50 protein-coding genes, 1 tRNA gene and 4 pseudogenes (1 of these 55 cut by a window edge) are annotated in these 55,657 nt (G+C 65.0%); 27 read left to right on the forward strand and 28 right to left on the reverse strand.

Features of this window, described 5'->3' with window-relative positions; translation table 11 throughout:
- Positions 1 to 44: 44 nt before the first annotated feature.
- From BRSPCE3_RS33445 to BRSPCE3_RS33455, 3 genes and pseudogenes are all read left to right on the forward strand, one after another.
- Positions 45 to 506: pseudogene (locus tag BRSPCE3_RS33445) on the forward strand (tetratricopeptide repeat protein); the annotation flags it as partial.
- Between the two features lie 194 nt (positions 507 to 700).
- Positions 701 to 1,862: pseudogene (locus tag BRSPCE3_RS33450) on the forward strand (DJ-1/PfpI family protein).
- Positions 1,863 to 2,216: 354 nt separating this feature from the next.
- The gene (locus tag BRSPCE3_RS33455; RefSeq protein ID WP_244070997.1) at positions 2,217 to 3,560 is read left to right on the forward strand and encodes a hypothetical protein; all 1,344 of its coding nucleotides are present in this window, start codon (positions 2,217 to 2,219) and stop codon (positions 3,558 to 3,560) included.
- Positions 3,561 to 3,594: 34 nt separating this feature from the next.
- Here the strand turns inward: BRSPCE3_RS33455 and BRSPCE3_RS33460 are convergent, their stop codons facing one another.
- The gene (locus BRSPCE3_RS33460) at positions 3,595 to 4,752 is read right to left on the reverse strand and encodes an acyl-CoA dehydrogenase family protein (protein ID WP_244070998.1); all 1,158 of its coding nucleotides are present in this window, start codon (positions 4,750 to 4,752) and stop codon (positions 3,595 to 3,597) included.
- Between the two features lie 148 nt (positions 4,753 to 4,900).
- On the opposite strand from BRSPCE3_RS33460, the gene BRSPCE3_RS33465 reads away from it, so the two are divergent.
- Together BRSPCE3_RS33465 and BRSPCE3_RS33470 are read left to right on the forward strand one after the other, a co-directional pair.
- Positions 4,901 to 7,258: an Orn/Lys/Arg decarboxylase N-terminal domain-containing protein gene (locus BRSPCE3_RS33465; protein WP_244071001.1), complete on the forward strand. Its 2,358-nt coding sequence runs from the start codon at positions 4,901 to 4,903 to the stop codon at positions 7,256 to 7,258.
- A gap of 18 nt (positions 7,259 to 7,276) precedes the next feature.
- Positions 7,277 to 7,837, forward strand: a complete 561-nt coding sequence (locus BRSPCE3_RS33470) for a GNAT family N-acetyltransferase (RefSeq protein ID WP_244071003.1) — start codon at positions 7,277 to 7,279, stop codon at positions 7,835 to 7,837.
- A 332-nt stretch (positions 7,838 to 8,169) separates the two neighbouring features.
- Here BRSPCE3_RS33470 and BRSPCE3_RS33475 read toward each other — a convergent pair whose 3' ends face one another.
- Positions 8,170 to 8,391: a dodecin gene (locus BRSPCE3_RS33475; RefSeq protein ID WP_244071005.1), complete on the reverse strand. Its 222-nt coding sequence runs from the start codon at positions 8,389 to 8,391 to the stop codon at positions 8,170 to 8,172.
- A gap of 241 nt (positions 8,392 to 8,632) precedes the next feature.
- On the opposite strand from BRSPCE3_RS33475, the gene BRSPCE3_RS33480 reads away from it, so the two are divergent.
- A complete protein-coding gene (locus tag BRSPCE3_RS33480; protein ID WP_244071007.1) occupies positions 8,633 to 9,214 on the forward strand; it encodes an HdeD family acid-resistance protein in 582 nt (193 codons plus the stop codon).
- 113 nt (positions 9,215 to 9,327) lie between these two features.
- Here the strand turns inward: BRSPCE3_RS33480 and BRSPCE3_RS33485 are convergent, their stop codons facing one another.
- Together BRSPCE3_RS33485 and BRSPCE3_RS33490 are read right to left on the reverse strand one after the other, a co-directional pair.
- Positions 9,328 to 9,714, reverse strand: a complete 387-nt coding sequence (locus tag BRSPCE3_RS33485; protein ID WP_244071009.1) for a hypothetical protein — start codon at positions 9,712 to 9,714, stop codon at positions 9,328 to 9,330.
- A gap of 214 nt (positions 9,715 to 9,928) precedes the next feature.
- Positions 9,929 to 10,669: a hypothetical protein gene (locus BRSPCE3_RS33490; protein ID WP_244071011.1), complete on the reverse strand. Its 741-nt coding sequence runs from the start codon at positions 10,667 to 10,669 to the stop codon at positions 9,929 to 9,931.
- A 147-nt stretch (positions 10,670 to 10,816) separates the two neighbouring features.
- Here BRSPCE3_RS33490 and BRSPCE3_RS33495 point away from each other — a divergent pair, with 147 nt between their 5' ends.
- A complete protein-coding gene (locus BRSPCE3_RS33495; protein ID WP_244071013.1) occupies positions 10,817 to 11,761 on the forward strand; it encodes an ornithine cyclodeaminase family protein in 945 nt (314 codons plus the stop codon).
- A gap of 136 nt (positions 11,762 to 11,897) precedes the next feature.
- Here the strand turns inward: BRSPCE3_RS33495 and coaA are convergent, their stop codons facing one another.
- The 4 genes from coaA to BRSPCE3_RS33515 form a co-directional block, all read right to left on the reverse strand.
- Entirely contained in the window at positions 11,898 to 12,830 is a 933-nt protein-coding gene (gene coaA, locus BRSPCE3_RS33500) for a type I pantothenate kinase (RefSeq protein WP_244071015.1), read from the reverse strand.
- A 140-nt stretch (positions 12,831 to 12,970) separates the two neighbouring features.
- The gene (locus BRSPCE3_RS33505) at positions 12,971 to 15,229 is read right to left on the reverse strand and encodes a xanthine dehydrogenase family protein molybdopterin-binding subunit (protein WP_244071017.1); all 2,259 of its coding nucleotides are present in this window, start codon (positions 15,227 to 15,229) and stop codon (positions 12,971 to 12,973) included.
- Positions 15,226 to 15,708 (reverse strand): (2Fe-2S)-binding protein, encoded by a 483-nt coding sequence (locus BRSPCE3_RS33510; RefSeq protein ID WP_244071019.1) that lies wholly within the window; start codon positions 15,706 to 15,708, stop codon positions 15,226 to 15,228. The genes BRSPCE3_RS33505 and BRSPCE3_RS33510 overlap by 4 nt, the downstream gene beginning before the upstream one ends.
- 4 nt (positions 15,709 to 15,712) lie before the next feature.
- Entirely contained in the window at positions 15,713 to 16,573 is an 861-nt protein-coding gene (locus tag BRSPCE3_RS33515) for a xanthine dehydrogenase family protein subunit M (protein ID WP_244071322.1), read from the reverse strand.
- 370 nt (positions 16,574 to 16,943) lie between these two features.
- Here BRSPCE3_RS33515 and BRSPCE3_RS33520 point away from each other — a divergent pair, with 370 nt between their 5' ends.
- Positions 16,944 to 18,557, forward strand: a complete 1,614-nt coding sequence (locus BRSPCE3_RS33520; protein WP_375709995.1) for an ABC transporter substrate-binding protein — start codon at positions 16,944 to 16,946, stop codon at positions 18,555 to 18,557.
- Between the two features lie 652 nt (positions 18,558 to 19,209).
- Here BRSPCE3_RS33520 and BRSPCE3_RS33525 read toward each other — a convergent pair.
- A complete protein-coding gene (locus BRSPCE3_RS33525; protein ID WP_244071021.1) occupies positions 19,210 to 21,219 on the reverse strand; it encodes an SPFH domain-containing protein in 2,010 nt (669 codons plus the stop codon).
- A gap of 358 nt (positions 21,220 to 21,577) precedes the next feature.
- On the opposite strand from BRSPCE3_RS33525, the gene BRSPCE3_RS33530 reads away from it, so the two are divergent.
- Positions 21,578 to 22,483, forward strand: a complete 906-nt coding sequence (locus BRSPCE3_RS33530) for a transglutaminase family protein (RefSeq protein WP_244071023.1) — start codon at positions 21,578 to 21,580, stop codon at positions 22,481 to 22,483.
- A gap of 45 nt (positions 22,484 to 22,528) precedes the next feature.
- Here BRSPCE3_RS33530 and BRSPCE3_RS33535 read toward each other — a convergent pair whose 3' ends face one another.
- A complete protein-coding gene (locus BRSPCE3_RS33535; RefSeq protein WP_244071025.1) occupies positions 22,529 to 22,792 on the reverse strand; it encodes a GlsB/YeaQ/YmgE family stress response membrane protein in 264 nt (87 codons plus the stop codon).
- A 218-nt stretch (positions 22,793 to 23,010) separates the two neighbouring features.
- On the opposite strand from BRSPCE3_RS33535, the gene BRSPCE3_RS33540 reads away from it, so the two are divergent.
- The 3 genes from BRSPCE3_RS33540 (at position 23,011) to BRSPCE3_RS33550 (ending at position 26,608) form a co-directional block, all read left to right on the forward strand.
- Positions 23,011 to 23,760: a potassium channel family protein gene (locus tag BRSPCE3_RS33540; protein WP_244071026.1), complete on the forward strand. Its 750-nt coding sequence runs from the start codon at positions 23,011 to 23,013 to the stop codon at positions 23,758 to 23,760.
- 218 nt (positions 23,761 to 23,978) lie between these two features.
- Positions 23,979 to 25,376 carry a peptidase M15 gene (locus tag BRSPCE3_RS33545; protein ID WP_244071028.1) on the forward strand — a complete coding sequence of 466 codons (1,398 nt, stop codon included), beginning with the start codon at positions 23,979 to 23,981 and terminating at the stop codon, positions 25,374 to 25,376.
- 38 nt (positions 25,377 to 25,414) lie between these two features.
- Complete coding sequence (locus BRSPCE3_RS33550) at positions 25,415 to 26,608, forward strand: aspartate kinase (RefSeq protein ID WP_244071030.1); 1,194 nt, start codon at positions 25,415 to 25,417, stop codon at positions 26,606 to 26,608.
- 46 nt (positions 26,609 to 26,654) lie between these two features.
- On the opposite strand, the gene BRSPCE3_RS33555 is transcribed toward BRSPCE3_RS33550, so the two are convergent.
- From BRSPCE3_RS33555 to BRSPCE3_RS33565, 3 genes are all read right to left on the reverse strand, one after another.
- Positions 26,655 to 27,794 (reverse strand): amidohydrolase/deacetylase family metallohydrolase, encoded by a 1,140-nt coding sequence (locus BRSPCE3_RS33555; protein ID WP_244071032.1) that lies wholly within the window; start codon positions 27,792 to 27,794, stop codon positions 26,655 to 26,657.
- A 61-nt stretch (positions 27,795 to 27,855) separates the two neighbouring features.
- Positions 27,856 to 29,778 carry a cyclic nucleotide-binding and patatin-like phospholipase domain-containing protein gene (locus BRSPCE3_RS33560; protein WP_244071034.1) on the reverse strand — a complete coding sequence of 641 codons (1,923 nt, stop codon included), beginning with the start codon at positions 29,776 to 29,778 and terminating at the stop codon, positions 27,856 to 27,858.
- 106 nt (positions 29,779 to 29,884) lie between these two features.
- Complete coding sequence (locus tag BRSPCE3_RS33565; protein WP_244071036.1) at positions 29,885 to 31,036, reverse strand: zinc-binding dehydrogenase; 1,152 nt, start codon at positions 31,034 to 31,036, stop codon at positions 29,885 to 29,887.
- 234 nt (positions 31,037 to 31,270) lie between these two features.
- Here BRSPCE3_RS33565 and BRSPCE3_RS33570 point away from each other — a divergent pair, with 234 nt between their 5' ends.
- Positions 31,271 to 31,816 carry a hypothetical protein gene (locus tag BRSPCE3_RS33570; RefSeq protein WP_244071039.1) on the forward strand — a complete coding sequence of 182 codons (546 nt, stop codon included), beginning with the start codon at positions 31,271 to 31,273 and terminating at the stop codon, positions 31,814 to 31,816.
- A gap of 29 nt (positions 31,817 to 31,845) precedes the next feature.
- On the opposite strand, the gene BRSPCE3_RS33575 is transcribed toward BRSPCE3_RS33570, so the two are convergent.
- Positions 31,846 to 32,646, reverse strand: coding sequence for an MBL fold metallo-hydrolase (locus tag BRSPCE3_RS33575; protein WP_309296345.1), 801 nt, complete (start codon positions 32,644 to 32,646; stop codon positions 31,846 to 31,848).
- Positions 32,643 to 32,807 (reverse strand): hypothetical protein, encoded by a 165-nt coding sequence (locus BRSPCE3_RS33580; RefSeq protein WP_244071040.1) that lies wholly within the window; start codon positions 32,805 to 32,807, stop codon positions 32,643 to 32,645. The genes BRSPCE3_RS33575 and BRSPCE3_RS33580 overlap by 4 nt, the downstream gene beginning before the upstream one ends.
- Before the next feature lie 223 nt (positions 32,808 to 33,030).
- On the opposite strand from BRSPCE3_RS33580, the gene BRSPCE3_RS33585 reads away from it, so the two are divergent.
- From BRSPCE3_RS33585 to BRSPCE3_RS33600, 4 genes are all read left to right on the forward strand, one after another.
- Positions 33,031 to 33,900 (forward strand): acyl-CoA desaturase, encoded by an 870-nt coding sequence (locus BRSPCE3_RS33585; protein WP_244071042.1) that lies wholly within the window; start codon positions 33,031 to 33,033, stop codon positions 33,898 to 33,900.
- 282 nt (positions 33,901 to 34,182) lie between these two features.
- Positions 34,183 to 35,727, forward strand: a complete 1,545-nt coding sequence (locus BRSPCE3_RS33590; protein WP_244071044.1) for an FAD-dependent monooxygenase — start codon at positions 34,183 to 34,185, stop codon at positions 35,725 to 35,727.
- Between the two features lie 149 nt (positions 35,728 to 35,876).
- Positions 35,877 to 36,494, forward strand: a complete 618-nt coding sequence (locus BRSPCE3_RS33595) for a PilZ domain-containing protein (RefSeq protein ID WP_028336124.1) — start codon at positions 35,877 to 35,879, stop codon at positions 36,492 to 36,494.
- Between the two features lie 333 nt (positions 36,495 to 36,827).
- Positions 36,828 to 37,442: a transglutaminase-like cysteine peptidase gene (locus tag BRSPCE3_RS33600; RefSeq protein ID WP_244071046.1), complete on the forward strand. Its 615-nt coding sequence runs from the start codon at positions 36,828 to 36,830 to the stop codon at positions 37,440 to 37,442.
- 173 nt (positions 37,443 to 37,615) lie between these two features.
- On the opposite strand, the gene BRSPCE3_RS33605 is transcribed toward BRSPCE3_RS33600, so the two are convergent.
- Together BRSPCE3_RS33605 and BRSPCE3_RS33610 are read right to left on the reverse strand one after the other, a co-directional pair.
- Positions 37,616 to 40,810, reverse strand: coding sequence for an efflux RND transporter permease subunit (locus BRSPCE3_RS33605; protein WP_244071048.1), 3,195 nt, complete (start codon positions 40,808 to 40,810; stop codon positions 37,616 to 37,618).
- Between the two features lie 329 nt (positions 40,811 to 41,139).
- Positions 41,140 to 41,550: a hypothetical protein gene (locus BRSPCE3_RS33610; RefSeq protein ID WP_244071050.1), complete on the reverse strand. Its 411-nt coding sequence runs from the start codon at positions 41,548 to 41,550 to the stop codon at positions 41,140 to 41,142.
- A gap of 102 nt (positions 41,551 to 41,652) precedes the next feature.
- On the opposite strand from BRSPCE3_RS33610, the gene BRSPCE3_RS33615 reads away from it, so the two are divergent.
- From BRSPCE3_RS33615 to BRSPCE3_RS33625, 3 genes and pseudogenes are all read left to right on the forward strand, one after another.
- Positions 41,653 to 42,270 carry a TetR/AcrR family transcriptional regulator gene (locus tag BRSPCE3_RS33615; protein ID WP_244071052.1) on the forward strand — a complete coding sequence of 206 codons (618 nt, stop codon included), beginning with the start codon at positions 41,653 to 41,655 and terminating at the stop codon, positions 42,268 to 42,270.
- A gap of 33 nt (positions 42,271 to 42,303) precedes the next feature.
- Positions 42,304 to 42,835: pseudogene (gene fabA, locus BRSPCE3_RS33620) on the forward strand (bifunctional 3-hydroxydecanoyl-ACP dehydratase/trans-2-decenoyl-ACP isomerase).
- Between the two features lie 160 nt (positions 42,836 to 42,995).
- Positions 42,996 to 43,487 (forward strand): hypothetical protein, encoded by a 492-nt coding sequence (locus tag BRSPCE3_RS33625; RefSeq protein ID WP_244071054.1) that lies wholly within the window; start codon positions 42,996 to 42,998, stop codon positions 43,485 to 43,487.
- A gap of 407 nt (positions 43,488 to 43,894) precedes the next feature.
- Here the strand turns inward: BRSPCE3_RS33625 and BRSPCE3_RS33630 are convergent, their stop codons facing one another.
- The 3 genes from BRSPCE3_RS33630 to BRSPCE3_RS33640 form a co-directional block, all read right to left on the reverse strand.
- Entirely contained in the window at positions 43,895 to 44,038 is a 144-nt protein-coding gene (locus BRSPCE3_RS33630) for a hypothetical protein (protein WP_244071056.1), read from the reverse strand.
- 200 nt (positions 44,039 to 44,238) lie between these two features.
- A complete protein-coding gene (locus tag BRSPCE3_RS33635) occupies positions 44,239 to 44,727 on the reverse strand; it encodes a hypothetical protein (protein WP_244071058.1) in 489 nt (162 codons plus the stop codon).
- 155 nt (positions 44,728 to 44,882) lie between these two features.
- A complete protein-coding gene (locus BRSPCE3_RS33640; RefSeq protein WP_244071060.1) occupies positions 44,883 to 45,191 on the reverse strand; it encodes a hypothetical protein in 309 nt (102 codons plus the stop codon).
- 87 nt (positions 45,192 to 45,278) lie between these two features.
- Here BRSPCE3_RS33640 and BRSPCE3_RS33645 point away from each other — a divergent pair, with 87 nt between their 5' ends.
- Positions 45,279 to 45,533: a hypothetical protein gene (locus BRSPCE3_RS33645; protein WP_244071062.1), complete on the forward strand. Its 255-nt coding sequence runs from the start codon at positions 45,279 to 45,281 to the stop codon at positions 45,531 to 45,533.
- A 90-nt stretch (positions 45,534 to 45,623) separates the two neighbouring features.
- Here the strand turns inward: BRSPCE3_RS33645 and BRSPCE3_RS33650 are convergent, their stop codons facing one another.
- Both BRSPCE3_RS33650 and BRSPCE3_RS33655 read right to left on the reverse strand, forming a co-directional pair.
- Complete coding sequence (locus BRSPCE3_RS33650; protein WP_092115174.1) at positions 45,624 to 46,154, reverse strand: gamma carbonic anhydrase family protein; 531 nt, start codon at positions 46,152 to 46,154, stop codon at positions 45,624 to 45,626.
- A gap of 98 nt (positions 46,155 to 46,252) precedes the next feature.
- Positions 46,253 to 46,582 (reverse strand): DUF6949 family protein, encoded by a 330-nt coding sequence (locus BRSPCE3_RS33655; protein WP_229172418.1) that lies wholly within the window; start codon positions 46,580 to 46,582, stop codon positions 46,253 to 46,255.
- 219 nt (positions 46,583 to 46,801) lie between these two features.
- On the opposite strand from BRSPCE3_RS33655, the gene BRSPCE3_RS33660 reads away from it, so the two are divergent.
- Positions 46,802 to 47,512 carry a hypothetical protein gene (locus BRSPCE3_RS33660; RefSeq protein WP_244071064.1) on the forward strand — a complete coding sequence of 237 codons (711 nt, stop codon included), beginning with the start codon at positions 46,802 to 46,804 and terminating at the stop codon, positions 47,510 to 47,512.
- 121 nt (positions 47,513 to 47,633) lie between these two features.
- Here the strand turns inward: BRSPCE3_RS33660 and BRSPCE3_RS33665 are convergent, their stop codons facing one another.
- Positions 47,634 to 47,846, reverse strand: a complete 213-nt coding sequence (locus BRSPCE3_RS33665) for a DUF3126 family protein (protein ID WP_024582483.1) — start codon at positions 47,844 to 47,846, stop codon at positions 47,634 to 47,636.
- A gap of 138 nt (positions 47,847 to 47,984) precedes the next feature.
- Complete coding sequence (gene cysE / locus BRSPCE3_RS33670) at positions 47,985 to 48,812, reverse strand: serine O-acetyltransferase (protein WP_050406402.1); 828 nt, start codon at positions 48,810 to 48,812, stop codon at positions 47,985 to 47,987.
- A 238-nt stretch (positions 48,813 to 49,050) separates the two neighbouring features.
- Here cysE and BRSPCE3_RS33675 point away from each other — a divergent pair.
- Positions 49,051 to 50,382 (forward strand): annotated as a pseudogene (locus BRSPCE3_RS33675) (hypothetical protein); the annotation flags it as partial.
- A gap of 15 nt (positions 50,383 to 50,397) precedes the next feature.
- Here the strand turns inward: BRSPCE3_RS33675 and BRSPCE3_RS33680 are convergent.
- Both BRSPCE3_RS33680 and BRSPCE3_RS33685 read right to left on the reverse strand, forming a co-directional pair.
- Positions 50,398 to 51,150 (reverse strand): alpha/beta fold hydrolase, encoded by a 753-nt coding sequence (locus BRSPCE3_RS33680; protein ID WP_244071066.1) that lies wholly within the window; start codon positions 51,148 to 51,150, stop codon positions 50,398 to 50,400.
- A 76-nt stretch (positions 51,151 to 51,226) separates the two neighbouring features.
- Entirely contained in the window at positions 51,227 to 52,360 is a 1,134-nt protein-coding gene (locus BRSPCE3_RS33685) for a hypothetical protein (protein WP_244071068.1), read from the reverse strand.
- A gap of 249 nt (positions 52,361 to 52,609) precedes the next feature.
- On the opposite strand from BRSPCE3_RS33685, the gene BRSPCE3_RS33690 reads away from it, so the two are divergent.
- Complete coding sequence (locus tag BRSPCE3_RS33690; RefSeq protein WP_092115185.1) at positions 52,610 to 52,855, forward strand: zinc-finger domain-containing protein; 246 nt, start codon at positions 52,610 to 52,612, stop codon at positions 52,853 to 52,855.
- Positions 52,856 to 52,862: 7 nt separating this feature from the next.
- Positions 52,863 to 54,065, forward strand: coding sequence for an FAD-dependent monooxygenase (locus BRSPCE3_RS33695; RefSeq protein WP_244071069.1), 1,203 nt, complete (start codon positions 52,863 to 52,865; stop codon positions 54,063 to 54,065).
- A 51-nt stretch (positions 54,066 to 54,116) separates the two neighbouring features.
- Here BRSPCE3_RS33695 and BRSPCE3_RS33700 read toward each other — a convergent pair whose 3' ends face one another.
- On the reverse strand, positions 54,117 to 54,551 hold the full coding sequence (locus BRSPCE3_RS33700) for a twin-arginine translocation pathway signal (protein ID WP_244071071.1): 435 nt from the start codon (positions 54,549 to 54,551) through the stop codon (positions 54,117 to 54,119).
- Between the two features lie 225 nt (positions 54,552 to 54,776).
- Here BRSPCE3_RS33700 and BRSPCE3_RS33705 point away from each other — a divergent pair.
- Positions 54,777 to 54,863: transfer RNA gene (locus BRSPCE3_RS33705), tRNA-Leu, on the forward strand.
- An 89-nt stretch (positions 54,864 to 54,952) separates the two neighbouring features.
- Here BRSPCE3_RS33705 and BRSPCE3_RS33710 read toward each other — a convergent pair.
- A complete protein-coding gene (locus tag BRSPCE3_RS33710) occupies positions 54,953 to 55,312 on the reverse strand; it encodes a PilZ domain-containing protein (protein WP_309296344.1) in 360 nt (119 codons plus the stop codon).
- A 203-nt stretch (positions 55,313 to 55,515) separates the two neighbouring features.
- Between BRSPCE3_RS33710 and BRSPCE3_RS33715 the strand changes: the two genes are divergently transcribed.
- Positions 55,516 to 55,657 carry the 5' end (the start) of a hypothetical protein gene (locus BRSPCE3_RS33715; protein WP_244071073.1) on the forward strand. It continues 179 nt past the right edge of the window, so 142 of the gene's 321 nt are visible here — the first part of the coding sequence; the start codon lies at positions 55,516 to 55,518; its stop codon lies beyond the right edge, outside the window.

Genomic DNA, 55,657 nt, shown 5'->3' on the forward strand with positions numbered 1-55,657 from the left:
CCCTGTGCGTGGTCTTTCTGTCCTTCTCCTGCGGATAGGACGGCACGCCCGCGCCGTCCTATCCGCAGGAGAAGGACAGAAAGACCACGCACAGGGTCAAGAAACCGGTCAAGCAGTCCGGCTTCGACGACCCGGCATTCCGCGACGGCTATCGCGCGGCCTATGCGACGATCTACGAACGCAACGACTACGCCGCCGCGATCGATCAGCTGCACGCGCTCGGCCGCGACGATCATCCGAACGTCGCCAATTTGATCGGCTATTCCTATCGCAAGCTCGGCGACTACAAGCAGTCGCAGGTCTGGTACGAGCGCGCGCTGAAGGCCGATCCGAACCATGTGTTGACGTGGAACTACTACGGCCTGTGGCAGATCGAACAGGGCAACCGCGACCAGGCGCAATATCATCTGCAGCGGATCGCCGATATCTGCGGCACCGACTGCGAGGAGTACCGGACGCTGGCGGCAGCGCTGGAAAAACCGCCGGGTACGAACCTCGTCTACTGAGCGCACCGGCACGGGGCCGCATGAGCGAAGCGACATGCGGGGACGCACCGGCCCCGAATATCGCCAGCGCGCATCCAGGCTACGCGCGCCTGCCTTCGCGTGTCCGTTTTTGCGGGAATTTCGCCATTCCGGTCCAGATGCGCGCCAACTAGCTTGCGCGCCGGGCGACGCAAGCGGATTTGAGATCGCGCATCATGGCCTGGCGGCTTCTCGTGTGGGGCGGCATCGCCGTCGCTACGCTGGTTCCAATCATCGGCGGCATCTGGCTTCTCAGCCTGCCCGCCGCATCGGCATTCCGCCTTCCGCCTTCCGCCGCCGATCGCGACGCAAGAGCATGACGCAACTCTGGCGGCATTGAAGCCGCCGAAGCGGACGCGCCCGGTGATCGCGATCATCGGCATCAACGACATGACCGAGACCACCGACTATCTGATGCCCTACGGCATTCTCAAGCGCGCCGACGTTGCCGATGTCGTCACGCTGGCAACCGGGCCAGGTCCGGTCACGCTGTTCCCGGTGCTGAAGGTCGAGCCGGATGCGACGGTCGTCGCATTCGATGCCGCGCATCCCGACGGCGCCGACTACGTCATCGTGCCGGCGATGAGCCGCGACGACGATCCGGCCGTCATGCAATGGATCCGGCGACAGGCCGAGCAAGGCGCCGTGATCGTCGGCGTCTGCGCCGGCGGCAAGGTCGTTGCCGCAACCGGCCTGCTGGACGGCAGGCAGGCGACCACGCACTGGTTCTACCTGAAGGGCTGGCGCGACAATCATCCCGCGATCCGATATGTCGCCGACCGCCGCATCGTGGTCGACCGCGGCGTCGCGACGACGACGGGCATTTCGGCGTCGATGCCGATGTCGCTCACCTTGATCGAGGCGATCGCCGGCCGCGCCAAGGCCGAAGCGGTGGCCCGCGAGATCGGCCTGCCCGGCTGGGATGCCCGACATGACAGCGGCGCCTTCAAATTTACCCGCCCCTTCGCGCTGACAGCGATCCGGAACACGCTGGCGTTCTGGAAGCACGAGCAGGTCGGCCTCGCGCTCGTCCCCGGCGTCGACGAGGTTTCGCTGGCGCTGGTCGCCGCCGGCTGGTCGCGGACCTCCCGCTCGCACGCGGCGACGTTTGCCGCCACCGGCGACGCCGTGACGACCCGCAACGGCCTGCGCATCCATCCGCAATCCGTGGCCACCAGCTGGCCCTCCGACCGCCTGCTGCCCGCGGTCGGCACGACACCGCCCGCGCAGGCGCTCGACCAGGCGCTTGCCGCGATCGAGGCGCGCTATGGCCGGAGCACGGCAGACTACGTCGCCATGCAGCTGGAGTATCCGCGGCCGCAGATCTCTGATCGCTAGCACCTCGATTGGCCGGCATTGTTCGCTACCGGCAGCGTGCGCCTCGCGCCGCGCGGTCCGGACTGCTTCTCGACGTCGTCGTCGCACGGGCGCATCGCGTCGAGCCGGGCGCGCGCGTCAACTTGCGCCCGGCCGCGCCCGCCCCCGTTCTGTCCGGCGCGATCGAGGGCGGCGGCAATGCGGGCTGAAACTGGTGTTGCTGAATGGTGTCGACGGCGTTCGGCCCGAGGTCGAGCGCGCGTACCGGCGCAACAAGGAATACGCTTACACACAGAACAAAACAACTAGGGATTGACACCGCCATTTTGCTCATCCACGCTGGTAGTCCGATTTTTTCGGGGTGCTGGGGGCATCATGTCTATTTTGGGTCGATTGATTTCACGCGCAATAGTGTTTCCATTGGTTGCCGGCGCTGCGACGCTGCAGATTGGAAAGGCCTGCGCGCAGGCCGATCTCAACATCCAGTCCAGGATCGATGCGGTCACGCAGCCGTTCCAGGTTCAGCCCGTTCCCATTACGTCGAGCGGTGGAGCGGCCCGACCCGAGTCGGTTCGCCAGCCGGCGCGGCGAGAGATCGTCACCGAGCCGACCTGTTTCGAGAAAGATCGCCGTTGTCTCACTCCTGCCGAACTTGAAAAGCTCGTCAAGCCTCGCCTGAACACGCCGAAGCTGCTCACTGTGACGCCAAGCGCGACGAGCTTCATCGCCGAGCTTCAGAGCGAGGAAGTGCCACTCGCCCGCAAGCAGGCGATCATCAAGGCATTGGGACTTCCGATCAACATCAAGCCCCCCAAGCGGAAGGCTTTGCTCATTCCGCCCAACATCAAGCCGGGCAAGAGCGAAGATCAAGCTCCCACTCAGCCTACGACTGTGAAGTTCATTTTCCCGGTCGGTCCCACCTATGAGAGCAATGCGACGAAGTCCGATCTCCTCGCTCATGCAGATACTTCTATCGCGCTCGGCGGCGGCTTTCAGCTCACGACGCAGGGCTTTCGCAATCTCGACGTGATCGGGGTCTCCGCGGGAACGACGTCGACCCGCTATGTCAACCTCACGAGCAAGAACCTCGACATCCTGTCGAGCGCGGTGCAGTACCAGCTTTTCCTCGGTGCCTATCATGGCGACGGCCGGCCGCTCGACCTTACCCACGGCTCGAACCTGCCGACCGGCCAGGTCAGCTTCAACACCCTGACATTCGGGTTGCAGAATTCGACCGCATTCGCGCCGACGTTCCGCGCAGAAACGCTAAACCTGCTGACACCGACCGTCGTATATGCCTGGCAAAACCTGCCTGTCGGCGGTGGTCTCTGCACCACCAAGCTGAACCCGAAGGCCGACGCGGCCGCGTTCTGCTACTACGCCGATGTCAACGTCACGCTCGGCCACACCTCGTCCGACAACAGCCTGCAGGAGAATACCAACTTCGGCGTTGCGGCGACGTTGGGAGACCGTATTTCCGGCACCGATCTGGTTGCCACGTTAGGTACATGGGCCTCCGGCAAGGTCTACGACAACGTACCGGGCGGCCGAAGGGATCTGCTGCTGCAGATCGGACCGAAACTGCAATTCTCACCGGCCAACGCCGTCAGCACCTCGATCGGTGTGGTCTATAATCGGAACTATTCCAACGTCGCGGCGGCGGCGTGGCATGGCTGGATCGTTCAATCGGCGGTGACATACGCCTTCGCCCCGCAGTAGATGGTGCAGTCTTGCCGCGGGAGGCACGCGCTCCTCAAAACCGCGTCGTGCCGAGCGGCAGGCCGAGCTTGACGCGTCCCACCAGCCCATAGCTGATCGGCGTCATCGCGACATGCTTGATCGCCGCCTGAAGGTCGCGGATCGATCGTTCGAGCGTGCCGGTCTCGAAGATCGCGGCCGTGCCGGCGGCAGCAGCGATCATCTCGACGATTCGCGCGGCGCTTTCGCCGGCATTGGCGCAGGCGATCCGGTGCAGCAGCCGCGCTTCGATCAGGCGCTCGCCGCCGGCCTCGCTCGCCGCCATCAGCTCGGTCATGTCCTCGACCAGCAGCGCCCGCGCGGAGCGCAGCGTCGCTTCGGCGCGGCCGACCATCGCCTGGACCAGTTCGCCGTCGCGCAGCTGACCGCCGCCGCCCAGCCGCGGCTTCTTGGCCGCGAGCGCGATGAAGGCGTCGAGCGCGCCGCGGGCGATCCCGAGCGGCACCACCGCGACCGTCCAGGAAAATGCCGCCAGGCCCGGCAGCCGGTACGGGATGCCCGGCTGGGTCGGCTGGAAGTCGACCAGCGGATGGGTGTGGCCATGCGGCACGAAGCAATCCTGCATCTCGAAGTCGCAGCTGCCGGTCGCGCGCAGCCCGGACACGAACCAGGTGTCGTGCAGGCGGACGTCGGCGCGATCGACATAGCAGCACATCGGCGGCCCATCCTTGCCGTCCGGCCCCTTGACGCTCGCGAGCCCCATGAACTTGGTGGCGTGGGGCGCGCCGCTGCCGAACGGCCAGCGTCCGCTGATCCGATAGCCCCCGTCCACCGCGACCGCGGTCCCGACCGCGCCGGTCGCGCTGGCGATGAAGGCATGCGGATCGGCGAACCAGCCCCGCACCACCTGCTCCGGCAGATAGCCGCCGGCCCGGCTCATGCCGCCGCCATTGCCGACCAGCCAGCCGACCGAGCCATCGAGCGCGGCCGCCGCCTCGACGATGGTCATGAAGTCGAGCGGCGAGAATTCCGCTCCTCCCAACGCCTTAGGCAGATAGAGGCGAAACAATCCCGCCTCGGCCAGGGCGCGGACCACGGCGTCGGGAAGCCTGCGGTCGCGGTCGAAATCCGCCCGGTGCTCGGCGATCAGCGGGGCAAGCCGCTCGAGCGCGGCCAGATGGCCCGCAACAGTGGGTTGGGCAGGCTGGGACATGACGCCTTCCTTTCCGAAAGCTGGCAAGATTTGGGAGTTCAACGCAGCGGTACGGATTTGACCATTGGGCCTGGCGTCGCAGAGGGATTGTCATCTCTTTGTCATGAATTGTGCAGACAGGTTCAGCGGACCAGCTTCGGGGACACGCATGGACTATTTCAAACGCTTCAACTTCCTGTTCGCAGCGCCGGTTTTCGAGGCCGACGACCTCGAAGGCATCCGATTCAACCAGATCATCACCGAAATCGAGCGATCCGGCTTCGAGGTGGTCCGCGCCCGCAAGCTGGAGGACGCCGAGATCGCGGTGCAGACCGATGCGGCGATCGGCTGCATGGTGGTCGACTGGGGCAAGAAGGGGCTCGAGGGCAAGACCGCCGCGCTGATCAATCTGATGCGCCGCCGCGGCCTCGACTTCCCGATCATCCTCTTGATCCGCCGCAAGCGGTTCGAGGATTTGCCGGTCGAGGTGCTCGATTTCATCGACGGCTACGTGTTCCTGTCCGAGGAGACCCCGCCCTTCATCGCCAAGAACCTGATCTCCAGGCTGAAGCAATATGCCGAGAACCTGAAGACGCCGTTCTTCGGGGCGCTGGTCGATTACGCCGAGGAAGGCAACCAGCTCTGGACCTGCCCGGGCCATAATGGCGGCGTGTTCTACAGCCGCAGCCCGATCGGACGGGTGTTCGTCGAGCATCTCGGCGAGGCCGTGTTCCGCGACGACCTCGACAATTCCGTGCTCGATCTCGGCGACCTCCTGACCCATGAGGGGCCGGCGCTGCGGGCACAGAAGGAAGCGGCAAAGATTTTCGGCGCCGAGAAGACCTATTTCGTGCTCAACGGCACCTCGACCTCCAACAAGGTGGCGCTCGGCTCACTGGTCACCGACGGCGACCTCGTGCTGTTCGACCGCAACAACCACAAGGCCGCCCATCACGGCGCGCTGCTGATCGGCGGCGGCATCCCGGTCTATGTGCCGACGGTGCGCAACGCCTGGGGCCTGATCGGCCCGATGCGCTGGGACCTGCTCGACGAGGGGGCGCTGCGCGACAACATCCGCAAGCATCCGCTGGTCAAGGACGAGAACGCCTGGAAGAAGGAGCGTCCGTTCCGCGTCGCGGTGGTCGAGCAGTGCACCTATGACGGCACCATCCACTCCGCCGAGATGATCCTGAAGCGGATCGGCCATCTCTGCGACTACATCCTGTTCGACGAGGCCTGGGCCGGCTTCATGAAGTTCCACCCGATCTATGCCGGCCGCTTTGCGATGGGCCTTTCCAATCTCGGCCCCGACGCGCCCGGCATCATCGCCACCCAATCGACCCACAAGCAGCTCGCGAGCTTCTCGCAGGCCTCGCAGATCCACATCCGCGACCGCCACATCAAGGGCCAGAAGCGCCGGGTCGAGCACCGCCGCTTCAACGAAAGCTTCATGCAGCACGCCTCGACCTCGCCGTTCTACCCGATCTTCGCCTCGCTCGACGTCGGCGCGCAGATGATGAAGGGCCGCTCCGGCGAAGTGCTGTGGGACGACACGATCCGGCTCGGCATCGAGCTGCGCAAGAAAATCCGTGCGGTGAAGCGCGAGTTCGAGGAGAAGGAGACGCGCGTGGAGCGGCGCTGGTTCTTCGAGCCGTTCGTACCGGACCGCGTCATGATCCCCGACGTCGCGCGTGAGAACGGCGTGCACAATGTCGCCTGGGAGACGATCTCGACCGATCAGCTCGCGACCAATCCGTCCTACTGGCAGCTCAGCCCCAGCCAGAGCTGGCACGGCTTCCCCGAGCTGACGGAAAGCTTCGCCATGACCGACCCCAACAAGCTGACCTTGCTGACGCCGGGCTTCGATCACGCCACCGGCGCCTATGCCGACCACGGCATCCCCGCGCCGGTCGTGGCGCAATATCTGCGCGAGAACCAGATCGTCGCCGAGAAGAACGACCTCAACTCCCTGCTGTTCCTGCTGACGCCCGGCGTCGAGGCGAGCAAGGCCGGCACGCTGGTCTCGGGGCTGGTCGCCTTCAAGAAGCTGCACGACGACAATGCGCTGGTCGAGGACGTCATCCCCGAATTCTTCCGCCGCCGGCCGCAGCGCTACACAGGGGTACGGCTGCGCGACCTCTGCGGCGACATGCACCGCTTCTTCCGCGACGGCGGCGTCAGCACGCTGCAGGCCAAGCAGTTCCTGCCCGAACACCTACCTGAGATCGCGATGTCGCCGCGCCAGGCGGCACAATATCTGATCCGCAACGACGTCGACTATCTGCCGATCGACCAGATCTTCGGCCGCATCGCCGCGACGCCGTTCGTGGTCTATCCGCCCGGCATCGCCACCATCGTGCCCGGCGAGCGGCTGTCGGAACGCAGCAAGCCGATGATCGATTATCTCAAGATGTTCGAGGCGAGCTTCAACGCGTTCCCGGGCTTCGAGGTCGAGGTCCAGGGCATCTACAAGGAGATCGACGAATCCGGCCGCGTCCGCTTCTATACCTATGTGGTTTCCGAATAAGTGAACGGTCAGCGCGCAATGGAGAATGATCACAAGATCACCGTCCGTCCCTCACGTGACGGCGACGTCGACGCGATGTTGTCGATCTACCGCTATCACATCCGCCACGGCATCGAGGAAAGCGTCGACGACACCGGCACGCCGGAGCCCGACGATCTGCGCGACCGCCGCAAGAACCTGCGCAACACCCGCCTGCCGCATCTGGTTGCGGTGTGCGACGGCGAGGTGGTCGGCTATGCCTATGTGGTCCAGTTCCGCAAGCGTCCGGCCTACCGCTACACGGTGAAGCATTCGATCTACATCCATCATCGATTCACCGGCAAGGGCGTCGGCGGCCGGCTGCTGCAGGAGCTGGTCGACACCTGCGCCGCTTCCGGCTTCCGCCAGATGATCGGCTACATCGACAGCGACAATGCCGCCTCGCTCGCGCTGCACGAGCGCTTCGGCTTCGCCCGCGTCGGCCATCTGCCCGGCGTCGCATACCGCTACGGCCGCTGGTCCGATACCGTGATGGTGCAGCGCTCGCTCGCCGCCGGCTCGACCGCGCCGCCGCCGCCCGCGCCGCTGTCGCGGCGGTGATGGGGGCAGCCCAGCCCACAATTATCGTCCCGGCGAAGGCCGGACCCATACGCCGCAGCAGATATTGTTGACGAGACTCGTCGTTCCAGCAGTGTATCGCAATCAGCATTTGTGGTTATGGGTCCCGGCCTTCGCCGGGACGACATCGAATGTGTAGCGCGATCTCAAAACAAGTCCGGTGTCATCGCCCGGCCTTGACCGGGCGATCCAGTATTCCAGAGACGGCTGTGCTTGAGCCGAGAGGCCGCGGCGTACTGGATCGCCCGGTCCATGTGCGCAATTGCGCACAGGCCGGGCGATGACAGTGTCGTGGGTGACGAACCGAGGCCGCCCTACTCCAGCGTGAAGCCGACACGCAGCGTCACCTGGTAGTGCGCGACCTTGCCGCCTTCGATGTGGCCACGGGTCTGCACCACCTCGAACCATTTCATCTCCCGGATCGTCTTTGACGCCCGGCTGACGGCGTTCTCGATCGCCGCCTCGATGCTCTTGTCCGACGATCCGACCAGTTCCAGGATCTTGTAGACGTGATCCTTGTCGTGCGTGGCAGCCATGTCGACCTCCCTTGGTGGGTGCGCGATCCGGACAATTTGCTCTCCGATCCGGACAGTCCGTCGTCCGGCGCGGACCGGCTATCGCCAAACGAATGCTGCGCGGCAACACACCGGACGAATTGAATCAACGTGTCGCGGCGCCGTTGGTGCCAGCATGCATTTCGTGCCAGCCGGGCAGCTGCCCTTGTCCGCGCCTTGGCCTATGGTAGCATGGTTTGGTCAAGTATTCGGGAGCGATACGATGTCCACAGCGTCCAGCTCACCCGCCACACCTCCCCACAGCCTCGGATCCGGGCTTGCCAACCTTCGCGCCAAGTGGGGCTGGATCGTCGCCCTCGGCGTGATCTACCTGATCGCCGGCGTGCTTGCCTTCGGCAGCGTGTTCTTCGCCACCGTCGTCAGCGTGCTGTTCGTCGGCGCCATGATGATCGTCGCCGGCATCGCCGAGATCATCAACGCGTTCCAGTTCAAGACCTGGGGCAAGTTCCTGTTCTGGCTGCTGCTCGGCGCGCTCTATGTCGTCGCCGGCTTCATCACCTTCGAAAATCCCCTGCTCGCGGCGGCAACACTGACGCTGTTCCTCGGCGTTGCCCTCGTGGTCTCCGGCATCGTCCGCATCTTCCTCGCTTTCGGCATGAACTCGGAAGCACCCTGGGGAATGGTCGCGATCTCTGGCCTGATCACGCTGGTGCTCGGCGTCATGATCCTGGCGCGCTGGCCGGTCTCGAGCCTCTACGTGCTCGGCATCTTCCTCAGCGTCGATCTGATCTGCGCCGGCGTGAGCTGGATCAGCATGGGCATGGCGCTGAAGAAGCGGGCGTGAGACAGGATCGTAGGGAACCGTAGGGCGGGTTAGCGAAGCGTAACCCACCCTAGATCTTTTGCGTGGAACAACGGCGGGTTACGCTTGCGCTAACCCGCCCTACGCGGTCCGCCCTACGGCTGCGCGAGGTGCCAGGCGCCGTTGAGGAAGCCATCGCCGGTGATGTCGCCCGCCTTCTGGTCCTTGGCGAAGGTATAGAGCGGCTTGCCCTTGTAGGCCCACTGCTTCGAGCCGTCGTCGCGCGCGATGACGGTGTAGCCGCCTTCCGCCTTGTCGCTGGCCTCCGCCTTCAAGACCGGCCAGTTGGTCGCGCAGGGGCCGTTGCAGGCCGACTTGCCGTCGCTGTCCTTGTCGAAGGTGTAGAGCGTCATCCCCTTGGTATCGGTGAGCACGGAACCCTTCGCCGTGGTGCCGGTCTTGGTCGGCGGTGCGGCAAAGGCGACCGAGGTGAGCGCAACCGAGATGGCGGTGGCGAGTGCGAGCGAGATCGATGTCTTCATGATGTCTCCTTCGAATGCAAATGGCTTGCATGCGTAGGACGCCGCAGAGCGCGCGCTATTCCGCCGGTCGTGCGTGAAGAATTTTCGGCCGGGCGGCGGGCGTGAGGGGAATAAAGCTGAGGACGCGCGCCGATACCAGCTGGTCGCCCGCATGGGCGGAGCGACACGCGGGAACCGTCCCGGAGATCGCTCCCCTGATCCGACTACAGAATTCCTACCGCCTGATTTCCTCGGCGGCGCGGACCAGCGGCCGGTCGGAGAGCTGGATCGGGCCGGAGAACGGCGTGCTCATCTCGAGGATCAGATAGATCGCCGCCGCGATCAGCGCCGCCGCAGCGATGGTGGTCGAGATCACGACCGCATTGCGTGGTGCGCGAAAGCCCAGCGTCGCGAACATCAGCGTCAGCCACCCGACCAGGATGCAGATCAGCGGCGACGGAAACGATCCGTCGGACTGTTCGACGAAGGTCCAGCGCTGCTGCACCGCCTGCCGGTAGACCGACCGCGCGTCGTTCCACAGCGCGACCTTCTGCTCGTCGTCGAAGCGCAGCTCGCGAAGGCTGGTGCCGACCTCGTCGAGCAGATGTTCGGACACCTCGTTCGCGCGCGAGATCGGTACATCCTTGAGCACCTGCTCGACATAGGCGAGCAGCCGTTTGCGCGGCTCGTCGGCGGTGGGGCCGAGCGGCCGCAGGCCGCGGTCGAGCAGGATGAGGTCGGTGGCGAAGACATGCAGGTTGCGATCGACCGCGACATAGGTATTGGCGGCACTGTTCATCATCAGCCCGAGCAGCAGCGACGGCATGGTGACGAACAGCGTCGCGACCAGCCGTACCGAGGTATTGGTCTCGTCGCTGCGGTGATGGTCGGCGAGCCGGGCATGGATCGCCATGGTCGCAAGCGCGGCGCCAGTCAGCAGCATGAAGATCAGGACGGCGACGACGATTGCAACCACGGCTTGCGGGGACCTGCGAGAGAGAATCAGGTGCACAGGATAGCAAGGGACGCGCGGCGGCGCATGCCCGGTTGACTAGCCTTCCCCACGCGCTATCCAGTTCTGACCCGCGTTTGGGGCGCCCCGCACGCCCGAGGAGAGCAACACGTGCATATTGTCGACGACAGCGAGGTCAACCGCTTCCTGACCTTCCCGATCCTGATCGAGGCGATCGAGGCCGCGCACCGGCGTCCGAAGATCGCGGTGCACGACGGCTATCTCGGCGATGACAAGGGCCAGCAGCTGGTGACGCGCAGCGCCGTCGATGCCGGCCGCTACATGATGACCAAGCTCTACACCAGCTTTCCGGGCAATCTCGCGCACGGCAAGCTGCCGGCGGTGCAGGCGGTCTGCGTGCTGTTCGATGGTAATGACGGCCGGCCGCTCGCGGTGATGGATGCCGCCGAGATCACCCATTGGAAGACCGCCGCCGACTCCGCGCTCGGCGCCAAGCACCTGGCGCGGCCGGACGCCGAGACGCTGCTGGTGGTCGGCGCCGGCGAAATGGCGCGCTGGCTGGTGCGCGGTCACCGCACGGTGCGGCCGTCACTGAAGCGGGTGCGGGTCTGGAACCGGACCGTGGAGCGCGCGCAAGAGCTCGCGGAGCAGCTGGAAGGCGACGGCATCGCCGCCGATGTCGTCACCGATCTCGACGCCGCGACACGCGAGGCCGACATCATCACCACCTGCACCCGCTCGCGCGAGCCGCTGGTCAAGGGCGCCAATTTGAAGCCCGGCACCCATCTCGACCTGGTCGGCGGCTTCACCCCCGAGACCCGCGAATCCGACGACGAGGCGGCGCGGCGCGCGCGCATCTTCGTCGATCGCCGCGAATCCGCCTTCGACGGTGTCGGCGATATTCTGGCGCCAATTGCCAGCGGCGCGATCAAGGAGAGCGACGTGCTCGGCGACCACTACGACCTCGCCACCGGCAAGGTCGCCGGTCGGCAGTCGGCCAGCGACATCACCTTCTTCAAGAACGCCGGCGGCGGGCATCTGGATCTGATGACCTGCGAGACGGTGTTTGCGCGGCTGGGGAAGGAGTTGCGGTAAGCACCGCTGCCTGCGCGGTTATTCAGTAGCCCGCATGAGCGAAGCGACATGCGGGAACATCCTCCCCGGATATCGCGGAGCCTGTCATCGGGCGCGCTTCGCGCGACCCGTTGGCTCATCCGGGCTACGTCCTGCTCTACGTCTCCCGCAACCAGACCTCGCCGATCGAATGGTCGGCGCGCTTGCGCAACACGATGTCGGCCCGCGTCCGCGTCGGCAGGATGTTCTCCCTGAGATTGGCGCGATGGTGCTCGCGCCACAGCCGCTCGGCAACCTCGCGCGCGTCGGCGGGCGGCAGGTCACGGTAGTGGTGGAAGTATGAGGCGGGATTCCTGAACGCCGTCGGCTGCAGCCTGAGAAAGCGTTCGACATACCAGGACTGGATGTCGGCCTCGTCGGCGTCGAGATAGATCGAGAAGTCGAAGAAATCCGACACCACCACCGGCGCCGTGCCGCGCGCCAGCAGCACGTTGAGGCCCTCGAACAGCAGGATGTCCGGCTGCGCGATGACCTGACGTTCCGACGGCACGATATCGCCGATCAGATGCGAGTAGACCGGCAACTCGAGCTCGCTTTCACCCGCCTTTGCGGCCGCCAGAAATCGCAGCATCCGCGGCAGGTCGTAGCTCTCCGGAAAGCCCTTGCGCCGCATCAACCCGCGTTCCTCGAGCACGGCGTTGGCATGCAGGAAGCCATCGGTCGTCACCAGCTCGACGCGCGGATGATCGGCCCAGCCGGCGAGCAGCGCACAGAGCACGCGGGCAAAGGTGCTCTTGCCGACGCCGACGCTGCCGGCCAATGCGACGATATAGGGCGAACGACGCGCCGGCCGGCCGAGAAACCCCGCCTTGACCTGCGCGAGGTTGCGCTCCGCGGAGAAATGCAGGTTCAACAGGCGCGTCAGCGGCAAATACACGTCGCTGACTTCGACAGAATCGATCGGCCCGTTCAAGCCGCGCAGCGCCGCGAGATCGGCATCCGACAGCGTCAGCGACGTGCCGGCGCGCAACGCGGCCCAGTCGCTGCGGCCGAAGATCATGTAGGCGGAGAGCTCGTCAGGGTTGGTCATTCTCCGATCTTGCCGAGGCAGAGACTGCCACGTCAATGGCCGAGAAACCGTAGGGCGGGTTAGCGAAGCGTAACCCGCCGCAGCTCGATACGGGGAAGCAATGGCGGGTTACGGCTTTCGCCTAACCCGCCCACCGCTCTCTACTCAGCGGCCTGCTGCGCCGGTGCGTCCAGCGCCTCTGACACTTTCGGCGGCGACATCGGCAGGCTGTAGAAGCGCTTGCCGAGCGCGTCGTGCACCGCGTTGGCGACCGCGGCCATCACCGGCACCAGCGGCACCTCGCCGACGCCCTTGACGCCCTGAGGATGCTTCGGGTTCGGCACCTCGACCAGCGCACAGTCGAGCATCGGCAGATCGGAGCAGACCGGCATGCGATAGTCGAGGAAGCCCGGATTATCGACCTTGCCGTCCTTGTTGTAGATGTATTCCTCGTTCAGCGCCCAGCCGATGCCCTGCGCGACGCCGCCCTGCAGCTGGCCCTCGACATAGCTCGGATGCACGGCGCGGCCGACATCCTGCACGGCGGTGTAGCGGATCACCCTGACGATGCCGAGATCGGGATCGACCTCGACGTCGCAGATATGCGTGCCGAAACCGCCCTCCGCTCCCTGCGTGTTGAGCTGCACGCTGGCGCCGATCGGGCCGCCCTGCGACGGCGCCTTCTCGGCGAGGTCGGCGAGCGTCAGCGGCTCGAACTGGCCGGCGTTCGGGCTGACAGGATGCGCGGCGCCGTTCTCCCACTTCACAGCTTCAGGGTCGATCTCCCAGAGCTTCGCGGCGCGCTCGCGCAAGGTCGCGATCACCTTGTCGGCCGCCTGCGTCACCACCATCGAGGACGCGAACAGCACGCGGCTGCCGCCGGTCAGGTTGGAGAAGCCGACGGTCTGGGTGTCGCCGATGATCACGGAGACGCGCTTGTAGTCGATACCGAGCAGCTCGGCGCAGATGTTGGCGATGCCGGCGCGCGAGCCGCCAATATCAGGATGCCCCGTCGTGACGACGACGTTGCCGTCCTCGGTGATGTTGACCTGCGCGGAGGATTCACCGCCGGCATTGAACCAGAAGCCGGAGGCGACGCCCCTGCCCTGCAGCTTGCCGAGCGGCGCGGCATAATGCGGATGGCTCTGCGCGGCTTGCAGCGTCTCGATATAGCCGATGCGCGGGAATACCGGACCGTGCGCGGCCTTGGTGCCTTCCTTGGCCGCGTTCTTCAGCCGCAGCGCCAGCGGGTCCATCTTCAGGGCTTCTGCGAGCTCGTCGAGCACGCACTCCACCGCATAGGCGCCGATCGGCGCCCCGGGCGCGCGATAGGCCGCGACCTTGGAACGGTTGGAGCAGACGTCGAAGCCTTCCGAAAGCACATGCGGGATGTCGTAAGGCGCGAAGCTGCACCCGACCGCGCCGCGGATCGGCGAGCCCGGGAAGGCGCCGGCCTGCAGATAGAAGCTGCCATGGGCGGCGACGATGGTGCCGTCTTTTTTCGCCCCGATCTTCACCGTGCTCTTCGAGCCGGAGGTCGGCCCCGTCGCACGCATCACCTCCTCGCGGGTCATCACCATCTTCACCGGACGGCCGGATTTCTTCGCCAGCATCGTGGCGAGCGGTTCGAGATAGACGATGGTCTTGCCGCCGAAGCCGCCGCCGATCTCGGCGGGGATGGCGCGGATGTCGCTCTGCGCGATGCCGGTCAGCATCGACGTCATCGCGCGCACCATGAACTGGCCCTGGCTCGACGACCAGATCGTGGTCTTGCCGTCGGCGGCGACCGAAATCAGGCAGGCATGCGGCTCGATATAGCCCTGATGCACCGGACGGGTGGTGAAGGAGCGCTCGACAACGATTTCGGCGTCCTTGAAACCTTGCGCGATATCGCCCTTCTTGGATTCGATGCGGCCCATGATGTTCGACGGCTTGCCGTCGAATTTGTTGAACTCGTGCAGGATCGGCGCGCCGTCCTTGATCGCGTCGTCGATCTCGATCGCCCAAGGCAGCACCTCGTAGTCGACCTCGATCAGCTTGCAGGCTTCCGCTGCGATCGCTTCCGTGGTTGCGGCGACCGCGGCGACAGGATGGCCGGGGAACAGCGCCTTGTCGCGCGCCATCACGTTGCGGCACATCCAGCGCATGTCCTGGATACCGAGCATCACCGCGCCCTTCTCGATTCCGAAGTCGACGATGTCGCGCGCGGTGACCACGGCCTTGACGCCGGGCAGCGCCTCGGCCTTCGCGGTGTCGATCGATCTGATGCGGGCATGCGGATGCGGGCTGCGCAGCACCTTGCCCCAGATCATGCCGGGCATCGTGGTGTCGGCGGCGAACGCCGCGCGGCCGGTCACCTTGTCGACGCCATCGGGCCTGATGGTGCGCTGGCCGATCCACTTGTTGTTGACGACATTCATGTGTGTGTCTCCCGCATTTCAGCCGCGGTCTCCATCACCGCGCGGACGATCTTGTCGTAACCGGTGCACCGGCAGAGATTGCCGGCGAGCCAGAAGCGGACTTCCTCTTCGGTCGGATTGGAATTCTTGGCGAGCAGCGCCTCGGAGGCGACCAGCATCCCGGAGGTGCAGATGCCGCACTGAAGCGCGGCGTGCTCGAGGAACTTCTGCTGCAGCGGATGCAGCCTGTCGCCCTTGGCCATGCCCTCGATGGTTCGGATCTCATGCCCCTCGGCTTCGGCCGCGAGCATCAGGCAGGAGCAGACCAGCCGGCCGTCGAGCGTGATCGAGCAGGCGCCGCAATCGCCAGAGGCGCAGCCCTCCTTGGAGCCGGTGAGCCCCAACTGGCCGCGCAAGGCGTCGAGCATGGTCTCGTAGGGCTCGCACAGGAATTCGACCGGCTCGCCGTTGACGGACGTAGTGACGTGGAGTTTCGCCATGGTGCTAATTGCCTCCCGCGCGTGTGGCGGCGATCGCGGCGGTGCGCTTGAGCAGCACGCCGGCGGTTTTCGTCCTGTAGGCGATGGTACCGCGCTTGTCGTCGATCGGACGGCAGGCGGCGCGGCATGCGGCGGCGGCGGCTTCGAGCGCGGCATCGTCGAGCTTGGAGCCGAGCAGCGCCTTGGCCGCCGGTTCAACCAGCAGCGCGGTCGGCGCCACCGCACCGAGGCCGACGCGGGCCGCGGTGCAGACGCCGTCTTTCAAGGTGAGGCTGACGCCGATGCCGACCACCGCGATGTCCATCTCGGTGCGCGGGATCATCCGCAAGTAAGCATCGCTCGAGCCCGCAGGCCGCGGCGGCAAGGTGAAGCTGACCAGGATCTCGCCCGGCTTGAGGTTGATCCGTCCCGGTCCGGCCGGTACGTCCTCGACTTTCATCTCGCGGCGGCCGTTCGGCCCCTGCACGGTGACGACGGCACCGGCCGCGATCATCGCCGGCACGCTGTCGCCGGCCGGCGAGCCGTTGCAGAGATTGCCGCCGGCGGAAGCCCGGCCCTGCACCTGCTTGGAGCCGATCAGGTTCACGGCCTCGAGCACGCCGGGCCACACTCTGCCGAAGCGCGCGTGCTCGGCGAGCGCCATGCCGGAGACGGCAGCACCGACGCGGAAACCGCCATCGGCGGTCTCGCTGATCTCGGTCATCTCGCCGATCTTCTTGATGTCGACGATCAATCCCGGCCGCACCAGGCCGGAGCGCATTTGCACCAACAAATCGGTGCCCCCTGCCATAATGCGGGCGGCACTTCCGGCGGCAGCGAATGCGCCAATCGCTTCATCAAGCGTGCGCGGTGCTACGTATCGGATATCGGTCATGGCTGTTCTATTGCTCTCCCTCGGCTGCTTGTTCCCTTGAACGCGGGGATATGGCCTTATTGCTGGCCGGCAGGACCGCAAGCCTACACGGTGGACCAAGCTCCGAACAGCCTGCGAGGTGCGGCAGGAAGCGCAGGCTCCTATGCAGGATGCGCGCTTGCGTGGCGCCGGCGCAGCCCGCGCCGCGGCAGCGGTCACGGAACATTCACGTCCGGCGCCCCGTCAATCGCGGCACCGGAGCGCACATGCGCGCGCCTGGGACTGGCGGCATGGAGCTTGCTTGCTTTGCGCAACGGATTGGTGAAGCATGCCCGCCGCTGTGGCATCCGTGCCGGCGCAACGACAGATCGGGAGACGGCGAATGGTCGATGTTTCGCGCAGAACGCTCCTCAAACTCGCGGCCAGCGTGCCGCCTGCTGCGATTGCGGCCCCGGCCATTCTCTCATCGCGCGCCGTCGCCGCGGCCAGGGGCAAGACCATATCGGCGGTGATGCACTCCGATCTGCGCATCATCGATCCCGGCTTCACCACCGCCTACATCACCCGCGACCATGGCTACATGGTCTACGACACGCTGCTCGGCATCGATTCGAGTTTCAAGGTCCGGCCGCAGATGGCGGAGTGGACGATCTCGGACGACAAGCTGACCTACACCTTCACCTTGCGCGACGGCCTGAAGTGGCACGACGGCGCGCCGGTCACGGCGGAGGACTGCATCGCCTCGCTGAAGCGCTGGTCCACCAATGACGGCACGGGACAGAAGCTGATGGACTTCACGGCGACGCTCGAGCCAGCCGGACCCGGGACCATCGTGCTCAAGCTGAAGGAGCCGTATGGCCTGGTGCTGGAAAGCATCGCAAAGCCCTCCTCCTATGTCGCGTTCATGATGCCGAAGCGACTCGCGGAGACGCCGCCGGGCAAGCAGATCCCTGAACAGATCGGCTGCGGCCCATTCAAGTTCATTGCCGCCGAATTCCAGCCGGGCGTCAAGGCGGTCTATGAGCGCAACGCCGACTATGTGCCGCGCAAGGAAAAGCCGGATTGGCTGTCGGGCGGCAAGGTCGCCAAGGTCGATCGCGTCGAATGGATCACGATGCCCGATGCGCAGACCGCGATCAACGCGCTGCAATCCGGCGACATCGATTTCCTCGAACAACCTTCGATCGATCTGGTGCCGGTGCTTGAGGCGAACTCCGATCTCACCGTGGGCGTGCTGAACAAGTTCGGCTTCCAGATCGAAGGCCGGATGAATTTCCTGCACCCGCCGTTCGACAATCCCAAGATCCGCCGCGCCGCGTTCCTGGCAATGAACCAGAAGGACGTGCTCGACGCCACCGTCGGCAATCCCAAATATTACGAGATTTGCGGCGCCTATTTCGCCTGCGACACCCCGCTTGCCAGCGACGCCGGCGCGGAGACGCTGATCAAGGGCAACGGCATGGCCGAGGCGACGAAAGCGCTGGCCGCCTCGGGCTATGACGGCACGCCCGTCGTGATCATGATCCCCGGCGACGTGCAGACGCTGAAGGGACCGCCGACCGTGGCGGCGCAGCTGTTGCGCGCGGCCGGTTTCAACGTCGACGCCCAGGTGACGGACTGGCAGACCGTGGTCAGCCGCCGCGCCAGCCAGAAGCCGCCCAAGGAAGGCGGCTGGAACCTGTTCTTCACCTTCACGGGTGCCACCGAGACGATGAACCCGATCGTCAACAACCAGATCGCTGCGAACGGCAAGCGCGCCTGGTTCGGCTGGCCGGAGAACGCCAAGATCGAGCAGATGCGCGACGCCTACGCGCGCGCCACCACTCCCGAGGCGCAGAAGCAGCTCGCGGTGGAGATTCAAAAGGAAGCCTATGAGCAGGTGATCTACATCCCGCTCGGCCAGTTCCGGCTGCCGAGCGCCTGGCGCAAGTCGCTGACCGGGGTACTGGACGGCCCGGCGCCGCCGGTGTTCTGGAACGTCGACAAGACCGAGTAGCAGTCGCCATCGCGGGGGCGCACGGCCAAAATATCGAAAACAACCCCATGCACAGTAGCCGCCGGCTGCCGGCGTTCGACCCGGCCACTTGACACGTCGGGCAACTCAGTGGCACAATTCCATTATTCCGAAATCGTGCAAACGCCCCTCACCCCGCTGTGGCGCCGCGCGTGGCGCTCCTCACCATGAGGGTCTACAGTTTGGCCGCAAAGCAAGACGTATCTCTCGTCCACCGCTGTCATCGCCCGGCCTGTGCGCAATTGCGCACATGGACCGGGCGATCCAGTACGCCGCGGCCTCTCGGCTCAAGCACAGCCGCCTCTGGAATACTGGATCACCCGCTTTCGCGGGTGATGACGTCGCGTGGTGTGGCAACTTGAATCGACAACCATCCTCATCGTCGTCCCGGCGAAGGCCGCGACCCATAACCACCGAAGGTGATTGTTGTCTGCATATCGAACCACGAGGCCAAGCACCTGCGCGGCCGGCAAAGACGCAGATGCAACTGCCCTGTGCTTGCGGCGGGGTTGGGACAATCTCCTCGATGTGAATCGTGGAGAGAGCCCCCACCCCAGCCCTCCCCCGCAAGCGGGAGAGGGAGCGCATTTGCTTCGCGGCGGTTACCCGGCTATCTCACCGCACCATCACTGCATCACTGGCCGTTGGTCCGGCGCGCCGCTTTCGGCGCCTCGTCCTTCAGCTTCTCCAATGCGCCGGGCATCATCTGCCCGAACATCGAGCTCAGCATCGCGGTCGGGATCAGGCCGGCGCTGTTGCCCTCCTGCCCCTGCCCGCCCGACATCAGGAATTGCGGCACCAGCGGCTGGTTGATGCGGGTCAGCGCGTCGGCGAACTTCGCGAAGTTCTGCTCGGCCAGCCGGTATTCCGGCCCGCCATAGGCATCGACCGACAGCTTGGTCGCCTGCGCGTTGGCGGTACCGACCGCCAGCACCCGGTCGGCCTCGCCCTGGCCTTCGAGCCTGGACTGCTCGCCGACCGCGGCCGCGGTGACCTTCCTCGTTTCGGCGTCCTTCTGCGCGCGGGCCAGCGCCGCCGCGCCCTCGTTCTCGTTGACCTTGACCTGGATCAAGGACTGCGTGAGCGCCGTCTGCGCCGCCGCCGTCGCCTTGGCTTCGTTCAGCGCGCGCTCCTGCACCGCCGCCTTCTCCTGCTCCTGATAGGTCTCGATCTGCTCGCGCGCGATCTGGCGCGAACGGAGCTGGATCAGGATGTTCTCGATGGTGTGGTCGTTGGCAGCCGCCCGCGGCGTGCCGATCAGCACCTCCTGGAGGTCGAGCGAATAGCCCTCGAACTTCGCCTTCATCACCCGCGCCGATTCCTCCTGTATCGCGGCGCGGTTCTGCAACAGCTCGATCAGCGTCATCTTCTGCGCGATGTTCTTGAAGAACGCGGAGACCATCGGGTCGAGCGTCTGCTCGACCAGCTTCTTCACGTCGCCGAAGCGCTGGATGATCATCGGCGCCTTCTTGTAGTCGATATGCATCACCACCGAGAGCGGCAGCGTCGGCTCGAACGCGTCCTTGGTGATCAGCGAGATCTCCGACAGGTTCTCGTCGAGCTTCATCGCGCCGACCTCGCCGCGTACCCATTTCAGGATGAAGTTGACGGTCGGGATGATCTCGATCTTGCCGGCATAGGTGTTGAAGGCGTATTTGCCCGGCAATAGCGGGTCCTTCCAGACGCCGCGGCTGCCGTTCAGCACCAGCTCGCCATGGCGATACTGCTCGCCCGAAACGTCGTCGGTGCGCGGGCCGGTGTAGAAGATCACGACGCCGACATTGCCGACCGGGATCACCGTCTTCGGCACCGCCTCGACGGTCGCGAACAGGCGGTTGATGTACCAGGTGCCTTCGACGATGACCTGGAGCTGACGGCCGCGATAGCCGCCGCCGTACAGGAATTTCTCCGGCTCCTGGAAGTTGTTGTGGAAGGTCGCGGCGTCGCGCAGCTCGGTGCCGACCTCGGGCGCGATGATCTCGCCCGGAGGCAGCGACGGGCCGTCATGCACGGTGACGATGCCGACCAGATCGTGATCGGCCGCCAGCACCACCGGCGCAAAGCCCCGGCGCTCGGTGATGGTGAGCTGCATGCTCTCGAGCACGCCGCGCTCGCGCTCGCTCAGCGCGTGCCCGTAGACGCGCTCGTCGGTGATGACGGCGAACTGCGTGGTGTTGATCGCATAGGTGCCCTCGCGCAGGATCTTGCGTTGCGGACCCTTCTGGCCGCCGCCGAGCAGGAAGCGGCGCGCGTCCTGGAAGTCCGACTTGTCTTCGGTGTCGTTGGCACCGAGCACCTGCGACGGCTCCAGCGCCGCGCCGTCGCGCGCGAACACATAGGCGATCTTGCCCTGGCCGACGGTCACGAGGTCCGAGCGATGGATCCGGTACATGAAGGGAAACATCACGTGCAGGCCGCCGCGCAGCACCTCCGGCTCGTAGCCGGCCTCGCCGTTCAGCGCGATGAAGCCGTCGTCGATCGAGCCCTTCACCGCCCATAGCTTCTCGACGATGCCGACCTGATTGTTCGGAATGTAGCGAAATACGTTCGATATCCGCAGCAGGATCACACATGCGACCGCTGCAGCGATCCAAATGGCAGGCTGGGTTAAACCTGAACCATTAAGAAGACCGAGGAAGTCCATAGTCCATCTCCACAATTCGCAACTGGGCAGTTTGGGAACCCAAACCTGCACCCAAGAATTGCGGTGCGGAGATGTGGTGCGAGGCCCAGGCCGCGCAAGACGTGAACATTATTCGCGCAGCCAATCTTTTTTTGATGACAGCATGAACCGCCGAACCGGTCGCGCGACATCGATCGGCGCGAAGAGTTTACTGCGACTGCACATCATTCGCAGCCAACGAGGCGGGTTGACCTAGATCAAGATCAACTTCCGTACGTCTGCATCAAGTTCGGTTGGCAGCGCGTTCCGCTGCTTCGGCCACGCGCTGACCGATCTTCGTTCTTCCTCGACGCGGCAGTCGAACCGGGAGAAGGCTCGTATGGCGATACTCGGCGAAATAAGCCATACCACCACCTACCGATACGCTGCGCCTGTCACCTTCGGTACCCATCGAGCCATGTTCCTGCCGCGGCGCGGCGCTTCCGCGCGGTTGCTGAGTTGGTCGGTAAAGACCAGCGTGCCCTCAACCATCCGCTGGGTTACCGACCCCCGGACCAACGCCATAACGGTGATGGATTTCAGCGAGCCGTCCAGCGAACTCAAAATTGCGTTCAAGGTTCGCGGAGTCTATTTCGGGGTGAAGGGGATCGAGGCATTTCCGCTCGAGTCTCGGGCCGACGAAGTGCCGGTCCAGTACACCCCGGATGAGTGGACCGATCTCGCCGGCTATCTGCGGCCTCACGCCGAGGATCCCGACGGCAGCGTGTCCGCATGGACGAAAAGCTTCGTCGCAGGTGACCAGGATCGAACAACCGATGTATTGCAGCGCCTGCTCGGCTCGTTTCGCGGCTCCTTCCGCTATTGCGCGAGGGATACCGAGGGGACGCAATCGCCTGGCGATACTCTTCGCACAAGGTCCGGCACCTGCCGGGACTTCGCCTGGCTGATGATCGAGACCTTGCGCCGGCTCGGGTTCGCGGCGCGCTTCGTCAGCGGCTACCTCTATGATGCAGCCCTGGACGGTGGCGCCGTTGGCATGACCGGCTCAGGCGCAACGCATGCGTGGCTGCAGGTGTTTCTTCCCGGTGCCGGTTGGCTGGACTACGACCCGACCAACAGCATCAGTGCCGGATTTGATCTGATCCCGGTAGCGATTGCTCGCCATCCAGGCCAGGCGATCCCGCTGGCCGGTTCATGGTTCGGCGATACGAAAGACTATTTGGGAATGTCGATCGAGGTCGCAGTACGCAAGATCGGCGAGTTTCGCGATCCTTCCGAAGGGTAGCGACCAGAAGGCAATCTCCCTAGACGACCACCGATGGCCAATCAATCAAGCGCGCCCTTGGCGGCCCATCACGAGGCCGTAGAGAAACAGCAGAATGATTGAGCCGACAACGGCGCCGATGAAGCCTGTGCTTTCCCCGGGTCCGTACCATCCAACAGCCTGGCCGAGGTAGGTCGCGACGAACGCGCCGACGATTCCCAGAACGGCCGTGAGGATGAAGCCCTTGGGCTCCGACTTGTCGCCAGGCATGATGAACTTGGCGACCACTCCGACAATAAAGCCAATAATAATCGTCCAAATAACGCCCATTGGATTTACCCCGCAGCGTTGGCAACAGACTGTCGGAATTGACCGGGACCAGTTGCTCCCGCCTTGATCTACATCAAGCTTCGTCATTTGGCGTGGATGCAGGAACGGTCAGGCCAGGGGGCCGGCAGGCCACAGCCTGTGGAGGCGACAGCGTGTCAGCAATGGGAGTGCAGGCTGAGGGCCCTCCCCGAACGCCGCTTTCTCGATTTCGGACTTCAATGCGCCACCTGTACTGTGGACGCAGCGCCAATTCGCGTCTCTTTCTCTATGCGCTCCTGGTCTTTGATTTGGCTTCACTTCTGTTCATTATCGGCACGTCGTTCCTGCCGCGCAACGAACTGGTGCGGGGCCTCGATGTTGCCTTTGGTTTCGCCTTTCTGGTCGAGTTGATGCTGCGCATGGCAGGAAGTCGTCGGGTGAGCCGCGAACTGCTCCGTATCACGACCTGGACCGACGTCGCTGCGATTGTATCCTTGCTGGCGGCAACAGCGAGCGAAGCCGCGGCCTTCTTGCGCGTACTCCGGACGTTTCGGCTGTTGCGAACGTTCCGGGTGGTACAATTCCTTCGCGAGGACAGCGCCTTCTTTCGCCGCAACGAAGAACTGCTGATCGCAATCACCAATCTGTCCGTCTTTGTTTTTATCATGACGGGCGTGGTTTACGAGACGCAACGAGGCGTGAACCCCGGCATCAAGAATTACGCAGACGCCCTTTACTTCACGATTACCGCGCTCACGACCACGGGCTTCGGCGATATCACCTTGCCGGGAACGCCGGGCCGCATGATTACGGTCGTGATCATGATATTCGGCGTCACCCTCTTCCTGAACCTGGCAAAGGTGTTGTTCAGCCCAAGCAAGGTGCGGTTCAGATGCCCATCCTGTGGCCTTCTTCGCCACGACATCGATGCTGTCCACTGCAAAAGCTGCGGCATCGTGTTGAATATTCCTGACGAGGGCGCCGTTTAGCAGGTCATGGTGACGACCGGGCCCCTAACCAGGCGCGATCTTGCGGACGCGCCCCATTTCGGATGCCACCAGCGGCCGCCGATCACGACGGTGCGTGACGGCGCTGCCGCAATTGCACGAAGGCGGCCGGCCGGTATCAGAGCGAAGTGGATGTCGCGAACGATGTGTGCGCGGGACCCCTGGTTCAATCTGGAGGTCCCGACCGATCGGCTATCGCCGTGCCTGATAGCACGCAGTCGCGCGTTGCGGTCGGGCAACACTTTCTGAAAAAGCGTAGCGTTAACCGTTTCCGCCCATTGCGCGTTTCCATTTTGATCCGAATGATCGATGCCGTCGCGTGCTGGGCGGTGCAACGGGGCTCGGATCGAGCCCTTGGAGGCTACGGGATGATGAACCCGCGGCGAATTGCGACTCCGGAATTGTGCGGGACCGTCGTCCTCGCAGGTTGGCTCCTTGCCTGGCTTGCTGGCTCTGCCAGCATCGGGAACGGCGGCGCAGTGTCCATCGAGGACCTCGCACCATCTCTCGCCGCCAACGCCGAACCGGCTGATACGCGACAGGCCATTGCAGTCGACAACGCCGAAGTGAGCGCGGAAGCAGCGATGCCTGCGGAACCCGTAACGGGGCCGGCGTCCGACACGGCGGCCGCCCCGCAGGCAGGCGTCACGGGCAACGCTGTCGCTAACGCCGATGCGGCGATGGCGGTTGAACCGGTGCCGGCGGCGGCCGCTGATGTGACGGCGAGCCCGAGCGAGCCGAAGTCGATCGTCGTGGCTGCGTTGCCGGATCCGTCGCAGACGCTGCCGGCCGAAACATCGCCGGTGCAAGCGGCGACGGCGAGCGCGCCTCCAGTGTCTGGTGACACCGAGGGGGCCGCGAGACCCCTGGATATTTTCGAGGAGTGCATCGTCGTCGATGTCTGCATCGACCGGTATCTGTGGGCGCTCTATCAGCGGACGCCGAAGGAAGACACCATCAGCGTCCAAGAGCAGCGGAAAGTAACCATCAAGAGGAAGCGCAAGACGGTGACCGTCACCAGGACGTTCACCAGGCGCGTCGATAACGATTTCACGTGGAAGGATCCAAAGGCGGCGGAACGAATGGGCATGCCGATGATCGACTACGTGATCGGCGGGGTGGATCGGAGCTTCAAGCTCAAGCTCTTTCACGCGCTTTACGCGGCGGAGCAGGCCGGGCTGGCGCCCGGCATCACCAGCGCGTTCCGCGATGACTATCGTCAATCGATCGCGAGCGGCCTGAAAGCAGCGTCCGACAAGTCATACCATGGGGGTAGCTTCCGCGGCGGTTATGGCCACGGGCTTGCCGTCGATGTCGTGAGCGTCAAAGGCGCGACGCGGGCGGAGCGTTGGGTCTCCACCGATGCGCTTTGGAAGTGGATCGATGCGCGTGGGCCGGATTTTGGCATCGGGCGACCGTATCTCGATCGAGATCCACCGCATGTCGCGCCGATCGACGGCAAGGAATACGCCGCTCACCGCGGCGGGACGAAGGCCCAGCGCGCGGAAGCGGATACCAGGAAGCGCAACAGTGGCGCTGTGCGGGTCGTGGCGAAACGATCAAAGACCGCAAAAGCGTCGAAGGGGAGAACGATCTGACCGGGTTGGCCGCGCCTTCCAACGCGACACGGGCAAGCATGCCTAGCAATCCCATCATCGTGCAAAAATACGGCGGCGCCTGCCTCGAGACACCGGCAAAAATCCGCGCGGCCGCGAGCAGTGTCGCCGATCTGCACGGCCGTGGTCATCGGGTCGTGGCGATCGTTTCAGCGATGGGCAAGACCACCGATGAACTCGTCAGGATGGCCTATCAGGTCAGCCCGCATCCCAATCGCCGCGAACTCGATATGTTGTTGACCACCGGCGAGCGCATCAGCATGTCCTTGATGAGCATGGCGCTGTCCGATCTCGGCGTGCCGGCGATCAGCTTTACCGGCAGTCAGGCCGGCGTCATGACCGACGGGTCGCATTCCTCCGCGCGCATTCTGGATGTGCGGCCCGTTCGCGTGCGCGAAGAGCTCGATCGCGGACGTATCGTGGTTCTGGCGGGCTTTCAGGGCGTGAACCCGCTGACCAAGGAAATCACGACGCTTGGCCGGGGCGGCAGCGATACCACCGCGGTCGCGATGGCTGCGGCGCTCAAGGCGGAGTGCTGCGAGATCATCAAGGAAGTCGACGGCGTTTGCTCTGCCGATCCGCGCATCGTGGCGGACGCAAAACCCCTGCGTCAGCTGGATTTCGCATCGCTCGCCGAAATGTGCTTCTGGGGCGCCAAGGTCCTGCACTTTCGCAGCGTGGAGCTGGCCCACAGCCAAAACGTGCCTCTGGTCTTGAGAAAGTGGGGCGGCGCTCGGCACAGCACGCAGGTGACGAAGGAGGTCGCGGACATGGAGAACGGAAAGGTCCTGGCGGTCAATTCGATGGCTCGCATCGAGCATGTCGAGATCGATTCGGCGGACCTCAATCAAGGCTTTGAGAAGTTCGCACAGCATCTCAAGCAAAATGGCTTGCCCTGGCCGCAACTCCTCGCCTCGGCTTTCACCGCCGAAAAAACCCGCATCATGATGACCTCCGATTCGGAGACACTCGACGCGTTGTTGCGCACACTGGAACAGAGCAAGGAGCTGCGCAAACAGCGCGACACGCTGAGCTCGGTGAGCCTCACCTGCTTCGGCGGCATCTCCTCGGACCTGCCATACAAGGCGGTTCAGATTCTGCAACGTCACGGAATCATCGCCGACAAGTATGTCCTCTCATCGCATTCGGTCAGCTTCTTCGTTCCGGTGGAGAGCCGCGAGGCCGCGGTCGTGGCTCTGCATTCGCTGATCTAGCCGGAATTCGGCAAGGGAGCGGACGCGGATCTTGCAAGGACGCGCCCTACCTCGGATGCCACCAGCGTCCGCCGACCACGACGCCTTCGGATGCGATCTTGCGATCGCCGGTCAGGTGCTCGCCGACCACGTCGACATAGTCGAACTGCCCGTCCTTGACCGCGAGCAGCGTGGCGTCGCCGACACTGCCAGGCTTGAGGCTGCCGAGCTCCGGCCGCCGCAGCGCCATCGCGGCGTTGACGGTGGACGCCGCGATCACGTCCGGCAGCGACATCCCCATGCAGAGGAATTTCGACATCGTCGTCACCTGGTCGAAGGCCGGGCCGTCGATGCAGAGCTGATGGATATCGGAGGAGATGGTGTCGGGATAGAAGCCGTTGGCCAGCATCGCGCGCGCGGTCTTGAAGGCGAACGAGCCCTTGCCGTGGCCGATGTCGAACAGCACGCCGCGCTCGCGCGCCTCCAGCACCACCTTCTTCACCGTGCCCTGCGCGGTCGCGGGCGTGTTGGGGAACGGACGGAACGCGTGGGTCAGCACATCGCCGGGACGCAAGCGCGCCAGCACCTCCTCATAGCTCGGCGGCGGATGGTCGATATGCGCCATCAAGGGCATGCCGACCTCTTCGGCAACCATGAGAGCGATCTCGAGCGGCACCAGCCCCGACGTGCCCGACGCGAACAGGCCGACCCGCACCTTGATGCCGACGATCAGGTCGCGGTTCTCGTCGGCGACGCGCGCGGCGTCGACCGGGTTCATCAGCCGCAGCTCCTCGCTCTCGCCGACCATCACCCGGTCGGAGAAGCCGAAGATGCCGGCATGCGAGACATGCAGATAGGCGAGGATGCGGACCTGGCTCGGCTCGATCACATGCTTGCGGAAGCCGGCGAAGTTGCCGGGGCCGGCGCTGCCGGTGTCGACCGAGGTGGTGACGCCGGAGTTGCGGCAGAATTCCTCAGCGTCGATGCCGAGCGAAGTGCCGCCCCAATAGACATGGGTGTGCAGGTCGATGATCCCCGGCGAGACGATCAGCCCGGAGACGTCGCGGACCTCGGTCGCGGGATCGGCTTTCAGCTCCCGGCCGACGGCGGCGACCTTGCCGCCGGCAAAGGCGACGTCGGTCACCGCATCGAGCTTCTGCGACGGGTCGATCACCCGCCCGCCGCGCAGGATCAAATCAAAAGGCATCATCGTCTCCGGATTTCAGTCCGGCGCACGATGGTCGACTTCGCCGCCGCCCGCAAGGCGCTCAGCCGACGCGCACCTGATGGGAAACCGGCGCGGTCGCTGTTACCGCTTGATCCACGCCAGCCCCCGCGCCCTTGATCGGCGCGACGATGGCCGCAATGGCGGGATGTCCCGCCGCCTCCGAAGCGGTAATGGTCTCGTGAGCCCAGCGGTAGGAGGATTCGAAGATTTCCTGGTGACGGTCGAAATCGGTCACGTCGATGCCCTCGGGCGTCGGCGGGCGCATCACCAGGTCGAGCGGCGTGGTCGGCAGCGTGTCGTAGCGCTGGTGCGCGACGAGGCTTCGCCACAACACGTTGACGGCGCTTGGTGCTGCCGGAAGCGCTTTCCTGCGGAACGGCGTCAGCAGCGACGCGAGCAGTTCCAGCCGTCCCGGCAGCGCGGCATAGTCGACATCGAACATCTCGGTGGCCGGCTCGCCGAAATGCACCACCAGGTTCGGCCCGCTCTTCAGCTGATGCATTTGCGCCAGCGGAACGTTGTCGACCAGGCAGCCGTCGACCAGCATCGAGCCGTCCCTGGTGTAGAACGGCGGCAGCAGGCCGGGGATCGCGCTCGATGCGCGCACCGCCTGCCACAGCAGGCCGGTGCGGATCAATTCGAGATTGTGCGTCGACAGGTTGGTCGCGACCGCTGCGAACGGCCGCCAGCAATCCTCGATCCGGCAATGCTGCCCGTATTGCTCGGCAAGCGCCGCATCGAACGCCTTGTGGTCGAGCAGCGCGTAGCGCGGCCAGGTCGGGCGGCGGAAGCTGCGGCTGGAGACGAAGATCTCATGGGTGCCGCGCTCGAGATGCTCGGCATCGTAGTTCTTGGCAAAGCCCGCCGCCATCGCCGAACCGACGCTGGTGCCGACGAAGATGTCGAACATCGCGCCGCGCTCGCAAAACGCCTTGTAGACGCCGACATGCGCGGTGCCGAGGCTGCCGCCGCCGCCGGCGACGAACCCGACGGCGCGGCCGCACAGAAAGCGCACCAGGCTGTCGATGTCGAGCTGGTCCTCGAGCGCGACATGATGGTGCATGAAGCACGGCAGCCGCGCCAGCCACGCCGCGGTGCCGCCGACCTCGTGGCGCCTGACGTCATGAACACGAACCAGACGGCGCGCCGACGCCGGATGCACCGTGCAGGCGAAGCTTTCGAGCTCGGTCAGATCGGGCGCGGGCGCATGGCCGCGGCAGGCGAGCACGACGAGGTCCGCCTGGCGAATGGTCTTTCGCGCCCAATCCGACGCTTCGGCGCCGCCGAAATAAGCCACCAGCGGCGCGTCATATTCGATCCGGTTGAGCCAGTCGGCGACCTCGGACGCGTCGAGCGCGCGGCCGGGAAACATCGCCTGCACGCGCGCGAGGTCGACGATCTCGGCACCCGCCGCGGCAAGACCCTGACGCAGGCGCTGTTCAAAGGCCGGCGGCAGCGGCTCCCGCCCACCCGCGATCAGCGCGACGGTGCGTGCCTTCGGCGAGGCCCGGACCGGCAACAGGCGCGCGGTCTGGATCGCAAACCGCTGCGCGAGCGCGGCAAGCACCGCCTCGACGATCTCCGGCGTTTCCTGCACCAGCTTCGCATAGGCGGAGCGCGTCAACGCCAGCACGCTGGTGTCGCGGATCGCGATCACATTCGCCGTGCGCGGGATATTGGCAAAGAAGCCGATCTCGCCGACCAGCTCGCCGGCGCGAAGCTCGGCAATCGGCTCGGGATGATCGCTGCGGTACACCGCGAGCGCACCGTGCAGCACCAGAAACAGCGCGTCCGAGGCGCCGCCCTGCTCGACCAGCAGCTCGCCGCGGACCAGGTCGCGCCGGGTCATTGCGCCAAAGGCGATCAGCCGCTGCTCGGCGCTGAGCGTTCTGAACAGCGGGAAGTCCTCGGACACGCTTCCCCACACAAAACTCGCGCCCGGCGGCACACGGTTCGACTGCATGATCAGATGTTAGCGCCGGGCCGTCGCCCCGGCGAGCGATATCAGAGCATGATCGGCAGCACCCGGCCGCTATTCCCTTGGAAGCACTGCAACAGGAATAGCGGGATCACCCGACCAGCTCCGGCCACGGCACGATCGTCGACTTCACCGTCTTCATCGCCATCGCATCCGCGACTGCCTGGCTGACGCCCTGCTCCGTGAATGGATAGATCGTCTGCATGTCGAGCCAGGGATATTTGTTGCGCGCGCGGTAGAGCATGTCGACGCCGAGCGGCAAATCGTTGCCGGTGAAGCCCCACGAGCCGAGCACGTTGAGGTCCTTGGTGCAGATCCGGTGCCACGACGTATCGATCGAGCCGGCATCGGTGAACTGCCCCATCTCGACATAGGTGCCGCCGTCACGCAGCATCTCGATGCCTTCGGGGCCGGCGGTCGGATGGCCGGAACAATCCATCACGAGATCGGCGCCGAAGCCGCCGACGATGTCGCGCACCGCCTTGATGCGTTCGTCCGGCGTCTTGAGCTCATCGATATCGACGGTCGCCTCGGCGCCGAACTTGCGTGCCAGCGCGAGCCGCGGCGTCTCCGGCGCGCCGACGCAGATCACGCGGCCCGCGCCCATCTCCTGCGCGGCCGCGACCGCGAGGATGCCGATCGGCCCGGAGCCCTGGATCACCACCGTGTCGCCCCAGGAGAAGCCGCCGGCGCGCGTGGCGCGGTTGAAGGCGCGAATGCAGGAGGTCAGCGGCTCCGACAGCGCGCCCAGCCGCAGCGACATGTCGTCGGGCAATTTGTAGATCTTGGTGCCGGGCAGCATGTCGAGATCAACATAGACATATTCGGCCCAGCCGCCCCACATATGCGGCGCCTTGTCGAAGCCGAGATAGCGGCCGTAATAGACCGGCGTCAGGCACTTGTTGGCGCTTTGCGGATAATGGATGCAGTAATAGCAGCGGCCGCACGGCATCAAGGGCGGGATCATCACCTTCGATCCCACCGCAAGCGGCTTGCTCATGAAGTCTTCGGTGAAGTCAGGACCGCATTCGACGATCACGCCGCCGAGCTCATGGCCGAGCGTGAACGGCCACGGCAGCGGCTTCGGCCAATGTCCCTTCAGGATGTGCAGATCGGTTCCGCAAACGCCGCAGGCGCCGACCTTGATCAAGGCCGCCTTTTTGCCGACTTCCGGCCACGGCACGGTCCGGATTACCGGCTTGGCTCCAGGTCCGTCATGCGTGCAGACGCGGATCTGCTCCATCGGTTCGCTCTCCCTGTCCGTGTCGTTGGGCCGGGTTCGGCCGAGCGGACTTTAGGTCAGGACGATGGGGATGTCATGAAGACCTGTCATGAAGTCGCTCATGACAGAGCTCGGCGGGACGAGGCGCTTCAGCTCTTGACGGGAGTATTTTTCCGCGAGGACGCATCGACAAGAACATTGATTGTGAACGCGGCCGAGGGTGAATAGGGTTGTAGCATTGCGGGGACCGACACCATGAATCCTGGTATCGAAGGTATCGTTGGCATGTACGTCAAGATGGGCGAACTGGACACGCTGCAACGCATGAAGGAGCATCGGCAGAACCTGCTGGAGCAATGCGTCGATACCGCGAATTTCAGCTTCGACGTGACGCGATCGATCTACCGGAGCGATCTCGAGGTGATCGAGGCCGGCATCGAGAGCCTCTCAGGCGAGGTCACCGGCCATGTCGACGTCTTCAACGAGAACAGGATTGCCGGCTGGGCGCTGTACGACCGGCATCCCGACAAGCGGGTGATGATCGAGATCTACTTCAACGGCGATCTCGTCGCCGAAATCGTCGCCGATCAGTTCCGCAAGGACCTGCTCAAGCTCAACAAGGGCGATGGCCACCATGCCTTCATGTTCGAGCCGCCGGCCGGCTCCTATCAGCTGCCGCTGCAGCTGGAGATCCGCGCGGCGAAGCGCAAGGTGCTGAAAGCCGTGACGATCGAGGCGCCAGCGGCGGCCGTCGAACCGGCAACGACTGTCGAACCGGCCATGGACGACGAAGCCAAGTAACCCGCCGCGCCGTCTTCACACGGCGATCGTCACTTCAGCGCGGTGCCGTCAGGCGCGAAGCCCTCGACCTTGTCCGAGACCACGAACGACATCAGGTCGCGCCCGATCACCAGCGGTCCCTGATAGGTCGTGCGCGTCCGCCTCAAGAGCGCGTCCTCGGGCACGTCCTGCGTCGGCGGCTGGCTCGCGAACACGATGTGCGAATAGACCGCAAGCTTCGGCTTGGCCTGCGCGAAGATCTTGCCGGCCTCCTCCGGCGAGGTGTGATGGTTCTCGATCGCGCGATAGTTCGGATAGGTCTTGAACAGGTCCGGATCGATGACAGCGACCTCGTGGATCAGGAGGTCGGCGCCCTCGGCCGCCTTCGCCACCCGCTCGTCCGGCTTGGTGTCGCCGGACAGCACCACCTTCTTGCCGTCGTATTCGACGACGTAGCCGAACGACGGCTTGATCTTCTCGCCGTGATTGACCTCGATCGCGGTGACCTTGACGCCATTGCTGTCGTAGACCGGGCCCGGCTCGATGTCCTTGGCCGCGAATGCGACCCCCGACGGCGAATAGCCCTCATCGTCGATCCGGATCCGGATATCCTCGGAGAATGCCTTGGTGAGATGTTCGGTCATCGCCACGGTGCCCTTCGGCCCGAAGATCACCATCGGCGTCTTGCGCGAGCCGAACGGCGTGCCGATCCATCCGGTCAGCCACATGTCGGGAAGGCCGACGACATGGTCGGAGTGCAGATGGGTGATGAAATGCGCCGTGATCGCGCCGATCGGGATCTTCTTCTGGAACAGGCGGATGGTCGAGCCGCGCCCGAAATCGAAGATCAGCTTCTCGGGCCCGCCTCCACCAGCGTCGCCGCACTGAAGCTTGAGAGCCGCGGCGTCGGCGTGCCGGTGCCGAGCAGGGTGACCCGCATCTCGGCGGCGCGTGCCATGCCGATGCCGGCGAGGATTGCCGCAACGAGCGCAAACCAGAATTTCAGCCGCATGATCGAACGCCCTCGCCCCATGAGATGACTAAGTCACGACAGGCTAGGTGAAGTGGCCGGAGATGCCAATGCGGGCTGCGACATGACGGACGCGCGGGGCGGATTGACAGCGACGGCCGCTTCCATTTCAACTTGCGGCACAACTTCAGGTTACGGAATGAAGCTGCAGCCCGGGTCCGAACGAATCTTCACGGATGAGCGCACCGACCCGCTGGATGGGTGCGTGCGATGGGCGCCGGCGAAGTCGCTGTGGCTCGGCGGCATGACCGCGGTCGCGATCGTGTTCGCCCCGCTGCTGTTCTCGTGGAGCGCATTCGCGCTTTTCATCGCGACCAGCGCGATCACGCTGTGCTTCGGCCATTCGGTCGGCATGCACCGCCGCCTGATCCATGCGAGCTTCGACTGCCCGCTGTGGCTCGAGCGGCTCTGCGTCTATCTCGGCACACTGGTCGGGATGGCCGGGCCCTACGGCATGGTGCGGCTGCACGATTTCCGCGACTGGGCGCAGCGCCAGGCGGCGTGCCACCCCTACTCCCGCCACGCCGCCGGCTTCTGGCGCGATGGCTGGTGGCAATTGCACTGCACGCTGGTGCTGAAACGCCCGCCGGTGTTCCAGCTCGAACCGCGGCTTGCCGACGACCGCTTCTATGCGTTCGTCGAGCGAAGCTGGATGTGGCAGCAATTGCCCTGGGCGATCCTGTTCTTTGCCATCGGCTCGTGGAGCTGGCTGGTCTGGGGCATCTGCGTCCGCGTCGCGGTCTGCGTCACCGGTCATTGGCTGATCGGTCACTACTCGCATCGCCAAGGCGGCCAGACCTGGGTGATCGAAGGCGTCGCGGCCCAGGGCTACAATGTCGGCATCGCCGGGCTGATCAGCATGGGCGAGAGCTGGCACAACAATCACCATGCCTATCCCGGCTCCGCCAAGCTCGGCCTGCTGCCTGGCCAGATCGATCTCGGCTGGTGGCTGATCAAGGCGTTCGAGGCCGCGGGCCTCGCGCACGACATCAGGACGCCGGACAATCTTGCGCCGCGCCCGGGTGCGCGCCGCGTCGACGGCCCTGATAGCGCCGACGCGGTCGCCGGAACCTAGCGACGGCGCGCGGGCCCCATCGCCACGCTGCCCGTTGCGGATCGGTCGCGATGCCGCTATACGGCCGATGTCGGAAAAGGCAGACTTGGTTTGGTAAGCCCAAGTCCTTTCGAGATAGAGACCTTCGAAATCGAAGTCCCTTTCGAAAGCTCTGGTCCCCTGCCGCGTGCATGAGATCCCCACGACGAACACCGGACGCTGTCCAAGCGTCCATTGTGTTCGTCCGTGTGGTTCCTCAACCCGACGAACCGCTCCGGTCGAACACCGACCAAGGAGCAGTTCATGCACGACAACCGTCCCCTTCCCCATGACGTCGTGATTGCCGGCGCCGGCCCGGTCGGCCTGATGCTCGCCTGCGAGCTGCGGCTCGCCGGATGCTCGGTGCTGGTGCTCGAGCAGGCCGCCGACCCGCACTCACCGCTGAAGCGGCTGCCCTTCGGCATGCGCGGCCTTTCGGCGCCGACCATCGAAGCGCTCTACCGACGCGGGATGCTGGACGCCATCGCGCCGCGACAGCGCTTGAAGGATGACGCATCGAACGGCGCGCATTGGATGCAGCAGCCGCGCCGCCCGGCGGGCCACTTCGCCGGCATCCAGTTTCATCACGATGATATCGATCCGTCGAAATGGCCGTTTCACCTGCCGGGTCCGGCCGGCACCAGCATGGCGGTCGACATGGAGCAGCTCGAATCCGCTCTCGCCGCGCGCGCAAACGCGATCGGGGTCGAGATCAGACGCGGCCTCGGCGTCGAGGCGTTCGAACCATCGGATGACGGCGTCACCGTTCGTGCCGGCGCCGAGACGTTCCATGCGCGCTGGCTGGTCGGTTGCGACGGCGGCCGCAGCGTGGTGCGCAAGGCCGGCGGCTTTGAATTCACCGGCACCGATCCCGAATTCACCGGCTATTCGGTCGACGTCGAGCTCGCCGATCCGGACCAGCTCCACCCGGGCCGCCGCTACACGCCGACGGGCATGTATACGTATGCGCAGCCCGGCACCATCGCGATGGTCGCGTTCGACGACGGCGCCTTCCATCGCACCCGGCCGATCACGCGCGAGCATGTGCAGGCGGTGCTGCGCCACGTCTCCGGCACCGACGTCACGTTGACGGCGCTCCGGCTCGCCACCACCTGGACGGATCGCGCCCAGCAGGCGACGGACTACCGCAAGGGACGCGTGCTGCTCGCCGGCGACGCCGCGCATATACATTCGCCGCTCGGCGGCCAGGGGCTCAACCTCGGGCTTGGCGACGCCATGAACCTCGGCTGGAAGCTCGCGGCCACGATCCGGGGCGCCGCGCCGGCGGATCTGCTCGACAGCTATCGCAGCGAACGCCATCCGGTGGGCGCGCAGATTCTCGACTGGTCGCGGGCGCAGGTCGCGCTGATGCGGCCGAGCCGCAGTTCGCGTGCGCTCGAAGCCATCATCCGCGATCTGATCGCGACGCAGGACGGCGCGACCTATTTTGCCGAGCGCGTCCGGGGCGTATCGCTGCGCTACGATCTTGGCGGCGGCCATCCGCTGGTCGGCCGCAGCGCGCCCGACTTCGCGCTCGCCTGCGGGATGAGGCTCGGCGAACTGCTGAGAGATGGGCGCGGCCTGCTGCTGGACTTCGACCCACGCGCTCCGCTGCGCGCGCTGGCCGATCGCTGGCCCCGCCGGATCGGCTATGTCGCGAGCGAGACCAGCGATCGGCTCGGCCTGCGCGCGGTGCTGGTGCGTCCCGACGGGTTTGTGGCTTGGGCCACAGACATCGAGCCGGATCTGGAGGAGATTGTGCAAGCTGCGGCGCGATGGTTCGGAGAACCTGATGCGGCACAAAAATGAGCCTGCGCCGTTGGCGTACGGCGTATGTGAACTTCGCTTGTCTCTCTTGTACCGTGTACGGGTTCCCCCCCTCAACCGTAACGCCCTGTTAACCCTATCAGCCTTACGGTCGTCGGGGCTCCGAATGGACGGTGGCCAGGTTTGGTGTGATGTCGTTTGCACAGAAGAAAACTACCGTCGTCCCGGTAGCCGAGGAGCGGCGGCGCTTCCAGCGCGTCAAGGTGCATCTGCTCGGCCGCTACATGCTGCCCGACCGGCGCGAGTTTCCCTGCCAGATTATCAACATGTCTCCGGGCGGCCTCGCGCTGCTGGCGCCGGGCATCGGCAATGTCGGCGACCGCGTGATCGCCTATCTCGACCATATCGGCCGGGTCGAAGGGCGCATCACCCGCATCATCGACAACGGCTTTGCGATGACGATCGGCGCCACCGCGCGCAAGCGTGACAAGCTCGCCGCCCAGCTCACCTGGCTCGCCAACCGCGACATTCTCAACCTGCCCGAGGATCGCCGCCACGATCGTATCGTGCCGCGCAACCCGATCGCCCTGCTCACCCAGGAAGACGGCACGCGGATGACCTGCCGCATCATCGACCTTTCCTTGTCCGGTGCTGCAATTGCCGCGGAGAACCGCCCGCCGCTGAAGTCGCTCGTGATGCTCGGCAGGGTGCAGGCCCGCGTGGTGCGAAATCTCGAGGAAGGCTTCGCGCTCGAGTTCGTCCACGAGCAGTCCGCGGAAACCCTCGAAGAGAGCGTTACCGCGAGGTAAAGCGAAAAACCGCTCAAGACCCCCGTTTTCAGCCCGCGAAGGCGGCCTCCGGTGCACCGGTGGCCGCCTTCGCCGCGTTTGGCCCGGTGAATTCGGCGGTTAACGGCCGCAACGTTTGGCGCAACAAACCGCGCCGCCGCAGCGCTCGCCAGGTTAATGCATAAAATTTGAATCAATTGCAGTTGTTTCAAATTTTACGCGAATTCGATTCAAGTACAGATCGAATTCGCCGCAGCTTTTAGCAGTATTCGCGTCAAATCTACTTTGCGTACTTAGCGGCGGCGCAAAAGCTTTATGCGAAACGTGGTCCCAACAAGAAGAACGGGGGCCACAATGTTTGGGTTCAGGGGACAGGGGAAAGGTTTGGCGGTTGCCGCCATCCTGTTTGCGACTTGCGTGTCGGCCAAGGCCGGCGACGTGGTCTACGCCAGCCTCGGTGACGTCGCGCGTTCGCCGATCGGCTGGGTCGAATTCTGTACCGACAATCCCGCCGAATGCCGCGGCGGCAAGACGCAACCGCGCGACATCGTGATGTCGCAGACCGCCTGGCGCGACCTCGTGCGGGTCAACAAGTGGGTCAACGAATCCATCAAGCCGATGACCGACATGGATCATTGGGGCGTGATCGAGAAATGGTCGTTGCCGACCGACGGCTACGGCGACTGCGAGGACTACGTGCTCCTGAAGCGCAAGATGCTGATGGACGCCGGCTGGCCGCGCGAGGCGCTGTTGATCACCGTGGTCCGCGACAAGAAGGGTGAAGGCCACGCGGTGTTGACGGTGAAGACCGACAAGGGCGAGTTCGTGCTCGACAATCAGAACGAGAGCATCGTCGCCTGGACGGAGACCGGCTACCGCTTCGTCAAACGGCAATCGCAGAGCGATCCCAATGTGTGGGTCTCGCTCGGCGACAACCGCCCCGCAGTTTCAACCGCAAGCTCGCGCTGAGCGGCAACAAGGAATCGAGTTCGCGACCCGGTCACATCCCCACCCCTCCCCGTCCCAGACCGGTTCGCGCGCGGCCAGGCTTCCCCCAAAGCCTGGCCGCAACTTTTTTCGGGGCCTTCGCATCAATGACGCCCGGCGCTGCTTTCGGGCTGCGCAAGCCGTGCCGCGAAACGTTACTCAGCGGCTTCCGCGCGCGCTCCGGCGTACGGCACGAGCTCGGCCGAGGATCCATCCCGCTTCTTGTGCACGAGACTGAAGACGACCGGCACGAACATCAACGTCGCAATCGTGGAAAACATCAGGCCGCCGATCACGGCGCGGCCGAGCGGCGCATTCTGCTCGCCGCCTTCGCCGAGGCCAAGCGCCATCGGCAGCATGCCGATGATCATCGCCAGCGCGGTCATCAGCACCGGACGAATACGCACAAAGCCGGCTTCCAGGGCGGCTGCGCGCGCATCGCCGAGTTCGGCATAGCGCTCGCGGGCAAAGCTGATCACAAGCACGCTGTTGGCGGTCGCAACCCCCATGCACATGATGGCACCGGTCAGCGCCGGCACCGACAGCGTCGTCTGCGTCGCGAACAGCATCCAGACGATGCCGGCCAGCGCCGCCGGCAGCGCCGTGACGATCACGAATGGATCCGACCATGACTGGAAGTTCACGACGATGAGCAGGTAGATCAGCACGATGGCGCCGAGCAATCCGTATTGCAGGCCGGAGAACGAGCTTTCCATGGTCTGCACCTGCCCGACCAGCGAGATCGTGCTGCCCTTGGGCAGGTCCTTGGCCGTCTCGGCGATCAGCCTGCGGATGTCGGTCGCCACCGCGCCGAGGTCACGCCCCTGCGGCGTCGCATAGATCTGCACCATCGACTGGATGTCGTATTGGGACACGACGGCGTTCGAACTCGTCCGCGTGATGTTCGCGATCCCGCCGAGCAGCACCGGCTGCTGCGTGCCGGGGCCGGTCATCGGCAGCTCCTCCAGCGATCCGAGCGTGTCGAGCTGATACTGCGGGGTCTGCATCACGATCGAATAGGAAACGCCGTTGTTGGGATCGAGGAAATAGGTCGGCGCAACCTGCGAGCTGCCCGCCAGGTTCACCACGAGGCTGTTCGCCACGTCGCGCTCGGTGAGACCGACATACTGGGCGCGGGTGCGATCCACATCGACGGAGAAGGTCGGATTTCGCGCGGATTGCTGAATCCGGGCGTCGGCGACACCGGGAACATGGCGCAGCTTCTCGAGCAGCATGCTGGCATAGGCGAAATTGCCGTCCAGATTGGGGCCGCGAACCTCGAGGTCGATCGGCGCCGGCGCGCCGAAATTGAGAATCTGGTTGACGATGTCGGCCGGCAGGAACGCGAAAGTGGTGCCGGGAAACAGCCGCGGCAGCTTCTCGCGCAACGTCTTGATATAGACATCGGTCGCGCGGTGGCCCTCCCGCAGCTTGATCTGGATGTCACCGTCCTGCGAACCGATCACCCCGGTGTTGTTGTAGGTCATGTTGATGCCGGAAATCGGCACGCCGATATTATCGGTCATGGTCTCGATTTCCTGAGGCGGAATCAGCCCGCGTATGGCCCGCTGGATCCGCGCGAACTGATCGGCGGAATCCTCGACCCGGGTGCCGACCTGGGTTCGCACATGCATCAGGATCTGGCCGGCATCGACCGAGGGAAAGAAGTTGCGTCCGAGATAGGGCACGAGCAGGAAGGACAGCGCGATGACGCCGGCGAAGCCGGCGACGAAGGTCGGCCGGTGGTCGAGCGCGAGCGCGAGAAGGTCGCGGTAGCCGGCACGGAGCCGCTCGAAGCCGGCTTCGAAACCGCGCTGGAAGCGCACCAGCGGATTCCGCGTCGCGGCTGCATCACCATGGCCGTGCTCATGGGCACGCAGCAGATACTTGGCCATGGTCGGCACCAGGGTGCGCGACAGGATGAACGACCATACCATCGCAAACATGACGGCTTCGGCCAGCGGCACGAACAGGAAGCGCGCCACGCCCTGCAAGAAGAACATCGGCACGAACACGATGCAGATGCACAGCAGCGACACGAAGGCCGGCACCACGATCTGGTTGGCCCCGTCGAGGATCGCGCGCTCGACCTGCTTGCCCTGTTCAAGATGGTAGTTGATGTTCTCGATGGTGACAGTCGCCTCGTCGACGAGAATGCCGACCGCGAGCGCAAGGCCGCCCAGCGTCATGATGTTGAGCGTCTCGCCGATCATCGACAGCATGATGATCGAACCGAGCACGGCAAGCGGAATCGAGGTCGCGATGATGATGGTCGAGCGCCAGCTGCCCAGAAACAGCAGGATCATCAGGCTGGTCAGGAGCGCGGCGATGAGGCCCTCGCGCGCGACGCCGGTGATGGCGCCGCGGACGAACACCGACTGGTCGCCGACGAAGTCGATCTTCAGTGCGGCCGGCAACGACGATTTGAACTCCTCGACCTTCTTCTTGATTCCGTCGATGATATCGAGGGTCGAGATCGAGCCGGCCTTCAAGACCATCATCAGCACCGATCGATTGCCGTTGACGTGAACGATGTTGGTCTGCGGCGGATTGCCGTCGCGGATGGTCGCGACATCGCGCACATAGACCATCGCGCCGTTGACGGCCTTGATCGGCAGATCGCCGAACTCCTGGATGTTCAGCGGCGAATTGTTGAGCTGCAGGGTGTATTCGAACTGGCCGATCTTCTCGGTGCCGACCGGCGTGATCAGGTTCTGGGCCGCCAGCGTGTTGGCGACGTCCTGGCCGGACAGGCCAAGCGCCTGCAGCGCGGTCGGGTTGAGGTCGATCTGGATCTGCCGCTGCTTGCCGCCGTAGGGATAGGGAATCGCCGCGCCGGGCACGGTGACCAGCGGCGTCCGCAACTGGTTGATGCCGATGTCGGCGAGGTTCTGTTCGGTCAGCCCCTCGCCCGACAGCGCGAGCTGGATGATCGGAACCGTCGAGGCGTTGTAGTTCAGGATCAGCGGCGGCGTCGCACCGGGCGGCAATTGCTTGAGCAGGGTCTGCGAGATCGCCGTGACCTGGGCATTCGCGGTGCGGATGTCGACATTGGGCTGGAAGAAGATCTTGACGATGCCGATGCCGTTATAGGAGTTCGCAACGATATGCTCGATGTCATTCACGGTCGTCGTGAGCGTGCGCTCGAACGGCGTCGTGATCCGGCCCGACATCTGATCCGGCGGCAGGCCGGTGTATTGCCAGACCACGCCGATCACGGGAATGCGAATTTCCGGAAAGATGTCGGTCGGCGTCCGCATCGCCGCCAGGGGCCCGACGATCAGGATGAGCAGCGCCAACACGACGAAGGTGTACGGCCGCCTCAGAGCGATTCCGACGATCTCATTCATGCGCGCGCTTTTCGATCAATCGCGAGTCCGGCAATTGCAAAGCAAGGCTCGAGCCACGCGCGCTTCTGTCATCGAAAGCGCGACTCTTCCAATCACTAACGCCTCATCCAGGCGTCACGTCGGATCACTTTCCGGCAATGTTTCTGCGAAGAAATTCGGACGGGACTTTCGCGTCTCGGCAGCAACAACAATCGCAAGACCGACAAATTTCGTCGCCCAGATCGCTCGTCGATACACTCATGGCTACGCAGCGATGCGTGTTGACCTGCGATGGTTGAGAAGGCTCGCGCCATGCAACAGCGCCACCGCGCTATGCAGGGAATCGTCCCCTAGAAGAAGCGCTCCAGAAAAGCCGCCGTCCGGTCCGTGATGCCGACGATCTTGTTGGTGGCCTGCCGATAGAATTTGAAGTTGAGCTCGGTCTCGGGCCGGCCGTCCTCCCAATCCTTGAAGTGCTTGAGCGCGTCGCGTCCGAGCGGCCGCCTCGCCGACGCAATGCGCCTGACGGCGATGCTGACGCGCGGCGTTTGCCTGGCGATCTCAGGCTTGCGCGGCACCGGTTCTGCCGCCGTCACCACCGCGCGGGCGATCAGGCCCTTGCCGCCCTCATTCTCGCTCGCGAAGACGAACACGACGTCTCCGGCGGCGATCAGCTTGCCGCCATACATGGTCTTCTGCGCCTTGAAGACGAAGGCTTTCGCCCGCGGATCGGATATCTCGGTCTTGATTGCAAACGCCATCGCACGCCCTGCACGGGTCGCTCGGCCATCCGGCGCCCCCGAAGCTTGACATCCTAGCACCCAGAATATTGAATTGAATTCAATTCAGTGAGGGACCAAACGATGGGCGCGACGAGCCTGGGCACACGTGAGCGATTGCTCGCGGCAGCTCAAGAGGAGCTGATCGAAGGCCATGGGCATCTCGAGATGCAGGCCGTCGCCAGACGGGCGCAGGTCTCGGTCGGGCTCGCCTACCATCACTTCGGATCGAAGGCCGGCCTGATCGCCGCCGTGGTCGAAGACTTCTACGAGCATCTCGATCAGGCGGCGTTCGGGGGCGCCAGGCTGTCCGCCACCGACTGGGCGGACCGGGAGAAGGAACGGATCGGCGCCTATGTCGGCTTTCACTATGAGCACCGGTTTGCTCCCCTCGTGATCGGACCGCTAAGCCGGGCATCCGAGGTGCTCGATGTCGAGACCGCCTTCACCGGCCGTCAGCTTGCCGCCGGGGCGCGGATGCTCGAGGCCGCGCAGCGCGACGGGATCGTACCCGGCAACCTCGACCCGCATCTCACCATCGCGCTGATGATCGGCGGCATCCGCCAGGCGCTGATCGGCGCGCTCACGGCCGAGCGGCGGCCGGATCCGGCCAAGCTGACCGGCGACATCTGGGCCTTCATGGCGGCTGCCTTGCGCCTGCCTGCCGAGCCATCGAAAGCCACGCGGCGCGGCCGCTCCTGACGTTCAACCATAACCCAAAGGTCGGTGACCATCTTGTTCAACCCGCACGATTTTCACACGCCGCAATCGTCCTACTCCAGGCCGGAGCTGCTGCGCTCGAGCGAGGGTGGCTATTTCGGCCCCGGCAACGCGCAGCTGCCGGCGCCCCCGATGCTGATGATGGACCGCATCACCGAGATCAGCACCGGCGGCGGCGCCTTCGGAAAGGGCCATGTCGCCCGGCGAACTCGACATCACGCCGGACCAATGGTTCTTCACCTGTCACTTCGCCGGCGACCCCGTGATGCCCGGCTGCCTCGGGCTCGATGCCATGTGGCAGATCATCGGCTTCTGGCTGGGCTGGTCGGGCTCGGCGGGCAAAGGCCGGGCGCTCGGGGTCGGCGAGGTCAAGTTCAGGGGACACATCACGCCGGATATCAAGCTCGTGCGCTATGAGGTCGACATGCGCCAGGTCAGGCGCGGCCGGCTGGTGCTCGGCATCGCCGACGGCCGGGTCATCGCCGACGGCGCCTGCGTCTATCTGGCGAAGGACATGCGGGTCGGCCTGATCGCGCCGGCGCGCTGAGCCGCGGCCGACGTCCAGGACGGTCCAGCCTCCGGCCGGAAGCCACGGATTTTGCGGCGAATTTTACAGACCCGGTGCCGCCTGCCCGAATCGGCGGGTTTTGCCGGCGCCGAGGTTTGTGCTATTCGGAACCTTTCAAATGGTGTCCGGTTCTGGTCGCATGGTCGAACTTGCCCCCCGGAATGCGCAAGCAAGCAGCCTGATCGGCGTGCAGCCGATCGCGATCGGCGCCGTGGCGCTGGTGCTCGTGCTGTTCGGGATCGGCTCGATCGCGCTGTGGCGCGGCTTCAGCGGCAATGTGCCGGAGACCGACCGGATGGTCGCCGTTCGTCAGTTGCAGGCACGAACCGCACAGGTCTCCGAGGCCCTGGTGGAAAAGACCAAGGGCATGGAGGCGACGCAGCAGGAATCCATCGACCAGTTGCAAGAGGTGCAGGACCAGCTGCAGGCCATGCGCAAGCAGTTCGCCGCGCAACAGGCCGACGCCAAGAAGCTGTCCGACCAGGTGGCGGCGCTGACCGAACAGGTCGAGGGTCTGCGTCAGTCCCTGGCCAGCGCGCAGGCCAACGAGCCGGCCGCCGAGCCCTCGCCGCGCAAGCGCTCGAAGGCGACCCGCAGCGCCGGCCGGAAGCGCCACCGGTCGCGCGGCTGACGGCCTCGACGCCCCGGCGCGGGGCGCGCCATCAAAATGCGCCAAATCCCGAACAACATCAGCATCTAACATGGAACCTGCCGGGCCTGGCTGCCGCCGGCGGCCGCGCATCAGTGCCCGTTAGCGTGAATTAATCCCGACTTTGTGAACTGGTTCACATATCGGCCCTCGAATCCGAGTCATCTTTCAATGACCGGATGGCGTGAGCCGATTTCAATATCCGGGGCTGGCAAGGTCGTTGACGGTATACTACGTCGACGGCCTTGTTTTTTTGGCCCGGGAATTCCGCTCTCGGGACAGTTGAAATCAGATGCAGGCGTGGCTGGACAAATACGGCGTGCTCGGCTGACGGATTGGATGCGCGCATCATCGCCGCGGCCAAGGCCGCAGCGAACCGCGTTGCCGGGCTACCTGGTGCGATCGCGCGAGACGCGATCACCGCGCAGCCGTGCGAGCTTCGGCTCGAGCTCGTGCAGCATATAGACCAGCGCAACGCCAAGGCTCGAAACGACCACCATGAAGAGCAATGTCAGATCAGGAATGGTGAGCATGTCTGATATCCTCTGAGGCCCGGCTCGATCGCAGCCGGGCCATTTGCTTCGCGACGCGTTCACGCATGGACTGCTGCAATGCGATGCAAGCTGCATACCAATGCACGACGGCCCCGGCATCAAGACACCGAGGCCGCACCAATCATTCCAAGACCACCAGCATGGCGATCCAATGGATCGGCCATGCGTCAGCGGATAGCTCAGTTGCAAACCTGCACCGGCCGGACCTGCCAGCCATACGGCGTCAGCATGCGGCGGCGAACGACGTAGCAGCCGCCGTCACCGTAGCCATAACCATAGCCGTAGCCGTCGTCGTAGCCATAGCCGGCATAATACGGATTGCCGTAGTAGCCGTCGTAGTAATCGTAGGCGCCATAGCCGAGCCCGAAGCCGACCGCTGCGGCCGCGAACGGATAGCCCCAGCCGCGACGAAAACCGCCGCCGTGCCAGCCTCCACCATGCCAGCCGCCGCCGCGCCAGCCGCCACCACCAGCCCAGCCGCCGCCACCGCCCATGGCGCGGAAAGCGCCGCCGCCAAATCCGCCGCCGCGGAAACCACCGCCCCCATGGAAGCCACCGCCACCGTGGAAGCCGCCACCGCCGAAGCCACCGCGCGCCGACGCGGCGTCGACCGTGAACAGGCCGACCGAGGCCGTCGCCAGCAAGGCAATCATCGTTTTACGCAACATCACCCGTTACTCCTGTTTCCAAGGCTTTTCTTTGCAAGCCTCCTCCGCCGCGTCCCGCGCATGCTAACCCAATGTGGGATCGCAGCTGCAACCGCGCGTCTATGTCGCGCTCACTTCTGCGCGACCCGTGTTCATCGAATGCGGGCCGTCAAAAGTTAACAGCCGCGGCAGATGCCCTTGAGCCGCCGCTCGACCGACCTGTTCTCGTCGGCGATCGCCTTGTCGAAGCCTTCGCTCGTCGCCGCGCCGGTGGTGACGCCCTCGCCGGTGTTCAGCCGGCCGGACGATTGCGCCGTGCCGGCACTGTTGACGCCAGGCGCCGGTGACGCCGCTTGCGGCGATGTCGGACTGGCCGAGGGGCTGCCGGTCCCGGTGCCCTGAGTAGTGCCCTGAGCAACGGTAACCGTGGGTGCCAGCAGAATCGCGATTGTCGCTGCGGCGACGGTGACGGATAATTTGCGCATGACAATTCTCCCTTGCGGACATCAACGAGTCCGCAAAACGCCGGTTCCCGCAGGCGTTGGAGCAATACAGTTTGGGAGCAATGCAGTTTGCGCAAGCTGATCGAGTTCGACGACGATACATTCGACAAGCTGAAGCAGCTTGGCCGCGACCGGATGGCGACGTTGCAGGAGCTCGCCGACGAGGCGTTCGCCGACCTGCTCAAGAAGCACGGCATTCCGATCGACCTGAAGGACGCGCTGCGCAAGAGCGCGCGGCTTCAGGAGGCAGCAGGACGGCAGGACACAACGAAAGCTCGCCCCGCGACGCCGAAGGGCGCACGCAAGCAGGGCCGCAAGCGCTGAGGGCTAGAGTCCTTGTCCAAGCATGATCTCCGCGCAAGCGCTTCGCGTTTGTCGCAGGGAAAACCGTTTCGCACTTTTCCGGATCATGCTTCAGCCGATCTTCTTCAGCCCGGCCTTGTACTGCGGGCCCCTGATCGCATAGGACTTCGCCGGCCGCGACAGCGCCTCGGCCTGCGCGGCGTCGAGCGTGCGCACCACGCGCGCGGGCGCGCCGATGATCAGGGAGTTTTCCGGAAACTCCTTGCCCTCGGTGATGACCGAGCCGGCGCCGACGACGCTGCCGCGCCTGATGCGTGCGCCGTTCATCACGATCGATCCCATTCCGATCAGCACGCCGTCTTCCAGCGTGCAGCCGTGTACGATCGCATTGTGGCCGATCGTGACGTTGTTGCCGATGGTCAGGGGAAAGCCGGGATCGACGTGCAGGGTCGAATTGTCCTGGACGTTGGAGCCTTCGCCGATCTCGATCCACTCATTGTCGCCGCGCAGCACGGCGCCGAACCAGACGCTCGCCGCGGATTTGAGGCGCACCTTGCCGATCACGACGGCATTGTCGGCGATGAAGTAGCTGCCGTCGGCGGGAAGATCGGGCCCCTGCCCGTCGAGTTCGTAGATCGCCATGAAAATCTCCTTGGATCAAGGCGACCTTGGCACGGCGGACGGCGTGGTTTCAAGCAAGCAGGCTCGTGATCCCGACGCGGATCAGGATGCGGCGCGGATCATCCGATCACGCCGGCAGCACGCAGCGTCATCACGAAGAACGTGCCGGACATCAGGCTCCAGAAGCCGGAGATGACGGTTGCCATCATCACGAACTCGAAGCGGCGGCGCTCGATCCGCGCGCCGCGCAGCGTGTTGCGCATGATGATGAAGGGGGCGGCGAAGACCAGGAACGGGACCGCGGCGAACGTCCTCGGTGCCGCGCCCTCCTGCAGCAGGCCGAAGCCTGCCGGGCGCTCCGCCATCGCCTGATAGCCGCTGGCCAGTGCGCCGGCGAGCGCGAAGCCGATGAAGAGCGAGAACAGGGAATTCAAGGTATCGGGCGACATCGGAACTTCCACTACGCAACAGGCCACTTGCCCTGCTTCGCAGAATTGCCGGCCGGCCGCCACATCATCCTTAAGGAAAGGTTAATCGGGCGCGCCCGACGCGGCGTTTGCGCATGGCCATTCGATCAGGGATTCCATTGGAATCGTACGGAAATTCTTCGCCGCGTGGCATATTCGGCAGGTGATTCGGCCACTCCCGGCCTGCCCTCTGCCTGGTTCATGACGCTTCTCTCGACGGCCCAGCATCTCGCCCGTGACACCCGCCGCAACCCGCGCGCGCATCTGGTTCCGATCATGGCCTCGGCGGTCATCGCGGCCGGCGCGATCGCGCTCGTCGCCTATTTGTTGTGGCCGACCTACACGACCGTGCCGCCGAGCGATCCGTCGCGGCTGCCGGTGAGCGTCGGCAGCACGCTGTTCAACGTGCCGACCATGGCCGTGCGCATGAAGATCCAGCGCCATTCCGGTCCGCAGGAACGCGTCGATCTGAGCTTCCTCTATCCGTCGCTGGAGGCGCCTGCCGCGCCGAAGCACTACAGCGCCGATACGGTCGAGGACAAGGTGCAGCCGATCGACAGGATCTTCGTGTCGATCGCCGCGCATCACGATTCACTCGCGCCGGACATGCGGCTGCGCACGATCTATCCGCGCTATCTGGACGAGCGCGCCAATACCGATGACGGTTTGACGGCGCGCGCGTTCCGCGACGGCACGCCCTATGGCGGCGAAGACCTGTTCACCGCGACCGATCCGCCCCTGATCGCGCGCTGCACGCGCGATAGCTCGACGCCCGGCATGTGCCTGAGTGAGCGGCGCATCGAGGGCGCCGACCTGACCTACCGCTTTCCGCGCAGCTGGCTTGTGCAATGGCGCGACATCGCCACCGCGATGGACCGCCTCTCCGCGCAGATGCACAGCGCGAAGGGATAGTGCGACCTGCCGCCCCCGTCATTGCGAGCGGAGCGAAGCAATCCATGGAGCCTCACGCTCGGAACCGTGGATTGCTTCGTCGCTTCGCTCCTCGCAATGACGAACTGAGGCTGTTCAGCCTTTACTCGCTCAGATCTTCTTCCAGGATGGCCATCTGGAACTGGAACGAGCGATCATCGTCCTCGTCGTCGACGAACAGCACGCCGATGAACTCCTCGCCGATATAGACCTCGGCCGAGTCGTCCTTCTTGGGCCGCGGCACCACGCGGATCTTGGGATTGCTGAACACGCGCTTCAGATACGCGTCGAGCTTCCTGACTTCCTGTACGTCCACGGCCGTCTCCAATCGGGTCGATGATTTTCGGGGGAGTTTTAGGACGAGACGCCAAAGATCGCCAGAGCCTTTTCGGGCTATGGCGACGTGATGTTGCGCACACGCTGAAGCGTGCCGCCGATCAGAAAGCGAATGAAATCAAAGCCCGATTGCGTTGAGCATCTGATCCATGGTGCGCGACGGCTCGGCGCAGCCGGCTTCACCGACGATTTTCGCCGGCACGCCCGCGACCGTGACGTTGTGCGGCACCGGCTTGACCACGACGGAGCCCGCCGCGATGCGCGCACAATGACCGATCTCGATATTGCCGAGGATCTTGGCGCCGGCGCCGATCAGCACGCCGTGGCGGATCTTCGGATGGCGATCCTCGTTCTCCTTGCCGGTGCCGCCGAGCGTGACGCCATGCAGGATCGAGACGTCGTCGTCGATGACGGCGGTCTCGCCGCAGACGAAGCCGGTGGCGTGATCGAGGAAGATGCCGCGGCCGATCCGGGCCGCCGGATTGATGTCGGTCTGGAACACCGCCGAGGAGCGGCTCTGCAGATAGAAGGCGAAATCCTTGCGGCCCTTCTGATGGAGCCAGTGCGCGAGACGATGGGTCTGCAGCGCGTGGAAGCCCTTGAAGTAGAGCAAGGGATCGATGAAGCGCGAGGTCGCGGGATCGCGGTCGTAGACGGCGACGAGATCGGCGCGGAACGCGTTACCGATATCGGGCTCATCGCGCAATGCCTCGCCATAGGTCTGGCGGATCAGGTCGCCCGACAGCGCGGCGTGATCGAGCCGCTCGGCGATGCGATGGACCACCGAATCTTCCAGCCGCTCATGATGCAGCACGGTCGCATAGATGAAGGATGCGAGCTCCGGCTCGCGCCGCAGGATGTCCTCCGCCTCACCGCGGATTCGATCCCAGATCGGATCGAGCGCCGCCAGCTTGCTCCCCTGCGGATTGACCTGATGAACTGCCATAGCTGCTCTCGCAATTCGGTTGTTCTGATGTGCGTTATAGCACGATGGACCCAGCGCGTCCCGGGAAGGCTCGATACGGTAAACCCCTGCCGACCCCCGGAGCGGACGTCTAGGGGAATTGGTCGGGATTTTGCCGAAATCAAGCCGTGCTTCTGCAACTATTGGCGGATTTCGTCCCCAGTGTGGTTTTGGGCATGGTCGGCCCAATAAAGGGGGAAACATCATCAGTACCCAGAGTTTGGGCGCCCGCCTGACCGATGCGCGGTCGGTCTGGATCGCCACCATTGCCATCCCCCTCCTCCTGCTCGCCCCCGCCTTCTGGAACGGCTATCCGCTGCTCCAATGGGATACCGGCGGCTATCTGGCGCGCTGGTATGAGGGTTATCTGGTGCCGAGCCGGTCCACGGTGTTCGGCATCTACCTCCATCTCGGCGAGACTTCGGGCTTCTGGCTCAACCTCGGCATCCAGACCCTGGCGACGCTGTGGATCCTGCAACTGACGTTGCGCGTGCTCGACCTCGCCCGCCCGGTCCGGCTGATCGCGATCAGCCTCGCGCTGATCGCGACCACCGCGCTGCCCTGGCTTGCCAGCATGCTGCTGACCGACATCTTTGCCGGCCTTGCGGTGCTCGCGCTCGTCATCCTCGTCCTGCATGGCGACCGGATCTCGACGCTGGAGAAGGTCGTGCTGTTCGGATTCACGGCGTTTTCGGCCGCCACCCACAGCGCGACGCTCGGGGTGCTGCTCGGCCTGTGCTGCGTCGGCTGGATGGTGCGTCCGTGGCTCGGCCGGCGCATCCCGCTCGCGGGCCTCGCGCAGGGCAGCCTGACCGCCGTCGCCGGTGCTTTGATGCTGCTGGCGGCGAATTTCGCGCTGTCCGGACAGCTCGCCTGGACACCCGGCGGGATCGGCGTCGCCTTCGGCCGCATGCTGCAGGATGGCATCGTCACGCAATATCTGCACGACCATTGCGCCAAGGAGAAGCTGAAGCTCTGCCCCTATCGCGACGAGCTGCCGCCGACCGCCGACGACTTCCTGTGGGGCCACAGCATGTTCAACACGCTCGGCCGCTTCCAGGGGCTGAATGACGAGATGGGCTATATCGTCAAACGTTCGCTGGCCGAATATCCGGCATGGCAGGCCGAGGCGGCGTTGACCGCCACCGCGGACCAGCTGATGCATGTCGCGACCGGCGAAGGCACCAATGGCTGGATCCCGCATACCTATGGGATCATCGAGCGCTATATTCCAAAGCAGGTCGCGCCGATGCGCGCGGCACGGCAGCAGCGCTGGCATCTCGACTTCACCGCGATCAATCGCATCCACGTGCCGGTCGCGCTGGCCTCGATGCTGCTGGTCGTCGTCTTGTTCGGCCGCGGGCTGTGGCGGCGGCAGCTCGACGATCTGACGCTGCTGGCGGGCACCGTCACGCTTGCTTTGCTCGGCAACGCCGTCATCTGCGGCGTGATCTCGGGCCCGCACGACCGCTACGGCGCGCGCATGGTGTGGGTCGCGACCTTCGTGGTGCTGATCGCGGCCGCGCGCGCCTTCGCCAAGGATGATGCGGAGAACGATGCCGGCGAGCTATTTTCGCCGCGACAGGAAATCGATGACGCCGGTCTTGTAGACCTTGTCGCCGACCGCCCGCATGTGATCGCGGTTCGGAATGTCGAGCACCTCCGCCCCCGGAATGATCCGGCCGAGCGCTGACGCCGAGCCCGCAATCTCATCCTTGCTGCCGACCGCGATCAGAACCGGCACGCGGATGCCCGCCGCCTCCTCGCGCGTCATCAGCCGGCGCGAGCCGCGCAGACAGGCCGCGAGCGCGCGGCGGTCGGAGCGGGTCTGGTCGGCGAAGGCGCGAAAGGTGCGGCCGACCGGATCGGTGACGTCGTCGAGCGACGGCGCCTCCAGCGCCAGCGCAACCGCCTCGCCGGGACCGCCGCCCTCGATCAGCCCGATGCCGATGCCACCCAGGATCGCCGAGCGCACCCGATCGGGATGTTCGCGCGCCAGGATCGCCGTCATCCGCGAGCCCAGCGAATAGCCCATGATGTCGGCGCGCGCGATGCCGAGATGATCCATCAGCGCGATCACGTCGCTTGCCATGATCGCGATCTCGTACTGGTCGGCGTCGTAGAGCTTGGCGGATTCGCCATGGCCGCGATTGTCGAGCGCGATGACGCGTCGGCCGGCCTTGACGAGATCAGACACCCAGGTCGGATAGATCCAGTTGACGTTCTTGCTCGAGGCGAAGCCGTGCACCAGCACGATCGGTTCGCCCGCGCCTTCGTCGATATAGGCAATTTCAACATCGCCGTGATGGAAACTCGGCATCATCGATTCCGTTTTTTCTCGAGGTCTGGGATTTGCGATTGGCGATCGGCCGGCGACCGCAAGCTCGGCGTGAAATCTAGCCTTGGGCGGGCATGCTCGCCAAGGTAGCCGGGGCGCTTATCCGCCGCCTGAGACGGCGCGCCTTGCTGCGCCTGAGCCACCAGGCGGTGGCCCGTTCCGTGGTGGCCTTGATCGACGACAGGAAGCCGAACAGCGCAAGCAGCGCGCCGAACAGCCACATCGCGAGATTGAAGGTACCGGCCGCAAGCAGCAGCGCGCCGCGACCGAGCAGCTTGATGATCGCACGGGTCTGGCCGCCCTTGGTCTCGGCGATCCGCGCCGCGCGCGCGATCTCCTGCGGGTTCTCCGCAACCTTGAGCGTGTCCCGCGCAGCGCGAACCCCGGCCGCCTCGCCGATGCGGCCGACGTCCTTGGCGACGCGCACCAGTGCGCCAGCCTTCTCGGCGCGGAATGCCGCGCGGATCGCGGTTGCGGTTTCCGCCGGCCGAAGCACCGAGCCGGAGGCGACCGCCTCGCGCAGCGCCGGCTGGTCGACGACGTCGCGGGTCGAACGTCCGGCCCATTCGATCATCCCCTCGCTCAGCCGACCGGCCTTGCGCGTATCCTTGACCAGCGTCAGCCCGGCGCGCAGCGGCCCGGCGCCGCCGACCGATACATAGGTCGCCGCGGTGACGGCGAGCCCGGCGGCCGCGAGGCCAAGCACCAGATGGTCGGTGTCCTCGCCCATCACGAGGTGCTTGCTTTCGCGCACGACGTCCCTGACATCACCGAACACGAACAGGTCGCCCGCGATCGTGCCGGACAGGCTTGCGGCGTCGTCGGCATTGCCGGTGACAAGGCCGGTGGCGAAGCCCTTGGCGAAATGCGCGGTGGATGATTGCTCTTCGCGCGCGTCGTCGACGCGCTTTGTGAGATCATCACTGAGTGCGATGTGCTTCTCGCCGGCGAGCGCGACAAAGCTGGTCGCGAGATCGGCATCCCCCGATGCGAGCGCCGCCTCGATATTGTCCGAGATCAACGCCGGGTTGTTGCGCAGCACGGAATTGAGCCTGATGTCGGCGAGCGCAGCAGGATCGTCCCGCGCGGCCAGCACCGTGCCGGCGTCGCGGGCGTGTGGCCAAATAGCCGCGCCCATGGCAGCACTTGCTGCCAGGCCAGCCACCGCAACGCTGAGCCGCACCCGGTTCATTCCGCTGAAAACCTCTAGTTTTATTCGCCTTGTTCAAGTCGCCTTGGAAATAGTGTGCCGTTTTTGCGACACAACGGCTCCGACCAAAGAAGGGCTTCTCTGGGACGACAAGATTGTGTCGAATTTGCATGAGCAAATGAGCCATCGGGGCTCTAGGAATCAACTGTTCCCGCCAGTATGGTGCGCGGCATTTCGCGATGCCGCATGCTGTTGATTGCGTCTGCCCATCGTTGCTACCAAGGTGAGAATATGTCCGACCACGTCGTCCCGCACTTCCATAACGATGCCGGTGTCTCGGTGATCGAAATCGGATCGCAGGAGTTCATGTGCGTCGGCGCCAACCCGCCGTTCGATCATCCGCACGTGTTCCTCGACCTCGGCAACGACAGCGAGATCATCTGCCCGTACTGCTCGACGCTCTATCGCTTCGCGTCCGACCTCGCTGCCGGCGAAGCGCGGCCGCCGGAATGCGTGCTGAAAGACAAGGTCGCCTGACCGCTCCGTGGCGCTGACGCGAACCGTCATCGTTGCCGGCGCCGGAATCGGAGGACTGACGGCGTCGCTGACGCTCGCGGCGCAAGGCTTTCGCGTCGTTGTGCTGGAAAAGGCCGAGCGGCTCGAGGAAGCCGGCGCCGGCATCCAGCTCTCTCCCAATGCCAGCCGCATCCTGGTCGAGCTCGGGCTCAAGGAACCGCTGGCGCGGCGCGCGGTGACGCCCGAATCCGTCAACATCCTGAGCGCACGGGCCGGCGGCGAGATCGCGCGGATGCCGCTCGGCCAGGCCGCCGAGTTCCGCGCCGGCGCCCCCTATTGGGTGATCCACCGCGCCGATCTGCAGGCCGCGTTGCAGGCCGCCGTCAACGACCATCCCGATATCGATCTGCGGCTCGGTTGCCAGTTCGAGGACGTGACCAAGCACGCCAGGGGCCTGACGGTGGTGCAGCGGCGCGGCAACGCACGCCAGGAGGAATTGGCGGTTGCGCTGATCGGTGCCGACGGCATCTGGTCGTCGGTCCGCGGGCATTTGTTTCCGGATGTACAGCCGCGATTCTCCGGCCTGATCGCCTGGCGCGGCACGCTGGATGCAACCGCCCTGCCGCGTGAATACACCGCGCCGCGGGTGCAACTCTGGATGGGGCCGGATGCGCATCTCGTGGCCTATCCGATCTCGGCCGGACGCCAGATCAACGTGGTTGCGATCGTGTCGGGCACCTGGAACCGGCCGGGCTGGAGCGCGCCGGGCGATGCCACCGAGATCAAGGGCGCGTTCGCCACCGCGCGCTGGCCTGCGACGGCGCGGATGCTGCTCGGCGCGGTCGACGGCTGGCGCAAATGGGCGCTGTTCACCCTGCCCGATATCGACCGCTGGAGCGAAGGCGCGGTGACGCTGCTCGGCGATGCCGCGCATGCGATGCTGCCGTTTGCCGCGCAAGGCGCCGGCATGGCGATCGAGGATGCGGCCGTGCTCGCCAGGGCGTTGAGCGACTGCACCGGGGAAAACACCGCAGGCATTCCTGCCGCCTTGCAGCGCTACGCCCGGATGCGGCGCGCACGGGTGCTGAAGGTGCAACGCATGGCGCGGCAGCAGGGCCGCATCTATCATTTGAGCGGACCCCTGGCGATCGCGCGCGATCTCGCGATCCGCGCCATCGGCCCGCAGCGCATGCTGGCGCGCCAGGACTGGATCTACGACTGGCGCGTCTGAGCGGAGCGCTCCTTTTAGCGCTCGGCAAACGGCTCTATCGCGAACGCTGACTTAGTGGATGACGCCGCGCGGCGTGCGCGGCCCATTCGCGGCCGGCGCGGGAGTTGCGGGCGCAGCCGCCGCTGGGGTGTCCGGCGGGCTCTCATGGCACTTGTTGGCGCGCCAGGCCTGATCCGCAAGCCGCTGCTGGGAATGGATCGAGATCAGCTCGTTGCGATAGACCACCTCGGAGACGACGGTACCGCCGACGCCGGTCTGCGCCTTGGCCATCAACTTTTCCTGATCCGCCGCGCGAGTGGCAAGGCTGGTGCGCTCGGCCTCGAGCTGCTTGCAATCATACAGGTCGTATTTGGCGGGATCGGCAAACGCCGACGGCACGCTGTCGCCGATCTGTGCGCAGCCGGAAACGCCCGCGGCTGCAGCGAACAGCACAACGATGGCTACCGCGCGCAACAAAGCTGGGCGGCGTGGGAGACGAACGGACATTCAGCTTTCTTAATTTGACAAGTGTTGAGATTGCCTAAAGCAGCCGCTGGTGTCCGGATTGAGGCCCAATCGCGGCGCCGCGCTGCTTATCCCAATGCCCGGCCGTCGACGCAAATGGAATTGCAGGCGGCCGCGTAAGCCTTTGAAAGCTCACCTGTTAGCACCGGATAATCGCAATTCCACTCGGCGCCCAAACGCGCTAGAAATCGCCGCGCCTGGCGCAACGCGGACGTGGCGGAACTGGTAGACGCAAGGGACTTAAAATCCCTCGATGGCAACGTCGTGTGGGTTCGAGTCCCACCGCCCGCACCAGCCTTCGCTCGCGTCGCAAGCTACGGCTTGGCGAGCCCGGCAACTCTCTCACGGCGACGTGAGTGAAGGGGGCCGGCTCTGACGGCGCCTTACACGAATCGCAGTCCGATCCGCCTTTCCTCCTTCCAGATCACCCGGCACGCGTGCCGCTCGCCGTCGACGGCGAGGACGAAGCTGTCGGGGTACCACAGCGGCGAGTTGACTTCGATGCAGGCGCCCTCGGGCGAGAGGTTTCGGACCGTGCAGGCGATCGCTTCATGGCCGAACTCGATCGCGCCCGACTTGAGCACGCGGCGACGGGAGCCGGCACGCCGCTCGGCGGTCGGCTGCTGCGCGTTGGCTGGAGCGGGGCTGGGATGGTCGTCGGCCATGAACCGGTCGGGGTGGGCACACAGGCTGCCGGTCAGATTACGACGCAATGCTGACGGGAAACTTAAAATGCGTCCCATCGATTGGCATGCCAACGCGCCGGCCCGCGGCCTCCGCCAGCATGCGCGGTATCACGATGCCCGATCACCGTATCGTGTTGTCCGGCTGTGGCGGGGTTCACATGCTGCGAGCGCTACGTGGCGTATCCTTCCCGCATTGAAAAATTGCCGCCGCCATTTCGCGGCTTTCGCATTTCGAAATCAATTTTGGTCGGAGACCTGTGATGGTGATTGCAAACAGCAATCCGATTGCAAATCGCGATCGGATTGCAGGTGGCGAGGCGCGCGATCATGGCGCCGCCTCGCTCGAGCACGGCGACGATGCGGCTCATTGCAGCAACGGACTCAATGCGCAGAAATTCCGCG

Origin of the sequence: Bradyrhizobium sp. Ce-3, assembly GCF_022835695.1 — a bacterium.
Taxonomy (GTDB): domain Bacteria; phylum Pseudomonadota; class Alphaproteobacteria; order Rhizobiales; family Xanthobacteraceae; genus Bradyrhizobium.

What these genes read in the sequence shown, in the direction of transcription:
- BRSPCE3_RS33590 (WP_244071044.1), top strand. Translation starts at nt 34,183, where the DNA reads ATGCACGACAACCGTCCCCTTCCCCATGACGTCGTGATTGCCGGCGCC.
- BRSPCE3_RS33595 (WP_028336124.1), top strand. Translation starts at nt 35,877, where the DNA reads ATGTCGTTTGCACAGAAGAAAACTACCGTCGTCCCGGTAGCCGAGGAG.
- BRSPCE3_RS33610 (WP_244071050.1), bottom strand. Translation starts at nt 41,550, where the DNA reads ATGGCGTTTGCAATCAAGACCGAGATATCCGATCCGCGGGCGAAAGCC.
- BRSPCE3_RS33465 (WP_244071001.1), top strand. Translation starts at nt 4,901, where the DNA reads ATGGACTATTTCAAACGCTTCAACTTCCTGTTCGCAGCGCCGGTTTTC.
- BRSPCE3_RS33560 (WP_244071034.1), bottom strand. Translation starts at nt 29,778, where the DNA reads ATGCAGTCGAACCGTGTGCCGCCGGGCGCGAGTTTTGTGTGGGGAAGC.
- BRSPCE3_RS33640 (WP_244071060.1), bottom strand. Translation starts at nt 45,191, where the DNA reads ATGCGCAAATTATCCGTCACCGTCGCCGCAGCGACAATCGCGATTCTG.
- BRSPCE3_RS33690 (WP_092115185.1), top strand. Translation starts at nt 52,610, where the DNA reads ATGTCCGACCACGTCGTCCCGCACTTCCATAACGATGCCGGTGTCTCG.
- BRSPCE3_RS33710 (WP_309296344.1), bottom strand. Translation starts at nt 55,312, where the DNA reads ATGGGACGCATTTTAAGTTTCCCGTCAGCATTGCGTCGTAATCTGACC.
- BRSPCE3_RS33615 (WP_244071052.1), top strand. Translation starts at nt 41,653, where the DNA reads ATGGGCGCGACGAGCCTGGGCACACGTGAGCGATTGCTCGCGGCAGCT.
- BRSPCE3_RS33530 (WP_244071023.1), top strand. Translation starts at nt 21,578, where the DNA reads ATGGCGATACTCGGCGAAATAAGCCATACCACCACCTACCGATACGCT.
- BRSPCE3_RS33535 (WP_244071025.1), bottom strand. Translation starts at nt 22,792, where the DNA reads ATGGGCGTTATTTGGACGATTATTATTGGCTTTATTGTCGGAGTGGTC.
- BRSPCE3_RS33570 (WP_244071039.1), top strand. Translation starts at nt 31,271, where the DNA reads ATGAATCCTGGTATCGAAGGTATCGTTGGCATGTACGTCAAGATGGGC.
- BRSPCE3_RS33565 (WP_244071036.1), bottom strand. Translation starts at nt 31,036, where the DNA reads ATGGAGCAGATCCGCGTCTGCACGCATGACGGACCTGGAGCCAAGCCG.
- BRSPCE3_RS33550 (WP_244071030.1), top strand. Translation starts at nt 25,415, where the DNA reads ATGCCTAGCAATCCCATCATCGTGCAAAAATACGGCGGCGCCTGCCTC.
- BRSPCE3_RS33455 (WP_244070997.1), top strand. Translation starts at nt 2,217, where the DNA reads ATGTCTATTTTGGGTCGATTGATTTCACGCGCAATAGTGTTTCCATTG.
- BRSPCE3_RS33635 (WP_244071058.1), bottom strand. Translation starts at nt 44,727, where the DNA reads ATGTTGCGTAAAACGATGATTGCCTTGCTGGCGACGGCCTCGGTCGGC.
- BRSPCE3_RS33510 (WP_244071019.1), bottom strand. Translation starts at nt 15,708, where the DNA reads ATGGCGAAACTCCACGTCACTACGTCCGTCAACGGCGAGCCGGTCGAA.
- BRSPCE3_RS33625 (WP_244071054.1), top strand. Translation starts at nt 42,996, where the DNA reads ATGGTCGAACTTGCCCCCCGGAATGCGCAAGCAAGCAGCCTGATCGGC.
- BRSPCE3_RS33470 (WP_244071003.1), top strand. Translation starts at nt 7,277, where the DNA reads ATGGAGAATGATCACAAGATCACCGTCCGTCCCTCACGTGACGGCGAC.
- BRSPCE3_RS33655 (WP_229172418.1), bottom strand. Translation starts at nt 46,582, where the DNA reads ATGTCGCCCGATACCTTGAATTCCCTGTTCTCGCTCTTCATCGGCTTC.
- BRSPCE3_RS33630 (WP_244071056.1), bottom strand. Translation starts at nt 44,038, where the DNA reads ATGCTCACCATTCCTGATCTGACATTGCTCTTCATGGTGGTCGTTTCG.
- BRSPCE3_RS33605 (WP_244071048.1), bottom strand. Translation starts at nt 40,810, where the DNA reads ATGAATGAGATCGTCGGAATCGCTCTGAGGCGGCCGTACACCTTCGTC.
- cysE (WP_050406402.1), bottom strand. Translation starts at nt 48,812, where the DNA reads ATGGCAGTTCATCAGGTCAATCCGCAGGGGAGCAAGCTGGCGGCGCTC.
- BRSPCE3_RS33660 (WP_244071064.1), top strand. Translation starts at nt 46,802, where the DNA reads ATGACGCTTCTCTCGACGGCCCAGCATCTCGCCCGTGACACCCGCCGC.
- BRSPCE3_RS33580 (WP_244071040.1), bottom strand. Translation starts at nt 32,807, where the DNA reads ATGCGGCTGAAATTCTGGTTTGCGCTCGTTGCGGCAATCCTCGCCGGC.
- BRSPCE3_RS33700 (WP_244071071.1), bottom strand. Translation starts at nt 54,551, where the DNA reads ATGTCCGTTCGTCTCCCACGCCGCCCAGCTTTGTTGCGCGCGGTAGCC.
- BRSPCE3_RS33520 (WP_375709995.1), top strand. Translation starts at nt 16,944, where the DNA reads ATGGTCGATGTTTCGCGCAGAACGCTCCTCAAACTCGCGGCCAGCGTG.
- BRSPCE3_RS33540 (WP_244071026.1), top strand. Translation starts at nt 23,011, where the DNA reads ATGCGCCACCTGTACTGTGGACGCAGCGCCAATTCGCGTCTCTTTCTC.
- BRSPCE3_RS33685 (WP_244071068.1), bottom strand. Translation starts at nt 52,360, where the DNA reads ATGAACCGGGTGCGGCTCAGCGTTGCGGTGGCTGGCCTGGCAGCAAGT.
- BRSPCE3_RS33475 (WP_244071005.1), bottom strand. Translation starts at nt 8,391, where the DNA reads ATGGCTGCCACGCACGACAAGGATCACGTCTACAAGATCCTGGAACTG.
- BRSPCE3_RS33600 (WP_244071046.1), top strand. Translation starts at nt 36,828, where the DNA reads ATGTTTGGGTTCAGGGGACAGGGGAAAGGTTTGGCGGTTGCCGCCATC.
- BRSPCE3_RS33650 (WP_092115174.1), bottom strand. Translation starts at nt 46,154, where the DNA reads ATGGCGATCTACGAACTCGACGGGCAGGGGCCCGATCTTCCCGCCGAC.
- BRSPCE3_RS33505 (WP_244071017.1), bottom strand. Translation starts at nt 15,229, where the DNA reads ATGAATGTCGTCAACAACAAGTGGATCGGCCAGCGCACCATCAGGCCC.
- BRSPCE3_RS33525 (WP_244071021.1), bottom strand. Translation starts at nt 21,219, where the DNA reads ATGGACTTCCTCGGTCTTCTTAATGGTTCAGGTTTAACCCAGCCTGCC.
- coaA (WP_244071015.1), bottom strand. Translation starts at nt 12,830, where the DNA reads ATGACCAACCCTGACGAGCTCTCCGCCTACATGATCTTCGGCCGCAGC.
- BRSPCE3_RS33485 (WP_244071009.1), bottom strand. Translation starts at nt 9,714, where the DNA reads ATGAAGACATCGATCTCGCTCGCACTCGCCACCGCCATCTCGGTTGCG.
- BRSPCE3_RS33555 (WP_244071032.1), bottom strand. Translation starts at nt 27,794, where the DNA reads ATGCCTTTTGATTTGATCCTGCGCGGCGGGCGGGTGATCGACCCGTCG.
- BRSPCE3_RS33680 (WP_244071066.1), bottom strand. Translation starts at nt 51,150, where the DNA reads ATGCCGAGTTTCCATCACGGCGATGTTGAAATTGCCTATATCGACGAA.
- BRSPCE3_RS33480 (WP_244071007.1), top strand. Translation starts at nt 8,633, where the DNA reads ATGTCCACAGCGTCCAGCTCACCCGCCACACCTCCCCACAGCCTCGGA.
- BRSPCE3_RS33460 (WP_244070998.1), bottom strand. Translation starts at nt 4,752, where the DNA reads ATGTCCCAGCCTGCCCAACCCACTGTTGCGGGCCATCTGGCCGCGCTC.